Origin of the sequence: Lactobacillus xujianguonis, assembly GCF_004009905.1 — a bacterium.
Lineage (GTDB): Bacteria > Bacillota > Bacilli > Lactobacillales > Lactobacillaceae > Lactobacillus > Lactobacillus xujianguonis.
Genome location: NZ_ML136886.1, coordinates 1 through 49953 on the forward strand (window position 1 = coordinate 1; position 49953 = coordinate 49953).

General features: G+C 36.6%; 54 protein-coding genes and 3 pseudogenes. 26 read left to right on the forward strand and 31 right to left on the reverse strand.

Annotation, left to right across the window (positions count from 1 at the left end; translation table 11 throughout):
- Window positions 1-311 precede the first annotated feature (311 nt).
- Both EJK17_RS07170 and EJK17_RS07175 read right to left on the reverse strand, forming a co-directional pair.
- Window positions 312-2018: a glycoside hydrolase family 3 N-terminal domain-containing protein gene (locus EJK17_RS07170; RefSeq protein WP_103662069.1), complete on the reverse strand. Its 1707-nt coding sequence runs from the start codon at window positions 2016-2018 to the stop codon at window positions 312-314.
- A 92-nt stretch (window positions 2019-2110) separates the two neighbouring features.
- Window positions 2111-3352: a metallophosphoesterase family protein gene (locus EJK17_RS07175; RefSeq protein ID WP_103662068.1), complete on the reverse strand. Its 1242-nt coding sequence runs from the start codon at window positions 3350-3352 to the stop codon at window positions 2111-2113.
- 436 nt (window positions 3353-3788) lie between these two features.
- On the opposite strand from EJK17_RS07175, the gene EJK17_RS07180 reads away from it, so the two are divergent.
- Window positions 3789-5012, forward strand: a complete 1224-nt coding sequence (locus tag EJK17_RS07180; RefSeq protein ID WP_201738269.1) for an MFS transporter — start codon at window positions 3789-3791, stop codon at window positions 5010-5012.
- Between the two features lie 67 nt (window positions 5013-5079).
- Here the strand turns inward: EJK17_RS07180 and EJK17_RS07185 are convergent, their stop codons facing one another.
- The 5 genes from EJK17_RS07185 to apf form a co-directional block, all read right to left on the reverse strand.
- Window positions 5080-5583, reverse strand: coding sequence for a nucleoside 2-deoxyribosyltransferase (locus EJK17_RS07185; RefSeq protein ID WP_103662067.1), 504 nt, complete (start codon window positions 5581-5583; stop codon window positions 5080-5082).
- A gap of 40 nt (window positions 5584-5623) precedes the next feature.
- A complete protein-coding gene (add, locus tag EJK17_RS07190) occupies window positions 5624-6625 on the reverse strand; it encodes an adenosine deaminase (protein WP_103662066.1) in 1002 nt (333 codons plus the stop codon).
- A gap of 191 nt (window positions 6626-6816) precedes the next feature.
- Window positions 6817-8118, reverse strand: a complete 1302-nt coding sequence (locus tag EJK17_RS07195) for an extracellular solute-binding protein (protein WP_103662065.1) — start codon at window positions 8116-8118, stop codon at window positions 6817-6819.
- A gap of 224 nt (window positions 8119-8342) precedes the next feature.
- The gene (locus EJK17_RS07200) at window positions 8343-9164 is read right to left on the reverse strand and encodes a hypothetical protein (RefSeq protein ID WP_103662064.1); all 822 of its coding nucleotides are present in this window, start codon (window positions 9162-9164) and stop codon (window positions 8343-8345) included.
- A gap of 162 nt (window positions 9165-9326) precedes the next feature.
- The gene (gene apf / locus EJK17_RS07205) at window positions 9327-9986 is read right to left on the reverse strand and encodes an aggregation-promoting factor (protein WP_103662063.1); all 660 of its coding nucleotides are present in this window, start codon (window positions 9984-9986) and stop codon (window positions 9327-9329) included.
- A gap of 239 nt (window positions 9987-10225) precedes the next feature.
- Between apf and EJK17_RS07210 the strand changes: the two genes are divergently transcribed.
- From EJK17_RS07210 to EJK17_RS07225, 4 genes are all read left to right on the forward strand, one after another.
- Window positions 10226-10564, forward strand: coding sequence for a hypothetical protein (locus EJK17_RS07210; RefSeq protein ID WP_103662062.1), 339 nt, complete (start codon window positions 10226-10228; stop codon window positions 10562-10564).
- Between the two features lie 117 nt (window positions 10565-10681).
- Complete coding sequence (locus tag EJK17_RS07215) at window positions 10682-10966, forward strand: HU family DNA-binding protein (protein WP_103662061.1); 285 nt, start codon at window positions 10682-10684, stop codon at window positions 10964-10966.
- A gap of 80 nt (window positions 10967-11046) precedes the next feature.
- The gene (locus EJK17_RS07220) at window positions 11047-11472 is read left to right on the forward strand and encodes a PAS domain-containing protein (RefSeq protein ID WP_103662148.1); all 426 of its coding nucleotides are present in this window, start codon (window positions 11047-11049) and stop codon (window positions 11470-11472) included.
- Window positions 11473-11539: 67 nt separating this feature from the next.
- Entirely contained in the window at window positions 11540-12118 is a 579-nt protein-coding gene (locus EJK17_RS07225) for a L,D-transpeptidase (protein WP_103662149.1), read from the forward strand.
- Window positions 12119-12148: 30 nt separating this feature from the next.
- Here the strand turns inward: EJK17_RS07225 and EJK17_RS07230 are convergent, their stop codons facing one another.
- On the reverse strand, window positions 12149-13021 hold the full coding sequence (locus EJK17_RS07230; protein ID WP_201738270.1) for an alpha/beta hydrolase: 873 nt from the start codon (window positions 13019-13021) through the stop codon (window positions 12149-12151).
- Between the two features lie 137 nt (window positions 13022-13158).
- On the opposite strand from EJK17_RS07230, the gene EJK17_RS07235 reads away from it, so the two are divergent.
- A complete protein-coding gene (locus EJK17_RS07235; RefSeq protein WP_103662150.1) occupies window positions 13159-13977 on the forward strand; it encodes a site-specific integrase in 819 nt (272 codons plus the stop codon).
- A gap of 22 nt (window positions 13978-13999) precedes the next feature.
- Here EJK17_RS07235 and EJK17_RS07240 read toward each other — a convergent pair whose 3' ends face one another.
- Window positions 14000-15958 carry a molybdenum ABC transporter ATP-binding protein gene (locus tag EJK17_RS07240; RefSeq protein WP_127796303.1) on the reverse strand — a complete coding sequence of 653 codons (1959 nt, stop codon included), beginning with the start codon at window positions 15956-15958 and terminating at the stop codon, window positions 14000-14002.
- Window positions 15959-16160: 202 nt separating this feature from the next.
- Here EJK17_RS07240 and pepV point away from each other — a divergent pair, with 202 nt between their 5' ends.
- Window positions 16161-17558 carry a dipeptidase PepV gene (gene pepV, locus EJK17_RS07245; RefSeq protein WP_103662152.1) on the forward strand — a complete coding sequence of 466 codons (1398 nt, stop codon included), beginning with the start codon at window positions 16161-16163 and terminating at the stop codon, window positions 17556-17558.
- An 82-nt stretch (window positions 17559-17640) separates the two neighbouring features.
- Here the strand turns inward: pepV and EJK17_RS07250 are convergent, their stop codons facing one another.
- The 5 genes from EJK17_RS07250 to EJK17_RS07270 form a co-directional block, all read right to left on the reverse strand.
- The gene (locus EJK17_RS07250; RefSeq protein ID WP_103662153.1) at window positions 17641-17946 is read right to left on the reverse strand and encodes a hypothetical protein; all 306 of its coding nucleotides are present in this window, start codon (window positions 17944-17946) and stop codon (window positions 17641-17643) included.
- A 108-nt stretch (window positions 17947-18054) separates the two neighbouring features.
- Window positions 18055-18570: an N-acetyltransferase gene (locus EJK17_RS07255; RefSeq protein ID WP_103662154.1), complete on the reverse strand. Its 516-nt coding sequence runs from the start codon at window positions 18568-18570 to the stop codon at window positions 18055-18057.
- Between the two features lie 114 nt (window positions 18571-18684).
- Window positions 18685-19359 carry a dihydrofolate reductase family protein gene (locus tag EJK17_RS07260; RefSeq protein ID WP_103662155.1) on the reverse strand — a complete coding sequence of 225 codons (675 nt, stop codon included), beginning with the start codon at window positions 19357-19359 and terminating at the stop codon, window positions 18685-18687.
- Between the two features lie 161 nt (window positions 19360-19520).
- Window positions 19521-20183, reverse strand: coding sequence for an NAD(P)H-binding protein (locus EJK17_RS07265; RefSeq protein ID WP_103662156.1), 663 nt, complete (start codon window positions 20181-20183; stop codon window positions 19521-19523).
- 15 nt (window positions 20184-20198) lie between these two features.
- Window positions 20199-21059 carry an aldo/keto reductase gene (locus EJK17_RS07270; protein ID WP_103662157.1) on the reverse strand — a complete coding sequence of 287 codons (861 nt, stop codon included), beginning with the start codon at window positions 21057-21059 and terminating at the stop codon, window positions 20199-20201.
- A gap of 290 nt (window positions 21060-21349) precedes the next feature.
- Here EJK17_RS07270 and EJK17_RS07275 point away from each other — a divergent pair, with 290 nt between their 5' ends.
- Window positions 21350-22216: a LysR family transcriptional regulator gene (locus tag EJK17_RS07275; protein WP_103662158.1), complete on the forward strand. Its 867-nt coding sequence runs from the start codon at window positions 21350-21352 to the stop codon at window positions 22214-22216.
- Here EJK17_RS07275 and EJK17_RS07280 read toward each other — a convergent pair.
- Window positions 22213-23034: an aldo/keto reductase gene (locus EJK17_RS07280; protein WP_127796304.1), complete on the reverse strand. Its 822-nt coding sequence runs from the start codon at window positions 23032-23034 to the stop codon at window positions 22213-22215. The two genes, EJK17_RS07275 and EJK17_RS07280, sit on opposite strands and share 4 nt — an antisense overlap.
- A gap of 94 nt (window positions 23035-23128) precedes the next feature.
- The gene (locus tag EJK17_RS07285; protein WP_127796305.1) at window positions 23129-24025 is read right to left on the reverse strand and encodes a LysR family transcriptional regulator; all 897 of its coding nucleotides are present in this window, start codon (window positions 24023-24025) and stop codon (window positions 23129-23131) included.
- Between the two features lie 121 nt (window positions 24026-24146).
- Between EJK17_RS07285 and EJK17_RS07290 the strand changes: the two genes are divergently transcribed.
- The gene (locus EJK17_RS07290; RefSeq protein WP_103662161.1) at window positions 24147-24488 is read left to right on the forward strand and encodes a cyclophilin-like fold protein; all 342 of its coding nucleotides are present in this window, start codon (window positions 24147-24149) and stop codon (window positions 24486-24488) included.
- Window positions 24489-24546: 58 nt separating this feature from the next.
- Here EJK17_RS07290 and EJK17_RS07295 read toward each other — a convergent pair whose 3' ends face one another.
- Window positions 24547-25014: a pyridoxamine 5'-phosphate oxidase family protein gene (locus EJK17_RS07295; RefSeq protein WP_103662162.1), complete on the reverse strand. Its 468-nt coding sequence runs from the start codon at window positions 25012-25014 to the stop codon at window positions 24547-24549.
- Between the two features lie 12 nt (window positions 25015-25026).
- Window positions 25027-25749: pseudogene (locus EJK17_RS12145) on the reverse strand (PAS domain-containing protein).
- Between the two features lie 181 nt (window positions 25750-25930).
- On the opposite strand from EJK17_RS12145, the gene EJK17_RS07305 reads away from it, so the two are divergent.
- Window positions 25931-26359: an Rrf2 family transcriptional regulator gene (locus EJK17_RS07305; RefSeq protein ID WP_103662163.1), complete on the forward strand. Its 429-nt coding sequence runs from the start codon at window positions 25931-25933 to the stop codon at window positions 26357-26359.
- A 55-nt stretch (window positions 26360-26414) separates the two neighbouring features.
- On the opposite strand, the pseudogene EJK17_RS07315 reads toward EJK17_RS07305, so the two are convergent.
- The 5 genes and pseudogenes from EJK17_RS07315 to EJK17_RS12035 form a co-directional block, all read right to left on the reverse strand.
- Window positions 26415-27187: pseudogene (locus tag EJK17_RS07315) on the reverse strand (sulfite exporter TauE/SafE family protein).
- 218 nt (window positions 27188-27405) lie between these two features.
- Window positions 27406-28407, reverse strand: coding sequence for an alpha/beta hydrolase (locus EJK17_RS07320; RefSeq protein ID WP_103662166.1), 1002 nt, complete (start codon window positions 28405-28407; stop codon window positions 27406-27408).
- Window positions 28408-28654: 247 nt separating this feature from the next.
- Window positions 28655-29631 (reverse strand): annotated as a pseudogene (locus EJK17_RS07325) (alpha/beta hydrolase).
- Between the two features lie 162 nt (window positions 29632-29793).
- A complete protein-coding gene (locus EJK17_RS07330; protein ID WP_103662167.1) occupies window positions 29794-30183 on the reverse strand; it encodes a DUF3139 domain-containing protein in 390 nt (129 codons plus the stop codon).
- Between the two features lie 17 nt (window positions 30184-30200).
- On the reverse strand, window positions 30201-30323 hold the full coding sequence (locus tag EJK17_RS12035) for a hypothetical protein (protein ID WP_255409194.1): 123 nt from the start codon (window positions 30321-30323) through the stop codon (window positions 30201-30203).
- A gap of 95 nt (window positions 30324-30418) precedes the next feature.
- Between EJK17_RS12035 and EJK17_RS07335 the strand changes: the two genes are divergently transcribed.
- The gene (locus tag EJK17_RS07335) at window positions 30419-30964 is read left to right on the forward strand and encodes a cysteine hydrolase family protein (RefSeq protein ID WP_103662168.1); all 546 of its coding nucleotides are present in this window, start codon (window positions 30419-30421) and stop codon (window positions 30962-30964) included.
- 15 nt (window positions 30965-30979) lie between these two features.
- Window positions 30980-31165 carry a hypothetical protein gene (locus tag EJK17_RS07340; protein WP_103662169.1) on the forward strand — a complete coding sequence of 62 codons (186 nt, stop codon included), beginning with the start codon at window positions 30980-30982 and terminating at the stop codon, window positions 31163-31165.
- A 68-nt stretch (window positions 31166-31233) separates the two neighbouring features.
- Here the strand turns inward: EJK17_RS07340 and EJK17_RS07345 are convergent, their stop codons facing one another.
- Window positions 31234-31449 carry a hypothetical protein gene (locus EJK17_RS07345; RefSeq protein ID WP_103662170.1) on the reverse strand — a complete coding sequence of 72 codons (216 nt, stop codon included), beginning with the start codon at window positions 31447-31449 and terminating at the stop codon, window positions 31234-31236.
- A 175-nt stretch (window positions 31450-31624) separates the two neighbouring features.
- Here EJK17_RS07345 and EJK17_RS11445 point away from each other — a divergent pair, with 175 nt between their 5' ends.
- The gene (locus EJK17_RS11445) at window positions 31625-31780 is read left to right on the forward strand and encodes a hypothetical protein (RefSeq protein WP_168180762.1); all 156 of its coding nucleotides are present in this window, start codon (window positions 31625-31627) and stop codon (window positions 31778-31780) included.
- Window positions 31781-31828: 48 nt separating this feature from the next.
- Here the strand turns inward: EJK17_RS11445 and EJK17_RS07350 are convergent, their stop codons facing one another.
- Both EJK17_RS07350 and EJK17_RS07355 read right to left on the reverse strand, forming a co-directional pair.
- Entirely contained in the window at window positions 31829-32731 is a 903-nt protein-coding gene (locus EJK17_RS07350; RefSeq protein ID WP_127796306.1) for an alpha/beta hydrolase, read from the reverse strand.
- A 12-nt stretch (window positions 32732-32743) separates the two neighbouring features.
- Window positions 32744-33265, reverse strand: coding sequence for a cyclophilin-like fold protein (locus EJK17_RS07355; RefSeq protein WP_127796307.1), 522 nt, complete (start codon window positions 33263-33265; stop codon window positions 32744-32746).
- A 157-nt stretch (window positions 33266-33422) separates the two neighbouring features.
- Between EJK17_RS07355 and EJK17_RS12040 the strand changes: the two genes are divergently transcribed.
- The 7 genes from EJK17_RS12040 to EJK17_RS12050 all read left to right on the forward strand — a co-directional run bounded on the left by EJK17_RS12040 (window position 33423) and on the right by EJK17_RS12050 (window position 39005).
- Window positions 33423-34295 carry a LysR family transcriptional regulator gene (locus tag EJK17_RS12040; RefSeq protein WP_103662173.1) on the forward strand — a complete coding sequence of 291 codons (873 nt, stop codon included), beginning with the start codon at window positions 33423-33425 and terminating at the stop codon, window positions 34293-34295.
- Window positions 34296-34469: 174 nt separating this feature from the next.
- Complete coding sequence (locus tag EJK17_RS07365; protein ID WP_103662174.1) at window positions 34470-35531, forward strand: ABC transporter permease; 1062 nt, start codon at window positions 34470-34472, stop codon at window positions 35529-35531.
- Window positions 35532-35533: 2 nt separating this feature from the next.
- Complete coding sequence (locus EJK17_RS07370; protein ID WP_103662175.1) at window positions 35534-36208, forward strand: ABC transporter ATP-binding protein; 675 nt, start codon at window positions 35534-35536, stop codon at window positions 36206-36208.
- 110 nt (window positions 36209-36318) lie between these two features.
- The gene (locus EJK17_RS07375; RefSeq protein ID WP_103662176.1) at window positions 36319-36711 is read left to right on the forward strand and encodes a hypothetical protein; all 393 of its coding nucleotides are present in this window, start codon (window positions 36319-36321) and stop codon (window positions 36709-36711) included.
- Window positions 36712-36731: 20 nt separating this feature from the next.
- A complete protein-coding gene (locus EJK17_RS07380) occupies window positions 36732-37598 on the forward strand; it encodes a hypothetical protein (protein WP_103662177.1) in 867 nt (288 codons plus the stop codon).
- Between the two features lie 76 nt (window positions 37599-37674).
- The gene (locus EJK17_RS12045; RefSeq protein ID WP_255409195.1) at window positions 37675-38349 is read left to right on the forward strand and encodes an FAD-dependent oxidoreductase; all 675 of its coding nucleotides are present in this window, start codon (window positions 37675-37677) and stop codon (window positions 38347-38349) included.
- A gap of 5 nt (window positions 38350-38354) precedes the next feature.
- A complete protein-coding gene (locus EJK17_RS12050; RefSeq protein ID WP_255409196.1) occupies window positions 38355-39005 on the forward strand; it encodes an FAD-dependent oxidoreductase in 651 nt (216 codons plus the stop codon).
- A 142-nt stretch (window positions 39006-39147) separates the two neighbouring features.
- Here the strand turns inward: EJK17_RS12050 and EJK17_RS07390 are convergent, their stop codons facing one another.
- Window positions 39148-40491 (reverse strand): PFL family protein, encoded by a 1344-nt coding sequence (locus EJK17_RS07390; RefSeq protein WP_103662178.1) that lies wholly within the window; start codon window positions 40489-40491, stop codon window positions 39148-39150.
- Between the two features lie 12 nt (window positions 40492-40503).
- Entirely contained in the window at window positions 40504-40770 is a 267-nt protein-coding gene (locus tag EJK17_RS07395; protein ID WP_103662179.1) for an ACT domain-containing protein, read from the reverse strand.
- Between the two features lie 190 nt (window positions 40771-40960).
- Here EJK17_RS07395 and EJK17_RS07400 point away from each other — a divergent pair, with 190 nt between their 5' ends.
- The 3 genes from EJK17_RS07400 to EJK17_RS07410 all read left to right on the forward strand — a co-directional run bounded on the left by EJK17_RS07400 (window position 40961) and on the right by EJK17_RS07410 (window position 42602).
- Window positions 40961-41581 carry a hypothetical protein gene (locus tag EJK17_RS07400; protein ID WP_127796308.1) on the forward strand — a complete coding sequence of 207 codons (621 nt, stop codon included), beginning with the start codon at window positions 40961-40963 and terminating at the stop codon, window positions 41579-41581.
- Between the two features lie 54 nt (window positions 41582-41635).
- Window positions 41636-42181, forward strand: a complete 546-nt coding sequence (locus tag EJK17_RS07405; protein WP_161494921.1) for an SLAP domain-containing protein — start codon at window positions 41636-41638, stop codon at window positions 42179-42181.
- Between the two features lie 91 nt (window positions 42182-42272).
- Window positions 42273-42602 carry a hypothetical protein gene (locus tag EJK17_RS07410; RefSeq protein ID WP_127796309.1) on the forward strand — a complete coding sequence of 110 codons (330 nt, stop codon included), beginning with the start codon at window positions 42273-42275 and terminating at the stop codon, window positions 42600-42602.
- 288 nt (window positions 42603-42890) lie between these two features.
- Here the strand turns inward: EJK17_RS07410 and EJK17_RS07415 are convergent, their stop codons facing one another.
- Window positions 42891-44165: an MFS transporter gene (locus EJK17_RS07415; RefSeq protein ID WP_127796310.1), complete on the reverse strand. Its 1275-nt coding sequence runs from the start codon at window positions 44163-44165 to the stop codon at window positions 42891-42893.
- A 105-nt stretch (window positions 44166-44270) separates the two neighbouring features.
- On the opposite strand from EJK17_RS07415, the gene EJK17_RS07420 reads away from it, so the two are divergent.
- Window positions 44271-45017 (forward strand): helix-turn-helix domain-containing protein, encoded by a 747-nt coding sequence (locus EJK17_RS07420; protein WP_236629369.1) that lies wholly within the window; start codon window positions 44271-44273, stop codon window positions 45015-45017.
- A gap of 202 nt (window positions 45018-45219) precedes the next feature.
- A complete protein-coding gene (locus tag EJK17_RS07425) occupies window positions 45220-46083 on the forward strand; it encodes a helix-turn-helix domain-containing protein (RefSeq protein ID WP_103662184.1) in 864 nt (287 codons plus the stop codon).
- 153 nt (window positions 46084-46236) lie between these two features.
- On the opposite strand, the gene EJK17_RS07430 is transcribed toward EJK17_RS07425, so the two are convergent.
- Window positions 46237-47814 (reverse strand): ATP-binding cassette domain-containing protein, encoded by a 1578-nt coding sequence (locus EJK17_RS07430; protein ID WP_127796311.1) that lies wholly within the window; start codon window positions 47812-47814, stop codon window positions 46237-46239.
- Window positions 47815-47827: 13 nt separating this feature from the next.
- The gene (locus EJK17_RS07435; RefSeq protein ID WP_103662186.1) at window positions 47828-48448 is read right to left on the reverse strand and encodes a DUF4097 family beta strand repeat-containing protein; all 621 of its coding nucleotides are present in this window, start codon (window positions 48446-48448) and stop codon (window positions 47828-47830) included.
- 95 nt (window positions 48449-48543) lie between these two features.
- Between EJK17_RS07435 and EJK17_RS07440 the strand changes: the two genes are divergently transcribed.
- Window positions 48544-49401, forward strand: coding sequence for an Rgg family transcriptional regulator (locus tag EJK17_RS07440; RefSeq protein ID WP_127796312.1), 858 nt, complete (start codon window positions 48544-48546; stop codon window positions 49399-49401).
- Window positions 49402-49953 lie beyond the last annotated feature (552 nt).

The following is a 49953-nucleotide window of genomic DNA, read 5'->3' on the forward strand; positions in this document are numbered from 1 at the left end:
TTATTTTTATCTGTTAAAGGTACAATATCGTGTTTATCGTTCATAAAATTTGCCTCCTCAAAATTGATAAGACAAGTATAGGACGAAAGAAAAGGAGAAGATAGGTACTTCAGTTTTTGACGCTTACTATCGTTCATAAAATTTGCCTCCTCAAAATTGATAAGACAAGTATAGGACGAAAGAAAAGGAGAAGATAGGTACTTCAGTTTTTGACGCTTACATTATACGAAAGCATTGTCCTTAAGAGAAATAATTAAGGGCAAACAAAAAGAACAACTCAACTGCTAAAAAAGTTGAATTGTTCTTTTTCATTATTTACTTTGTAAAACAACTAATAAATCACGATAACCAGAAATCGCAACGTCAATATTCTGCGAACTCTTAGTCAATGGGACTTGAGCACTGAACTTACCGTCCTTACCAACAACAGCGGAGGTAATTTTCTTACCAGTATTGGCATCAAGATAGTTAACAGTTAAAGAACCTTCAGCGCCGCTATCTGGTACTTGCCCAGAAATAGTTGCCTGCGTGTGCTTCTTATTGTAAGAAACTGAATCAAGCAAGAAACTATCAACGCTATTACCAGTTTTAGCTTTTACTGCTAAGTTAACACCCACAAAGTCAGGACTAGTTAAGAAGTAACTTTGAACTTGCGGTTTTTGCGCTAAAGTCAAAGTAAATTTACCCTTGCGATCAGCCTTGACGCTCTTAACAACCTGATTATTGCTGTTATCACGCAAAGTGATTTTGGCATTCTTCTTTGCCTGACCAGCAATGGTTGCTTGACCATTATGATATTTAACACTCTTTAAGCTGAAGAATGACCGCTTATCTGGTTTAACCTTTAAGTCAGCTGCTGATAACAAATGCAACTTGTTTTTCATAGTCAAAATCCGCTTAACTGAAGCATTGATTTGACTTTCAGAAATTTGCTTCTTCTTCACTGCCTTGGCAATGGCTGCTATCCCACTCCTGTAATTAGCGGACATGATCATATCATTGCCTGCCTTAACTGCTAAAACATCAGCATTAACATGGTGCTTCTTAGCGAAGTTCTGAATGGCACCCATTTCCATGGCGTCAGTGACCACTACACCGTTAAAGTGACAATTTTTACGCAGCAAAGTGTTCATTTTCTTAGATAAAGAAGCTGGATACTTAGGATCAATCTTGTCATAAATGACGTGCGTGACCATGACCGCATCAGCACCTTTATTAATGCCGACTTTAAATGGCAAAGCATCTTGCTTCAAAATGGCAGCCTTGCTCTTCGTTACATGAGCAAAACCGGTATGGGTATCAGCAGCATCCCCATAACCTGGGAAGTGCTTCAAAGTCGCTGCCACATAGTGATCATGTTGCCAAGCTGGCACAACTTGCTTAATATAATCAGCCACGGCCTTGTAGCTCTTCTTACCCTTGACGCCACCGAAGCCACGTTGATAAATAAAACTCTCCGGATCGTCACTATAATCAGCATCTGGGGCAAAATTCCAGTTAATCCCTAATTGATGTAGCAAAGTGGCATTCTTTTTAGCATAATTAACTGCCGCCTTCATGCCGCTACCAGTACTGCTATCTTCTGCATTCTGATATTGCTCGCGTGGGAACTTAAATTGATCGCCATTTTGCTTCACTAAACCGCTATGAGTTAAACGTGATACTTGGCCACCTTCTTGGTCGATCCCGATTAATAACGGAATTTTACTGTCTGTTTGATAATTGGCAATTTTATGAGCAAATTGCTTTTGAGTTAAATCAGCTAAATCGGCATCATAAACGATGTAGCCACCCAAGTTGTACTTCACCGCATCTTTTTCGGCTTGACCCAAATTTTGCGGTGTTCTGGCGATAAACATTTGCCCAATCTTATCATTGAGACTAGCATGTTTAAGATATTGATTAATTTGACTGTTACTTACTTGTTTACTAGTTTTGGCCCGCACGGTTAAGCTAAAACAACTTGCTAAAGTTGCTCCTGCTACCAGCGCTAAGGCAATTTTTCTAAAACGATGCATCAAAGCGTCCTTTCTGAAATTACAGAATTAGTTTTCCTTCATGATAACAGATAACGTCTTAGAAATAAGCATTGAAACAAAATGGTAACAGATTAATCATTAAATTGAATTTTTACTTGTTGGCTATCTTGATCGACATCAAGTAATGACTGGAGATAATTTTTTAATTCTGGCATAGCAGTCGTCAAAACTTGATAACCTGGTGAGTGGAAAAACTCAGCTTTTTGTTCTGCGCTATAAAAACTATGACCCGTGAAAAAGTTCCAGTGCAGGCGATTGATTAATTGTTGCGCTAATTGAAGATCATGAGGCGTGGCAAAACGATTAACTGATTTAGCAAGCATTTTTTCGTTACTTTCATTAAAGACGGCTCTTAAATATGTCCGAAAGTCCGCAGCTGGGATTTTTTCTTTTTCTTCATCAGTTAAACAAGGCATAGCATCAAAGCTATAGTGTTGATACGTCAATTCGCTCGGCGTGAGACTAATGACTCCATAACCTTGGTCAGTCATGGCAAAACAAGAACTAGCAACTTCCACACTAGGACAATTCTTTTCCGGTCCAGTAATGTTTGGGGCATGAATATGTCCTGAAAAAACAGCTTGAACTTGGTACTTCTTAAATAAAGCCTGCACTTCCTCGGCATTATCCAAGACATAACCACCATGGACCACATCATTATGTTGATACAGATTATGGTGCATGAAAAAGAGGACATGTTTCTGCTGCCTTTGCGCATCCTTTAATTCATTTTCAATCCAAGCCAGTTCCGCAGATGGAATTCGGCCATTGGTAATCGGATGAGTTAACGAATAACGATCGCCATAGATATTGGAATCGGCCATGATCAGGCGGTAATCTTGATTTAAATTCACACTATAGGCTAAAGATGATGAATCTTGATGGTAAGCGACTTGATAACTATCCGCAAAAATCTCTTTCCAAGCCTCCTGACTGATTTCATCAACGCGAATTTCGGTTGCACCTGAGAATTTTCTCGCCCAGCCATCATAAATGTCATGGTTACCTGGTAAAACCAGAAAAGCAATTTGCTGATCAGTCAACGGTTTAAAAATTTCAGCCAATTTCTCGGCTGAAGCCTTGGCGCCATTAAAAGTTAAATCGCCAGTAATCACCACTGCAGTTGGCTTAGCTGCCACTACTTTTCTAACAAAGGCTTTTAAAGCTAACTCTTGGTAGACCAAATCCTTACCTGCACTGGTATCCTTCATCCGCTGAAACGCACTACCATCATCATGTAAACTATCCGCAATTAAATGCGTATCTGAAAGAAGCCAAACTGATGCTTGACGGTCTGATGTTAATTCCTGCATACACTCCATCCTTTCGTCTAACATTCTAATTATAGTTCACTTTTGTTAATTACATGATAGTAGTGCTTCTACAGTTCTGAGCAAAATTACCGTTCTGTCTGTAAAAAGCAGCCAACTTCATAGGTCGTATTGTTAGCCCTTTCATTTTAAGAGACTATAATAAAAGCTGAACTTACTGAGTTTTTTTCTTCAATAGAATTAAATGATAGCTAATGAAATCCTTCTAACGATAGATCAAAACCAACAGATAATCCATTTTTGAACATGCGATCAGTAAGTTCACTTTTTGCAACTCACGCCTTGAGTTACCATTCTTTTTAGCGTCCAGATAATTTCTGGGCGCCTTTTTGGTATAACTTTATATTTTCTTAAAACATTAGTAATTCATTATTCTTTATAATATAGAAGTTAAATTTTTAGAAAGTTGAGTACAGAAATGAAAACTAAAAATTCTTTCTATCCTTGGTGGATCTTTATTGTTTGTTGTTTAATTTCGATGATTGGCTTCGGGCTAATCGTAAATACGATCGGCCTTTTCTTTGGCCCGATCAGTAGTGAATTCCAGGTTGGTCGTGCAAATGTGGCTTTGATGACTACTTTACAGAATGCCGCTGCCGCAATTGCCTTGATTTTTGCCGGTAAAATCATGGAAAAAATCAACTTGCGTTGGTTATTAACTACTTGTTTTGCCTTAATCGCCTTGAGCATGTTAAGTTTGGCCTTTGCCAGCTCCTTGATTCATTTTTATCTAGCATGGATCATCATCGGCATCTGTCAGCCCATTGCCATTACCCTGTCCATTCCAGTCTTACTTAGTAAATGGTTCAATCAAAAATTGGGCACGGTTATGGGGATTGCCCTGGGACTATCGGCTTTTGGCGGTACGATTTTCAATCCAATTATCGCAGAAATCATTAAACAAACCGGTTGGCGCGGAGGCTTTATTGCCGAGGCCGCTTTAATGGGGTTAGTATTAACGCCATTAGCCATGTCAATTAAGCCAGCACCAACTGCTAAATATCCTGCTTTCGGCCAAGCTAAAACGGCTCATCAACAAAAAGTTTTAACAGGATTAACTTTAAAAGATGCTCGTAAAACTACGATCTTTTACGCCCTAGCCTTTGCCATGATTGCCCTGCAATTTGTTTCTGGCTCGGTGCAACACATTTCAGGACACATCACCAGCTTAGGCATTTCGCCAATTACTGCCGCCACCGTTGTTTCAGGCGTCATGATTGGCGCAGCCATTGGCAAAATCTCCATCGGTTATTTGCTAGACCGCTTTAATGCTAAAGTAGTACTATTCCTTTATTCAATCCTTGGCATTATTGGTTGGTCTGGCCAAGCCATGCTTAAAGACAGCAAGCTTTTAATCATCAGTGCTTTAATTTTAGGTTTGGGCCAAGGGGTTTGTTTAGTGGCCTTACCATACCTAATCCGCCAAATTTTTGGTGAAAAAGACTACAGCAATATCTTGTCAGTCATCAATATGCTAGGGGCCTTTGCCATGTCAGCCTCGGTTTACCTAGTTGGTCTCTTCTTTGATCAGACAGGCTCTTATAACTTAGGTTGGCTGATTAACGCTGCAGCCTATGCCTTGAGTTTCATCGCGCTTATGTTAACGCTGAAGAAAAACATTAATACTAAATTTAGAAATTGAATTAGCAGAATAATAAAAAGCATCCCTCTGTGAGAAAACCCTCACTGAGGATGCTTTTTTGCTTGCGTTAATAAATACCGTAACCTCTAACCGGATCAGCTGGACATTCATTGAAATCATAATCAGCTAAACGGTCAAATTCTGTATTGCCATCGATGATGGTTGTCACACCCTGTGCAATCATCAAGTTCATCTTCTTTTCTTTCTCAGGATGCTCAGTGAATGGGACGAGGACAACTGGTTTATGCATGGCCCGCATGAAGCCAATTTCAAAAGCTGAACCATCATCAAGTTGATCCATATCATACAGAAAGACCCCACAGCTGGCATTAACAATCCCTGTTAAATCGTTTTGATAAGTTGCATCGCGCCAAACCATCGAACGAATGCCACCAATTTCAGGATTTTCTTCATCAGGATCAGTAAAGCCGGCATCAAATGGGAAAAAGATATGAGCAATGCTAGGATTCTTGGTCAATAATTTCTTAGCTTTGGCTGCTCTTTCCCGTTGCGCATCGCTGTAAAAAGGTGAACCCAAATAGATTTTACCGGTTGGTACTACTGCTTTCATATTGATTCCTCCATAAAAAGTTTGTTTTATTCTACCATATCTAGATTAACGATAATAATCTTTCTTTTTCTCTGGCTGAACAAAAGGCAGCGTTAACAGCATTCAGATATAACTGTCTCTCATCTTGCCGAGTTAAGCCCGTTTTTTCTTCTAATAAATCATATTCATGAGGTAAGTTAATGTTAGAAACGGTCATATCATCTGAATTAAGCGTCACCTTCACGCCCTCATGCAGCAAACGTCTAACTGGATAATGATCTAGTTGATCAAAGACTTTGGTATTTAAATTAGACGTGGCACAACATTCTAGCGTAATTTTGTCTGCAATTAACTTATCTACCAATGCTTGATCTTCAATACAGCGAATCCCATGCCCAATGCGTTTGGCACCTAAAGCCAAAGCTTCTCTAATCGACTCCGGTCCCATGGCTTCGCCAGCATGAATCGTAAAGGGCACTTGCGCAGCTCGTGCTTCTTGAAAAAGAGCAGCATATTGACGAATCGCAAACTCAAGCATTTCCGCACCAGCTAAGTCTAGTCCGCTCACTCCTTGACCCAAAAACTTTTTAGCAATTGTCACTGTTTCCTGATTAGCCTCATCATTGCCTTTTAAGCGCATCAAGCATAGTAAAAAAGTGGCATGTAAATCTGGTGAAGATGAACTTTGCTCTTTCTGCCAAATTAAAAACTGGTCTAAGCCGGAAATCACGGCGCGTACAACTTCTTCCTGAGTTAATCCTTGCTCAGTATGAAGCTGGGGCGCAAAGCGAATTTCGACGTAGACCAGTCCTTCTCTTTTTAATTTTTTTAGCAGCTCAAACGTAATTAAGCGCAAGTCAGCAGCCGTTTGCATCAAATTCACGGCAAACGAAAACTTTTCCAAAAATTCATTCAAATCATGGCACTGCGGACTTACTGACAATTTTTTCCGCAAACTAGCAGCCTCAAGCATTGGCATCTCATGCTTGATCATTAATTCTTTGATTGTGTCAACTGGAACTGAACCATCCAAATGGAGGTGCAGATCAATCAGTTTTTTCATTCTATCCACCCTTTTCCAAAAGATATTAAATTGTTCTTATTCTAGCATATTTTTTGGAAAAGTTAAGTAGAAATTTTGTTTTTTTAATTAGTTTGAGAAAATTACTTAAATTAGGGATCAATATTGTTCGTCTTTTAAGCAAAAGAAAAAGGCTGATCTAATTGATTCAACCTTTGCTCTATTTAAACACTTTATTGCTTCCAAGCAGCATCAAATTTAGCCTTACCATTGGTAATTGCGCTATTTACATTTTGACCCTTTTGCGCTGCTGAAAGGATGTTTTGCATAATACTGTTCAATTGAGAATATGCAGCATTGGAGTTCTTTTCAACTGGAACACTGTACAAGTTCCTCATTGCGTCGTGTAACTTAGCTGGCATCTTGATTTGAGTATTGTTGATGTATGACTTGTCATCAAGAACCTTGTTGTTAACTGGGATGTAACCAGTAGCCATAGCCCACTTAAGTTGACTTGATTCAGAAGTTAAGAACTTCATGTACTTGAAGGCAGCTGCTTTTTGCATTGCGGAAGCATGCTTGAACATGTAAATGTCAGTACCTTGTTGCATGGTGTATTTACCAGGACGAGCAGCAACATCGTAAGTAAATCTGTTGCCGACACCTTGCTTAACGAAGCCTTCACCGGCAGAAGTACCAATGAACATCGCAACCTTTTCATTAGCAAATGGACCTGATAAGTAGTGTTCTGAACCAGCTACTCTGAAGTAACCCTTCTTGATACCATCTGCGTAGTAGTTGATGACTTTCTTAGAAGTAGCACCGCTGAAGTTGATCTTGTCTGAGAAGTTGACGCCTTCATCCTTCATGCCAAGAGTGTAGTAGTTGGATAATGAGTCAAATCCAGCACCAACAACCTTGTGGTTACTCTTCTTGTAAATAGTTTCTGAAACTTGCTTCAACTCTTCCATGGTAGTTGGAACTTTCTTGATGCCATACTTCTTAAACATGGTCTTGTTGTAAGTTAAAGCTTCAATTGACTTGTTAAATGGAATACCATATTGAACACCGTTAATTTTGGCACCGTCTAAAAGTTCAGTTCTAATATCTGATGCTTTTACGCTACCCCAACCAACATTCTTGTTGTTGATGTATGGCTTTAAGTTAACCAGCATCTTGTTTTGAGCAGCATTCCAAAGCCAGCCTGGATAAGCTTGGGTAATTGTTGGCAAATTGTTTGGTGATTGCAAAGTTGAGTTGATCTTAGCTTGCAAATCAGTATAAGCACCTTGATTTTCAAGCTTGATGGTGATGTTAGAATTCTTCTTTTCAAAATCCTTAGTCAAACTTTGCAAAGTCTTTTGTTGGACACCCGTCATCCCATGCCAAAATACAACTGTTGTCTTCTTACTAATCTTAGCTGGAATCTTGTCACTACTTGATGACGAATTTGACTTATTATTCGAGCAAGCAGCAGTACCGATTAAAGCAAGACCAGCAACAGCAAATGTCATTAACTTTTTACCAAGTCTCATGAAAAATCCTCCAAAAAATATTTTCAAAAATTGTTGTTTAGACACTAATTATTGTATCACGTATTTTATTTACTACAACATCTTGTATTTTATCTAAAATATGGTATTAGCTAGTCAATTTAGATTTGCAACTTCTAAACTTGCATTATTCAAAAGCTTGCCACATCAAAAAAACTGACTTCGACCCAAAATCGAAATCAGTTTTTGAAAAATATTTTTATTTTTTACTTTAAGCTGCTCAACATCTTCAAAGCAGTTTCAGTGTCATGAGCCTTAAGTTGGTAAATGTTCTTACCATTTTGCCATGCAATAGTGGTGTTCAAAGAACCTTCGCTGTCGCCAACAACGACATGTAAGTTACCCTTGCTTGAAGTTTGTGGGACATTGTATTGGTTAACCAAACTCAAAACTTCCTTAGCGCGCTTAACTGGATCTTGCTTCAAAACACTACTTGCTTGAATGACAAATGACCAGTTACCTTGGTTCCATTGTACATACTTTTGACCAGCAGCACCTTGAGTAGTAGCAGTTGTGTTACTATCCAATTTAACCGTTGGCAAGCCTTTTTGTTCTGGTGAGTAGTTAATCAAATCGTCTGAATCTTGACCATTCTTAACTTCCTTCAAAACTGCAAATGGCTTTTCATTTTGCACACTATCAGCATTAAATTCAGCGGCACTATTACCAACACTGTAGTAAACAGTATTCGTGTTGCCTTCAGTAGTGTAACGAACGTTTAAGTGATCAGAACCGGTGCCTAAACCGTCATTAGTTGGCAAAAGCATACCTGGCAAAGCGTCGCGCAATTTTGCAGTTAACTTAGCCATGCGGTCATGCTCAGGAGCTTGAGATGAAGGTTTCTTGTCTTTATCTGAAGATGAGCTAGAAGCTGCAGAACTTTGACTTGAAGAATTCTTCTTTTGGACTTGTGAGCTTCTAGCCTTACTTGATTGAGAACTGCTTTGACTACTATTGTTATTAGAACATGCAGTTAATGATAAAGCTAACAATACAGCGGTTGCTGTAATACCAAGTTTGTTTTTCATAGAAATAAAACTCCCTTAATAATCTAAATCTTGCTTTTTTCTTATTATACCAAATGTTAAGCCGACTTTTCACAAAGTACGGCCTCTTAATTGATAATTAAGAATTTTAGGTAAAAATTAAACGGTTCATTGTTCATGAGCCGTTTAACTTGTTTTTTTATTTTAGTACCAACCGTTTGCTTGCCAGAAACTCTTAGCAGCAGTCCATGAGCCGTAGCGACTAGCAACATACTTATCGGCTGCCTTTTCTTGGTTAGCAGCTGAGTAGTCACCACCTAAGTATGATGAAGAAAGTTGGTATTTACCGATGTATTGTCCATTTCTGGCAGCATATGAACCACCAGATTCTTGACCAGCAATCCATGCCTTAGCAGCTGCTTCTGAACCGGTAACGTTTGATGTATAGCTTACTTTGCGGACAGGAGCTTGACTAACTGCTTGGTAATTTTGATAGTTTTGACTTTGACCTTGAACTTGTTGAGTTTGGGTAGTTTGACTAGTTTGGTTTTGTACAGCGCTAGTTGTTTGAACTGGTACCTTAACCCATTGGTTCTTACCCAAGTCGTACCACTTGTTACCTTGGGCGTCATAAGCAGTCTTGATGACTTTCCAGTCAGTATTTGCAGCTAAGACTTGACCAGTAGCTGCTGGATTTTCGTAACTATTATAAACAGTAGTGGCAACATGAACTCGGTAAACAGCTGCATCATTTGCAACAACGGCAGCTTGAGCATCATGATTAGTAGTATTAAGTGCAGCTGCACCAATTACAGTAAAAGCAGCGGCAGCAATGGTTTTAGTTAAAATAGATTTTACTTTCAAAAAAATTCTCTCCTTAAGTTTGGCATCGTTTAATTGCCAGATTTAAATTCGTATTTTTTAATTTATGCTCCATATCATACCGGGTAATTATTGCAGCTCCATTGCGTCTAGATCACTAAAATATTAAGAAATGTTGCGTTTGTTGTAATAAACTGTAACGAATGTAACAGTCGATTTTTAAATTTTACTCGCATTCTGAGCGCTGTTTCAGTACAATAATTAGCAATGGAGGCGATATTTTGAGTACTTTTGCCATCACTAACTTAATCATCTTAGCCGTAATCTGGTTAATCATTTTTTACTTTGTCTTAACTTTTAACCGCAAAGTCGACAACTTATACATGCAATTACAACCTTTGTCTAAGAAAAGTGAAAATTTCATGCGCGGCTACACTTTCTTAGAATCTTATTCAATTAGTTGGATCGTTGGCCTGATTATTTTTAAATACCTGATCTGTCCAATACGAAACATCAATCCAAATAGTATTTCTCGCCAAATTTGGATCGGAATCTTCATTTTTATTGCGATTGAAATTATTGGCGGCATTATTTCTGTCCGTTTTATCAAAAAAAGTTAAAATTTTCCTATCAAATCAAGCATTGACGGTTCCAAACTATGAAAGTTAATGGTACAATTAGTTCACGTATGGAGCACTAGTAATAGCGCTCACACATGAAGAAAGAGGTTTTTTAAAATGGCATCAGTAAATAAAGCTGAATTAGTTAAAGAAATTGCTGAAAAGACTGACATGAAGAAGAAGGACGCAGAAGCTGTTCTTTCATCAGTTATGTCAACTATTCAAGAAGAATTAGTTAAGGGTAACAAGGTACAACTTATTGGTTTTGGTACTTTTGAAGTTCGTCACCGTGCAGCTCGTAAGGGCCGTAACCCACAAACTGGTAAAGAAATTACTATTCCTGCAACCCAAGTTCCTGCATTCAAGCCAGGTAAGGCTTTGAAGGAATCAGTTAACAAGTAATTGTTTAACTAAAATAAATGGACATCCCATTTGGGGTGTCTTTTTGTTTAGTCTTAAAAAAATAACGATAGGAAAAAATCATGAATGAAGAGATTAAATTAAAAGGTGGGCATCTTGGTTTAGCTGAATTAAACGCAATTTTTACTACCATTCCCCAAGAATTTGACGTATTAGATGAAAATGATGTAGTTGTCTGGTCATCGATGAATGAGCATCGCCTCTTCCCTCGCACTGAAAAAGATATTGGTAAGACTGTCTATGAAGTTCACCCAGGTCATTCTCAAGGCCGGGTTAAGGCCGTTTTGCAACAAATGCATGAGGGTAAACGAGAATCGATTTCCATTAATATTCATAAAAACAACATTCCAGTTAACATTTCTTTTTATAGCTTGCATGATGATAGCGGCAAGTATTTAGGTTGCGTTGAAGTTACTCAACCGACGAAGAATTACCAAGAAAAAGGTAGTAAGTGGCGCAACATTAAGAATATGATTTTTAAGAAGTAGGAAAATTCTTCAAATCACCAGGTATTTAGGCTTATAATAGTAAAAACAAATTTCTGGAGAGATCACAATGAAGCATAATTTTAAGTCATTAATCATTGCTTTAACCTTGGCCATCAGTGTGCCAGTAGTGGCCCAATCAACTGCTACTGTTCAAGCTGCAAAGGCTAAAAGTACCAAGCCATATAAAGATCCTAAGGACATGCGGACCAAAAATTACTGGAAAAAAGCCAGTGAAAAGAAGTCCTACCCTAACTTACGCAAAGTTAAAAATTTAAACTTGCGGGTTTCTATCTTAGGTGACCGGACTTATGTCCGCTCTGGCAAAAAGGTGCTTTATACCATGCATTCCTCAGCAGGTAGAATTGTTAATGGCAAAAGTTTAACGCCAACTGGTACTTACTACACCAATGGCTACCATCCAGCTCGTTTTTCTTCTGGACTTTATCCAGTCGGCTGGATTGGCCAATTGTACTTGTTCCACTCCGTGCCAACTCATACTTGGTCCAACAAGTTCATTATTAAAGAAGCACATAAATTAGGTAAGAAGCCAGCTAGTCATGGTTGCATTCGTCTTTCAGTAAAGGACGCAAAGTGGCTTCATGATCACGTGCCTTACCATACTAAAGTCATTATTAATTATCGGTAGAAAAAAGGATGAGACTAGGTCTCATCCTTTTCATTTCCACAAAAATTTCACCACAGCTGCTTCAACCTGGTCATTATTCGGCAAACTACCATGATCAGATTTGACACCTGTAATTTTTAGCTCTTGGTAATTCTTCCCTGCCACTAAATATTTCAGTGACTGGGAAGAAATATTCTTCACAACACCATCGCCGCCATTACCAACATCCCCGATCACATTTAGCACTTGGACGGGATGCTTCTCGTAAATCGGCCGCACTTTTAACATTTGCTTATAAGTGGCGTTCATCTTATTTGGCTTGCCATTCTTATCAATTTTCATTCCTTTTGGTTCACGAAAACCTGGCGGCAATTCCTTAAAGTAAGCACCATTAAAATGGCCAGCAATATTCACTTGCTTAACTAAGCGTGGCATCTTCTGTCGATTACCATTTTGTAATTGATAATAAATAATCGACACATTGCCTAACGAATAACCAATCATATTGACCTTGCGAATATCATATTTCTTTTGCAAGGTCTTAACGACATTGCTGGCATAAGTGCCATTACGCGAAAAGTTCGGTTGCACATTATCCTTATAAGTCACCATCACAATTGAGTTCTTGGCGTTTTTCTTAATTTTACCAATTAGCTTAACCTTGCCTTGATCATTCACATTGGCGCGGATCACACTGTTAGTCACCCCTGCTTTTTTAGCAGCCTCGACAATTGGTCGTTCATTTTTATAACTTCCCATTAGGCCGTGAAAATACAGGGTAACGGGATCTTGAAACTTGGGCTTTTTAGCTGTTTGATGAGTTTTAAGTCGGTCACTAGTATCCTTTTTAGTTGAGCTAACTGAACAAGCGGTTAAGCACAGTGGTACTAGCATTAATAGCCATAATTTAAGATATTTCTTCATGATAAGAAAAGCATAGCCGAAAAGTGCCACAAACGCAATGAAATTGCAGTTTTGCCCTATACAAATGTCTCAAAATCGTTATATAATTGTTTTAGTAACAATTTATATAAATCAGTAGATTAAACGAGGTGAAAAAGATGAAATATCCTTATGAAAATGAATTCTTTGCTTATTGCAAAAATGAGAAAAAGTATACTGACCGGACCATGTTAATTGTGACTAAATCAGTCGCTAGTTTTTGGAATTATTATCAAAATGGCGCTGATGATGCGACGCTCGATAATATTCAAGCAACTGATATTCAAAATTATCTTAACAGTCTTGAGACTAATTTAGGCATGAAAAAGAATACGATTAACAAGTACATCAGCCACCTGAAGGTCTATTTCACCTTTCTTTACAGCCATCACCTGATTAAAAACTACCCTGTCATTGAAATTAACGGTCGCCGCTTCAACCGCAAGCATATCTATGTGATCAACTGGATGGACAAATTACCGCAAATTGCCCAGATTGACGGCATTCATCCCGAAACAGTTAAAATGATGCTGGCGATCGCCCTAGGTTACTTACCGGATGAGGTCTTGAAGCTCCGTTATAGCGACGTTTATTCCAAGATTAACAGCTATGAACTCAGACAATATTTGAAAAACCATACTAATTTTACTAACGGGGATGATCCCTATATTCTGGGTAAAAAATTCGGTGGCTATTATGCTTCTGACTTCCACCTGTCGCGGCGGGCTGAACCGGACCGTAAGTTAATTGGAATGGATATTACTTTGCAGAACTTGCGCTTAAGTTTTGTTTATTCAATCTTGTCTCGTGAAGACATGACGGATAAACAATTACAGCAAAAGTTGAAAGTCAATGCGAAAACATTGTTTTATTACCGGCAAAATATGATGCGGTATAACATCTTAAAAGAATTCGAATTGCCAAATAAAGAGGAGTAGGCTGAAGCTACTCCTTTTTTAATTATCTAACTTTAAAACTAGTAATTGCCTTAGTTGAAATAATCACCTTTTCACCACTCTCTGCCGCAATTACATGCAAGAAGTGATTACGATATTTGTCCCGAGCACTCGCCTCAATTACTTGATCAGCCTCTTCCAAACTACTGAATTCATCAATCAAGAAACTGCCATCAAAAGTCTCAATTTCAAGTGTAACTGTCGTCTTCTTCTCAACTTGAGTTTGCTTGACAGTTGTCTTAGTAACACTTCTCTTTTGCGGAGCTGGCAATGATTTAACCTCTTTCGGCCGCTCCAAGAAGGCAATTTTAACATCTTTATCTCTTGGAATTTCCCGCTTAACCAAGACTTCGCTCTTCTTTGGCAAAGCCTGCTTAACCGCTTTTGCTGCCTTGAACATTTGGTAAACTTTCGGTCCATACAAGTTAACCTTGTAGTGAAAACCATTCAATGGTAAATAATTAGCTGCTTTAATCTGATTACGTACTTCATCTAGGCTTAACTTAAAGGTTTGAACAAAATCATCTTCACTATAAACATTCAAATCCTTCTTAACTGTCAAAATTGAGTGCGGATCTTGCGCTGCCAATAATTCCATTAAGGTCTTCCAAGCAGTTAAGTCATATTTACGCCCATCCTCTTCTTTGGCCGGCGTAATTACACCTTGCTCGTAAGCTGAGGTAATAATCCCATCAGTCACGCCAAAACGTATAGCTAATTCGTGTTCAGTCAAAAGACGCTCCGGTTTAATTTCTTCAATTTCTTTTTTGATCTCCTTAACGTGAATTCCGCGCGCCAAGGCCCAGTTTTGATAGTTCATAACCAAACTAGGATCGCTACCTTCAGACGGAGTCTTCCACATTAGGTAGCCTAAGAAAGTATTCGGAAATTCTGGTAACGGATGGTATTCATGCGCTGTTACCAAATTGAACTTTTCAATGGTGCCAAAGAGATAATTCGAGTCTGGATTAGACTTGCTTTCAAAAGTGACCTCATCATTAGGTAGCAACTCGCCCATCTTTTTCATTTCTTGCGTGTAGGGCAAAACTACCTTGGCAGCAACCAACCGGTGGTGTTCATTCACCACATTTTTTAATTGCAGCTGCGGAATCCGGTAACTAACCGTCTTCGACTTAGCGGCATGAATCTGATCAACTTCGGCATGATACTTGTTTAAAGTGGATGGCACTAATGGCAAGACACTATCTGAAGAATGTCGTTGAACTTCTTCAAGGCGTTCACGATAACGCTGGTAGCGACTAGGTTGATAACGCGTTTCGACATGTCCTGGCTCCTGCTCAAAGGCCGTCAAAGACTTCGTTTCTTGGTACTCAGCCCAGGCCCGTTCACTTGCACTTGAGTTATCAATCTCTAAGACCCAATCATCTTGACGATCATAATTGCCAACTAAAGTTTCTGGTCGGTCTTCTCCTTTATAAATTCCAGCTCGACGAATAATGGTTGTCCCTAAGCCATACTTATTTTGCCCGTAACGCAGAATTTTACTTTTACCTTCGATCAGGTCACCAATACCTAACTTCTGCTTCTTAGCTTTAATATATTTAACATTTTCTAAATTTAACCAGACATGGTAGTCAAGTAACTCCTTAAAATCACCAGTCGTTAGTTTATCGATTAAAATATCACCGTTTAAATTATCTGCCGCATTGGGTAAGGTTAAATCACTGAGCACCCCAATCCAGTGTAGCCAGTCATCAGCTTCGTAATAGGGCTTTAATCTAATATGTTGCGAAAATGGGTGTTTTAATTTATTCAAAACTTCTTTGACATTTTTGCGCCTGACTTTATTAAATTGCGCTGTCTCATTTTCTCTGGTTAATTCACTAGTCTTCACATAATTAATTTGGAGTTGGTCATCTTGCTTATCATTAATCTCCGGCTCCTGCGCTCGCTTAACTTCCCGTCTTTGATGCAATAATTGTTTTAATTTTTTCCGTTTCATCTTTCATCACTATCTTTTTTTACTTAATCCAATCATCTAAAAATATATTCAATTCTGCCTCTATCATAGACCTTTAGCACGGAAAAAGCTTAAGAAATGCAATAATAGTTATTTTATTTAATTGAACATATCACTTTCTTTTAGTTAGTGATCTATGCTAAAATTTTAATCAAAGATTAATTTTGCAGAATCGAGGAATAACATGGAATTAGATTACAAAAAATTAGCCGCTGAAAAGAAAGACGACATTTTACGCGATCTTGGTGAATTGATTGCGATCGACTCATCTGAAGACTTAAATAATACTTCTGCTGAATATCCCGTCGGTCCTGGTCCTGTTAAGGCAATGAAGAAATTTCTGTCATTTGCTGAGCGGGATGGTTTTCATATTAAGAACGTTGACAACTACGCTGGCCGCGTTGACTTTGGTGAAGGTGACGAACGTTTAGGGATTATCGGTCACATGGACGTGGTGCCAGCTGGGGATGGCTGGAAGACTGATCCGTTCAAGATGTTGATCCAAGACGGTAAAATCATCGGTCGTGGTTCAGCTGACGACAAGGGTCCTGCTCTTGCTGCATATTACGGTATGCTTTTACTTAAAGAAGCAGGCTTCAAACCAAAGAAGAAGATTGACTTTGTTGTTGGGACTAACGAAGAAACTAACTGGGTTGGGATTAACTACTACTTGAAGCATGAACCAACTCCAGACCAAGTTTTCTCACCAGACGCAGAATTTCCAATTATTAACGGTGAGCAAGGAATTTACACCTTAACCTTAACTTTCAAAGATGATCCTACTACTGGCGCAGTTAAGTTACTCAGCTTTAAGGCCGGAATTGCGGAAAACGTTACTCCACAAAAGGCTTACGCTACTATTTCTGCTGCTAATCTCAATGAAATTAAAGACCAATTCGATCAATTCATTCAGGATAATAAGTTAGAAGGACAATTTGAAATTGATGGTGAAACAGCCAAACTTGAAGTAACCGGTCAAGGCGCTCACGCTAGTGCACCACAAGTTGGTCGCAATGCTGCCACTTTCTTAGGCTTGTTCCTTGATCAATTAGACTTTGCTGGCCGCGATAAGAATTATGTTCACTTCTTAGCCGATGTTGAACACGAAGACTTCCAAGGTAAGAAGTTAGGTGTCTTCCACCATGATGACTTGATGGGTGATTTATCTAGTGCACCTAGTGTCTTCACTTACGAAGCTGACGGTGAAGCAGTTATTAAGGACAATATTCGTTATCCTCAAGGAACTGATCCTGACAAGATGGTTAGCCAAGTTAATGAGAAGTTCGGTGACATGTTAACTGGTTCATACGATTCCTTCGAAGAACCTCACTATGTTCCTGGCGATGATCCATTGGTACAAACTTTGCTTAAGGTTTATGAACATCAAACTGGTAACAAGGGTCACGAAGTTGTGATCGGTGGTGGTACTTATGGACGTCTCTTTGAACATGGTGTTGCTTACGGTGCTCAACCTGAAGATGCACCAATGGTGATGCACCAAGCTAACGAATACATGAAGGTGGACGACTTAATCAACTCCATCGCCATTTACGCTGAAGCAATCTATGAATTAACTAAATAATACATAACTTTATATTTATAAAAATATTTATCTTTATCCATATAAAAAGGGAAACTCGTTTTTGCAACGGTTTCCTTTTTTGTTACATATTTTGAACGACATAATCTGCTAAGCTGTCGTTTAGTCGCTCAACAAATTCTAACTGATCACAGTTCAGGGTATCTTGCATGTGCAAGCAAATTGTCCCCTTAGTTTTGGCATTACTTGGCATAAGCAAGTGATGGCCATTTTTACATACTTCATTATCGATTTTTTCAGCAATCGGTACGACTTTAATTAAAACCTGAATTCCTCGTACAACTACTGGTGTAGAAATTACTAAATATCTTTGTCTAGAAAAATGGGTTTTCACGATGGTCCCTGGACGGAACTTTGAGCTATCTATCATACTGTATCGTATCCTTTCTCAGCAGGTGACATTATGTCATGTTTTAATAAGTATAGCATGATAGATAAATGAAACAAAAGAAAAAAGGCTTAATAGTAAGCCCTTTCATTAGATGCTCAATTCAAAAGCAATCCGAGAAGGATCAATTGGATCATCAACTTCAATTGTTCCGCGCTCGACAAAACCATTGCTAGTGGCCAAGTGTTGCATTACTTCATTCTTTCTAAAGGTATCAATTCTAAAATTGTGAATCCTTTCAGCAATTTGCAAGGAAATTAGATTGGAGAAGAAGAAATTAGCTAAATGCATCCCGCGGTAGTGACTGCTCAAAGCCATCCGGTGAATGGTAGTATAAGGATCTTGCTCGTTCTGCCACTCGCCTTTAATTACTTGATAAGTTGGTTCAATCCCAGCAATAGCTGCTGCATAACCTGCTATCTGGTGGTCCACACATAAGACGTAACCAACATTAGCAGCAATATCGTCAGCAATTGTTCTAATGTTTGGATACCCACTTTGCCATTGCGGACTGCCCGCATCTTTCAAAAACTTCTTCGCATCGGCAATAATGGGCATGATTTGATCAAGGTCATTTTTGGTAGCTCTTCTGACGTAAATTAGCATTTTTACAATTCCATCCCTATTCTGATTAGACTTGTAATAAGGATAGCATATTTTTATTTAATAGATTGACCGATTTGATATGCCTCTTCTGCATGTTTAGCTAACTTACTACCTCTATTTCACTAAATATCTCAGCCAAACGGCACCATCTTCAAATGACTTAACACTCTTCAATTTAAGAGCTACTGGTTGGTCACTATCCAAACCATCAAAGACCGCTGGCTGGCCACTCCGACCATCAACACCAGGTCCAATTACCAAACTAATTTCATCAATTAACTTAGCTTTCACAAAGCCACCGTTGATATGACCGCCACCGACTACAGCAACCCGTTCAACTCCAAACTTATCAGCTAAAATTTCCATTGCACGTGATAAATCGATGTGCTTTTCGCCTGTAGCAATCCAGGAAATATGTTTTTCATCTAAGTAGGACAAATATTCTTTACTTGCTTGCTGACTAGTAAGTACAAGATGCGGAAAATCATTATCACTGTCATCATTCCACATTAAGGTACCTTTGGTATCGGTGATAATATTGTAAGAATTAGCTTGCTTGTTAATTGCGAAATCTTCATGACCAAGCGGTTCATTATTTTTGGCAACAAATTTTTCGTCATTCGATAACTCTGTCTCTGCAGTAACACGTCCGCTAGTTCGGCTAGGTGCGTCTAACGCATCCAAGCTAGCGTAATATGCATCATTACCTGCAAGTTGCGCGGTCATGGCACAATCAATCCGACCATCGATTGAACTCATCATGTGACAAATAATATATGGCTTATTCATTTTTTCTCCTTATTAACTTCTTATCTCTATTTCTATTATCTACGCACAAATCATTAATATCCAATATTCATTGATTAACCCCAAGCATAACTTTTTATTATGAAAAATCACGCCAACATCGTGACGTGATTTTAGGGTTTTCAACGATTTAAAAGAATTTTTTAGTATACCGGTCTTGGTGACCCATCCGTTGCAGGATCCGCAAAACCAATACTTTCATGATTCCACTTATTTGGATCTTCAATGATTTTGGTAATCACATCAGCTACACTCTTACGGGATGCAGAAACACCAACGTATTTTTCACCTTTATGAGTAATCGTGTAATTAGTGTCATTACGATCATTGAGCCAAGCAATGCGAAGAACGGTGTAATCCAAGTCGGAATTTTCGACATATTTAGCTGATAAAACGACTGGGCTACTCTCATCAACATGTCCACCAAAGCACATATTGCGATTGAATTCGCCAAAAGCACCAGGAACTTCATCATAAATACCCAAAATATTAGAAGAAATAAGACGCTTAACCCCTTCTTCATCCATCACCTTAATTACTTTTTGGGTTAATTCAGCCCCAGCTCCATGTTCAACAAAAGAAACATAAAAAATATCTTGCCCATGAATTGCTTCTTTCAAGGCATGTTCGTCATTAGCATCCCCATCAATAATGGTCACTTGCGGATTCCCCTCTAAATTACTTAACCGACTAGAGTTACGCAAAAGTAAAGTTAAGTGAACTTCTGGATCATTATGCAAAATATTATGTTCTACTAAACGAGCAATCTGACCGTTTGCTCCAATAATTGCAACATTTTTCGTCATGAATTTTTTCCTTTCTTAATTACGTAAAGCTTTCAAGCTTGAACCAAAGATACTTTCAATTGCAGCCGGATCACGATGATCAAAGAATTGACTTTCATGCTTATCCAAACTTGCCATCGTTTGCATATCTTCACTACTCAATTCAAAATCAAAAACATCAAAGTTTTCGGCGATTCTTTCTTCGTGGACTGATTTTGGAATTACTACAATTCCGCGTTGTAATAACCAACGTAAAATTACTTGACCATTAGTCTTGCCATACTTTTGACCAATTTTAGCAATCGTTTCGTTAGTAAAAATACCATGCTTACCTTCCGCAAACGGTGCCCAAGCTTCAGTAACGATGCCTTCTTGATGATTGAAGGCAATATCGTGATCTTGCTGGAACCATGGTGAAACTTCGATTTGGTTAACAGCTGGTTTGACCTTGCTCATTAACTCTAAGTTCTTTAATTGATCTGGATAAAAGTTTGAAACACCAATTGATTTAATTTTGCCAGCTTGTTGTGCTTCTTCCATTGCTCGCCAAGCCCCAGCAATATCACCATATGGTTGATGCAATAAGTAAAGATCCATGTAGTCTAAACCAAGCTTATTTAAGGAATCATCAATTCCCTGTTTAGCTTTTTCATAAGAAAAATGATCTACCCATAATTTTGAAGTGACAAAGAATTCTGAGCGATCAATGCCGCTATTTTTAATGACCTTACCCACTGCAGCTTCATTCATATAAGCAGCAGCAGTATCAAAGAGGCGATAGCCAGTGTTAATAGCAGCAGTAACTGCTTCTTCAGCTTGATTTTGATCCATGATTTGAAAGACACCAAAGCCAAGTTGCGGCATTTTATTACCATCGTTTAAAGTTACGTATTGCATTTATTTTTCCTCCGTTTGTTTGTATTAGTTTATCTTCTCTTATGGTTAATTCTTTCTGGTACTCTTTTTGGTTGACTAGTACCAACCGCTAAGAATAATCCGGCTAAAAGAACAATAATTGCGATTACTTGTGACATAGTTTTTCCTTTCTTTTTGTATCTGATTCATATTTGTTAACAATATCTTACTCAAGAAAAGAAGCACTGAAAATTCAAAGATTAACATGCTAGTATACGATAAGTGTATGGTAAGATAGAGGCAACAAGCTTATATAAATTAGGTGATGAATAATGATTGATAACTATTTATTAGAAGAACTGGTTTCTTTCGCTAAGAACGGTACTTTAGCAAAAACGGCTGATGAATTAGGCCTTTCTCAGCCAGCCATTACCCGCGGAACTAAGAAAATTGAAGCAGAACTTGGAGTGAAACTTTTTGACCGTGAACCTAACAAGATTACACTCACTCCTACAGGGAAATTTGCAGCGAAGAAAGCAGCTGAATTATTAGAGCAAAGTCGCAATTTCAGTATTGCTGTTAAGAATTTTGATCAAAGCAATCAAGAAATTATCTTATCGGCAGTAGCTCCTGGTCCACTTTTAGTCTTACCTCAGAATGAGTTTAACAATTTAAAGATTAATCAAGACTTTGTTCAAGAAAAAGATATCAAGCAACTGCTTTTACAAAATCAAGCAACTTGTATTGTTTCAACGCAAAACATTGATGATAAGGAGATTGCCTCAACTTATTTAGGAATGGAAAAATTAGTTGTTAATCTGAATGAATTCTCAAATTTGGCAAGTCAAAAGAGCGTTAAATTCCAAGATTTAAAGGGTCTCAGTTTTATCGTTCTAACTGAGATTGGGATTTGGAAAAATATCATTCAGAAGAATATTCCCGATGCTAAGTTTTTGTATCAAAATGAAGAGGAAAACTTTAACGAAATCAAGAACTATTCTGTTTTTCCATTCTTTACAACTAATTTATCCTTTGCTAATCCAAGATGGAGACAAAATAAAGTTGAAGATCGAATTCCAGTTAAGATTTCTGATGCCGATGCGACTCAAAGCTTCTATCTTAATTATTTGAAAGATAATAAAAAGCGTCTTGAGCCATTAATCGTCAAATGGCAAGACGCTTGGGAGAAAGTAGATTAATCCTTTTCTTCCATCATCATTGAGGTTGGCCAACCACTTTCACTAGATTTTTGATCTTCTGCTTTAATCATTTTCAGTTCATCTTCGGTAAGATTGAAGTCAAAGATATCAATATCGTCCTTAACATGCTGAGGATTCAAAGATTTCGGAATTGCAAGGATATGTTCCTGAACGTAAAAGCGCAACATTACCTGTGCAGCTGATTTTCCATACTTAGCACCAATTTGTTTTAATGTTTCATTTCCAATCACGCTGCCGCTACCTTCTTCAAGAGGTGCCCAAGCTTCATGCAAGATATTATTTTGAGCTAAGAACTCATGCATTCCCCATTGTTGCCATCTTAAATGAGTTTCAATTTGATCAATTGCCGGCATGATCTGACTATTTTTAATAATTTCTTGTACTTGAAGATGATTAAAATTGCTTAGACCAATTGCTCTTAACTTACCTTCTTGATAGGCATCCTCAAGAGCATGATAAGTTTCTAGATCATTGCCATTAGGCCAATGAATAATCATTAAATCGAAGTAATCTAAACCTGCTGCATCCAAAGAAGCATCAATTCCAGCTTTAGTGCTGCGGTAGCCACTAGTTTGCGTTTTAGAAGTAACAAAAATTTCACTACGGTTAATGCCACTCTTTTTAATTGCTGCACCAACTTCGTGTTCATTACCATAATTTTGCGCGGTATCAATGAGACGGTAACCTGCTTCTAGAGCAGTTGATACACTTTTTTCAGTCATTCTTGGTGAAGTTAAATATGTACCATACCCGATGACTGGAATTTTTACGCCATTGTTTAATTCAAAGTATTCCATTGATTTTTCCTCTTTTCGTTTAACTATTGATAATTTTAATTGGGAAAAAATACAAACGGAATATTCAGCTAGTTACAGTGGCATTAACCAAAAGTTAATGCTCCTGCAAATATAGTTCACCAGCTAAACTAATGAATTCTTTAACTTCTTTACTAGAATGGGATGAAGAAAGGATGCCATAGTTAAGGGTATAGTCCCAATTCATTGGTAGACTAATAATTGAAGGATGAATATTTTCCCAAATACTAGGACATTCCATCAAATAATTGTTTTCAACGCAGTAATTAAAAATTTCCATGTCATAGAAATGGCTAGTATCAACTATTTTAATCTGGGGATGATTAAGTTTGATATCGTTCCTAAGTTCATCTATTTTAGGTGACATTCCTTTTTTTAGTAAAAGCATTGTTTGTCCAGCAAGATCCGTCCAATCTAGTTTCTTTTTCAGAGCTAGCCGATTATTTTGTGGTACAGCAATATTACATGAACAATCACCTAAATTAAAGAAATCAAAATTGTTATTCATCAAGTAATCTTCATTAGTTGGCCCTACTATTAGATCAATATCTTTGCCTAAACGAATGGTAATATTGTGTAAAGAAGCTGGATCATCTTCAAAAGGAATAATCCTAATCTTAAATTTTGAATTTCTAGTTTGACTCCATAAATCTGTAATCGGTCGACATGAACGTAATAAAGAAGTGGCGATCGTAATTGTGACTTTGTCATCTTGAGCTATCGTTCTAGCTTTTTGAATAGAATTGACAATTAAAGTATTTATTTCTTGAGCAGATTCGTACAGTGATTGCCCAGCTGGTGTAAGTTTGATTCCCTGACTATTCCGTTCAAAAATTTTAAAATCTAAGTTTACTTCTAAGGTATTCATCCGTTTCATCACGGAAACAGGTGAAATATAGAGATTATTTGCAGCTTTGGAAAAGCTTCCTGCTTTTACCACTGCTAAAAATGTGGTTAAAAGATCATCATTCATTTTATTTCTCTTTCTGGTTATTATTCGCTCAGGTTATCAATTGTTATTAACTATAAATATTTTACATCACTGTTTTTGCTCCATACAATTATAAATATCAATGAAAGAGGAGTATAAAATAATGAAAATTCGAGTAACTAACAACGACTTAACAATTGATTATGAACTAAATGACAGTTCAGCTGCTAAAGACTTATTTAGTCAGCTGCCAATTACTACTGAAATCAAGAATTATAGTGATGACGAAAAGATTTTTTATCCTAAGGAATTAGATACTTCCTCTACTCCGAGTGCTAATGCCCAAGCTGGTGATTTAGGTTATTTTGCCCCTTGGGGTGACGTGGTACTCTATTACAAAGATTTTGGCAGTTATCCAGGTCTCTATGTATTGGGTAAAGTAATCAATGGCAAAGATAATATTGAAAAATTGAGTGGTCAAGTCACAATCAGTAAATTAGACTAACGCTAAAAATGCGATGTACTTAAAATCAGGTACATCGCATTTTAATTTAGATCAAAGTTTAAAATTTGAATCCTTTTTGAAAAATCGGTTGCTGGCGTAAATCATAGATAGAACCAACCAGTGGCGTAATGGCAAATGGACGCAAGATACTTCTACGCTCAGAATGATTAGCAGAAATTTGCTGCATTTCTGGTCGAGCTGCAAAAATCTGGTCCAAATATTTTTCATCGACTTCTTCAGCAATCCCATCCAAAGTAAAACCAACACTGTCTAAAGTTTCGTTACCCTTCAGCGCAGTAATTGAAATCCGTGGATGGTTCTTCAAGCGGTTGTAAAAAGCCTTTTGATAAGTAGTTGAAAAGATCAACCGATCATCATCTCTAACTTCAATATCAGCCACGTTAGTATGTGGATCACCATTTTGGTCCACTGTACCAAAGACTACTGATTGAAAACTATCAACAATCAATTGCAAAAGCTCATCATTAGTTAGCGAATTATCTAATTGTGGTACTTCTTTACGCATTTATTCTTCTTTCTAGGCTTGGGATGCACCAGTATTAGCATCCGTCTCGCCGGATAATCTTTTTTCTCGAGCAATATCACCAGGGCTGGCTACAAAATCAGGCCGCTCTTTTTCTTCAGCGGGAACCGTCTTCAAACCATTTGTCTTAAGGTAATAATCAACCATTGGCTTTAAATCAACTACCCATTCGGCAATCCCACGGAAGTTGCCATCTTCATCTTCAATCCGCTTATATCTTTCATATTGAGAAATTGGTGCACCATGCTGCTTAGCAACAGGAACCCATAATTCATCTCGGTCGGCTTCCTTATTTCTTAAACCGTATCAAACTTGTTTAGCATATTTGATTACATTACCAATATGAGGATGGACGGCATCCATTGTATCGCCAACTTGTTCAGGTCGTCTCTTAGCAAGCATGCGGTAATTAGGATCTTGATTACGGTTATACCAAAGCAATTGATGATTATCATCGCAATAAGTTAATTCACCAACGATATTTCTTAAGAGCCAATTAATTTGATTAACGGTTAAAAGACCGCAATCCAGTTCAACATAATCATCGCCTTTAGCTGCGTTGGTTTTAGCAGCTGCTTTCTTTAACCACTCGGGATCATGGGGATCAAGCCCCTCAACTGTATACTTACCTTTTCCCTTAGCTTCAAAATCTTCCCGATCAACCTTCTTTTGATCTAAAGCTCCTAACCATCTTAAACCATCGAGTTTATCTGTCATTTGTCTTGCCTCTCGTATTTTTTCAATTCTTAAATATATGATTATTTTACTACTTGTTGTTTTAAAATCAACACATTTATTTCATAAACAATAATTTTTATGCTTTAGATTTAAGTTTTACCAGTATTATTATTTTTGATTTCTTGCATATTTAAAATTAACAGGCTAGAATAGAATCATTATGAAATATTCCTACAAACTAAGTGACGCCATCCACTTATTAAGTTACTTAAAAGTTTATCAAGATGGCGATCTATCAAGTAAAGCAATCGCTGCTAGTATTGAATCTAACCCGAGTGTGGTTAGACAATTAATGTCAGATTTGAGAAAAGCTGGGCTAATTGATACACGTAAAGGCGCAGCAGCACCGAGCTTAGCTAAAGATCCTAAAGATATTTCTCTACTTGAGATATATCAAGCTATCAATATGGATCACAATTTATTACACGTCGATCCTAAAACTGAACCTAAATGTATCGTCGGTGGCAATATTCAAAATACGCTAAACAATTTTTATAATGAAATTGAACTAGCAGCCTTTACTAAAATGAGTCAGATTAGTCTACAAGATGTCATTAGTGATATTCTCAAAAGAAATCAGAGCAAGTAAAAAGCCCCTTGTCTATGTGTACAAACATAGAGATGGGACTTTTTTGCTTTATCAATTATAAGAATCTCATTCCCATCATCAAAATACCCAATAGGATAAAGATGACAGCAACAATCTTACTTAATTTTGCTTCACTAACTTTATTAGCAAATCTGGCCCCAATTACTCCTGCAATCAAAGCACCAATTGTAATTAGAATACCTAACTGCCAATCAACATTGCCAACTCTAGCATAGCCCATTAAAGATGAAAGAGCAGTAATTGCCATAATAACAGTGGAAGTACAACAGCTTGATGCATTGGGTAATGTAGAATAAAGATAATTGCAAGTAAAATCATTACACCACCACCGGCACCAACAAGTCCAGAAATCATACCGATTACTAACCCAATTGCTAGTAATAAAGCAGTTTGTAGAATTCTATTATTAATATGCAAACCCTTATTAGTATCAAATTGCTTGTTTTTGCGGCTGAAAGTCATAATTCCTGAAATTATCAATACAATTGCGAAAATGATGTTTAATTTTTCATCAGAAATGATCCTAACCCATTTACTACCAAATTGTGCACCAATGATCGAACCAACGGTAATCCATAAGCTAGCCTTCAAACGCACATTACCATGGTAAAAGTAAGAAATTGCAACGACGATACTTGTAATTACATCTACAAATAGACTTGTTCCAATTGCAATATGTGAATTAACACTAAAAAGTAGTGTTAATGCTGGAACTACAACAGTGACTCCACTTGCTCCGATTAAGGACGTGACGATACCTGTAATTAGTCCTATCAATATTGTTCCAATAATCATCCAAACTGTCATTAGGATCAGGCCTTTCTATCATACACATTAGATAATGTTGTACACTATGTAGTGTATTTAGATGATATCATACGGCAAAGTGACTTAAAAAGTACATCTTATTCAAATTTGTACAATTAACTACATCTACTTAAAAAGTGTATAAAAAATACCGTTGTATTCGACATGAATAATGCAACGGTGTTTTTGTTAGGCAATAGATTTTTATAGATATAAATTTAAAGATTTTCCTTAAAGAATTTGTCAAACTTATCAAATGGAATCTTGTCCATTTGGTCGTACAAGTCAACGTGAGTTGCGTTTGGCACAATCACTAATTCTTTAGGATCCTTCATACGGTTGTAGGCTTCTTCAGCCATGTAGCGTGAATGAGCTTTTTCACCTGTCACGATCAACTTAGGTTGCTTGATCGTTTTGATTCTTCGTTGTAATGGGAAGTTGTAGTAACCCCATGGAGTGAGGGCATCCCAAGCACCATTAGAGTTAACTGAACGTGGGTGGAAGGCACGACCAACGTAGTAATCAAAGAATTGCTTAGTTACAGGATCAGCATCAGCTGGCAACTTATCTGGGAACATCTTACTCCAGTAAATTGGCTTGTTGTTTTCATCAAAGGCCAATTCGTGAGGACCACCAACATGACCTTCATCAACTTCTTGCCAACGCATCTTAGCTAAGTAATCTTTTTCAAGTTCACGTTGTTCTTCTGTCTTAGAATTGTTAAGACCCTTCCACATTGAATCAGACATGTCGTACATGACGCTAGTGGCAACAGCTTTAATACGAACATCGATTGAAGCTGCAGTTAACACATGTGAGCCTAAACCACAAATACCGATCGCACCGATTCGTTCACGATCAACGAATTTTTGCTTACCTAAGAAGTCAACGGCTGCTGAGTAATCTTCAACGAAGATGTCAGGTGAAGCCATATTGCGAACACGACCGGAACTTTCACCGGTAGTTGATTGGTCAAACGCAACCGTCACGAAACCGCGTTCTGCTAAAGTTTGAGCGTAAAGACCACTAGATTGTTCTTTAACAGCACCAAATGGTCCTGAAATTGCAATGGCAGCATACTTCTTACCTTCTTCAAAATCTTTAGGCAAGTATAAGTGAGCAGCTAAGATAAAACCATAACGGTTTTCAAAACGGACATTTTGAACTTCAATTTCTGGATTAATTTTGAAAACTCTTGTGTCGTTAGCTAATTTAGTCATGAAATCTTCTTCCTTTCAGATATTTCAATTGTTGATTTTAGTATACTTGCCTTTAAGTTATATGTGAAATATTTGATATATATAAAGAAGTATAGGTAATATCTATAGACGCTAAAAAATAAAGCACCGCCGCATTCGACGAGAAATGAATGCAACAGTGCTTTTTTGTTGGATAATGGATCTACATATGTTTTTGGATAAAAATTTAACTATAGGATTTGTATGTATTTTTAGGAAAAATAATTTTTTATTGTAAGTATTGCTTAAAGAAGCTATCGATCTTTTCGAATGGAATGTAATCGTGATCGCCACCATCGTACAAATCAGTATGGGTAGCATTAGGCAAAATTACTAATTCCTTATTATCACCTTTTAACTTCTTGAAAGTATCTTCACCCATGTAACGAGAGTGGGCCTTTTCACCGTGAACAACTAAAACAGCGTTCTTCAAATCTTCTGGGTGAACTAAAATCTTGGTGTTCATCCAGCCAGTAGTACTTTGTAATACCCAGCCTTCATTTGAGTTAACTGAGCGCTTGTGGTAGCCACGCTTAGTCTTGTAGTAAGCACTGTATTGCTTAATAAAGTCAGGTTGATCATCAGGAGCTGGATAATCAAAGTTACCACCAGCCTTAGCAAACTTGCCAGTACCATATTCCTTAGTTCTTTGTTCAGCAATCTGCTTCTTATTTTGATAGCGATCTTCTGCAGTGCCTTTATCGAAGTAATCCCAGGCACCGACACGAGCCATATCATACATGGTAATAGCAGCAGTTGCTTTGATTCGAGGATCCTTAGCTGCAGCATTTAAGGAAATGCCACCCCAGCCGCAGATACCGATAAACCCAACTCGTTCAGGATCAACATTATCAAGATTGGTAAGTAGTCGACAGCAGCTTGGAAATCTTCAGTATTGATATCAAGTGAGAAGACATCACGTACATCGCCACCGCTTTCACCGGTGAATGATGGATCAAAAGCAATCGTCAAGTAACCCTTTTCGGTCATGGTTTGAGCATAAAGACCACTTGATTGTTCCTTAACAGCACCAAATGGTCCCGAAACTGCTAAAGCTGGTAATTTACCATCATAATTCTTAGGCGTATATTGGTCAGCTGCCAATGTAATACCGAAGTAATTTGTAAAAGTTACCTTTTTGTGATCAACCTTATCACTCTTTGGAAATACCTTATCCCATTCTTGAGTTAAATGTAATTCTTGCATTAATCAATCTCCTTCTTTCTTAATTGTTAAATTAAGTATACTGGGGATTACTATCCATGTTATATATTTATTATATATCGATTTTGATAACTTATAGTTATAGTTAAATGCAATAAAAAACAAATCCACCTGAATTTGTTTCTAAACTATCCTGCAATAGAATTATTGCCGATAATTGTACAGTTCATGATACTTAAACTTCTTCAGTGCAGAATCGCTTAGTCCACCCCAACCTTCTCCTTCTTTTTTGGAAGCATAATAAAAAATTTCTGGTCGTTTTGCTTTTACATCATTAGTTGAGATTCCATATTCTAATTGATAAGGTTTACCATCGATTTTAATATCAATCAGCGCCTCCCAAAAATTGTCTTTCATATTCCAGCTAACAGATAGTTTACGCACATCTTGATCAGGAACACCTTGCATTCTGGCATATTCTTGAATCGCACCATTCGCATATGCTTTTTGATTATTAACGCGAATCCGCCAAAATAGAAAAATGGCAAATAACAAAACTAAAACTATAACAAGAATTTGTTTGAATTTAGACACTATTTCTTCCTTTAACCTCACTCATAATCATCAGGATCAATATCCGGCTTAGGTAAATTTGGATCTTCTTTAATGACAACACCTTGAATACGATTCCCGTAAGTCCACTCCTTAGTTAGATGAACTTTATTTGGATACATAGGAGTTCTCCGCTCTTTTCACTTTTTCTACGCCTCTTCGTGACTTTTTTGCTTAACACTTAAAATAACATATAATATTTCACGAGGTGAAAAATATGACTAAAGCATTATTGATAATTGACTACACCAACGATTTCGTAGCCGATGATGGCTCATTAACTTGCGGCAAGCCAGCCCAAGATATTGAAGACTACTTGTTTTCACTTGCTAACAAGTTTTATGAGGACGGCGACTACGTAATTTTCCCAACCGACGGTCACACTGGTGACAAGTTCAGTCCTGAGTACAAACTATTTCCACCACACAACATCATTGGCACTCCAGGTCAAGAATTGTACGGCAAACTCAAAACTTGGTACCAAGAACACAAGGATAGCGACCGCGTTTGCCAATTTAACAAGAATCGTTATTCTTCTTTCCAAAATACCAACTTGGATAATTACCTGCGCGAGCGCAAGATTGACGACCTCTGGTTAACTGGCGTCTGCACCGATATTTGTGTTCTGCATACCGCGATTGCAGCCTATAACTTGAATTATCAAATCACCATCCCTACCAAGGGTGTCGCTACCTTTACCAAATACGGCAACGAATGGGCTTTTGATCATTTCAAGAACACCTTGGGTGCAACGTTGATTTAAAGTTGAGGAATCATCATGACAAGAAAAAGCACCGGATCACAAGATCAAATAATTTCTGACAAGAACGTTATTAACTTTTCAAATCTCACTCAATACCAATTTGATGATGAAATTATCAAAGGTTTTTCTGACTTCGATAATGGCAACACCTTTACTTCTGAACAAGTTAAAGCTGAATTGATCAAATGTCGAAGAAATTAACTCAATCCTTATATTTTTAAAAAACTCATTCTTTATTCACCAGCATGAACAAGGAATAAGTTTTTCTTTTATCGCGTCAGCAAAATCACAACTGCTGCAAAGATTGCACCTACGGCTCCTGCTGATAAAATATCTAAGATCCAGCCGGTTTTCCACTCAACTGACTTGGTCAGCTTGTTGGAATCATTCAATTCAGATTCCAACTTATTGAATCTTGCTTCCATTTGCTCAAACATCTTTTGATTACTTGCTACCAATTCTTCAGTAGTTAATTCTTTTTCCATTTTCTTCTCCTTCTGAGTACATTTGTTCGCATTTATTTAAAAAGTATATCAAACATTTGTTTTAATTGGCAAGAAAAATTTTAGTATAAATTCAAAAATGTTTAGTAGCTAGTATTCTTGCTTTTTTCAAGCGCTATCCTTAATCTAGATATAACAAATGAAAGAAGGTCTCCCTATGAGTAGCAAACCAACTAATAAAGAAGCTAACCTTTTACCCAAAGAAAAAAACCCGTTTAAAAATATTGAAACCTTAGAAAAATACGGCGAATTTGATGGCGATACTACTGGTTTTGTTGACGGTGGAGTCAATGACAATGAACTTCAAAAATAATTTACGAAAAAAGCTTGGATCGATTGCAAAAGATCCAAGCTTTTTCAATTACTTCCACAAAAAATTAACTAAAGCGCGGTTAACTTGGGCGTTATTGTGCAAACGGCTATGTTGCCCGCCTTTGCCACGAATCATTAATTCGCGATATGACTTAGCCCGACCATTAATCAAATACTTCAATGATTGTGCCGAAGCATTAGACACATCCCCATCAGAGTTAGTACCATCTTCAAGATTGCCGTAAATGTTCAAGACCTTAGTTTCCCTAGGGAAAACTTTCCGCAAAGACAGCAAGTTACGAAATTCTGGCCGCATGATACTTGGCTTCCCCGTCTTCTTGTTAATCTTCACTTGATTTGGCTTATCATTTTCACCAACAATGCCATCATAATGACCCGCCATCGCAACTAAATGGTTGATTTTAGGAAAAATTTTTTTGGTCGCATTCATTTTAATATAGGAAGCAACTTCCAAGTTACCCATGGAATGGGCCACAATATTAATGTGCTGATAGTGATATTTATTTCTAACTAAATCAATGGCATTCTTCACGTAACGTGCACCAGCAGTGTCATAGGCATGGGCATATTGACCCGCATGTTGATAGCGCGTTAACTTATGATCTGCAAAATTAACTTCAACTAGTGGATTTTTAGCATTCTTTTTAATCTTACCTATTAACTTTGCTTTGCCATTGCGCGCAACATTTACTCTAACGATGGTATTCGTCGCACCGGCTTTTTTAATCGCTTGCGCCATCGTATCTTCTGCGTGCCAGCTACTGCCCCAACCATGGAAGAAAAATGTCGGCACAGTTGATGCACTAACTTTTACTGGCTGAATCTCTTGAATAGCGTTTTGCTGATGATTTTGCTTAATTTTGACACCTGCAACTACAGCAATAATTGCTAACAAAATTAAGCTAATAATAGCTATCCCTTTCTTCTTCATGAAAAATCTCCTCTATTTTATTTTAGTAATGGTTACCTTAGTATGATCCTTCATATTCTCAACCACATTCACATAGTTCTTGGAAGTAAATTTACCAATAATATGAATCCCTGGGAAATAATCTACATGACCATAATAGAAAATAAGCCGCTTGTCTGGTGACCAATAACCAATGGTCCCCTTAGCGCCAGCTTCGCCGGTTGGCATCCCTTTAGTCGAAAGACTGTAGCCTAAATCAGCCATCTTTTCAGGATTACTGCCTGGAAAGCCAACAAATGTTAAAGTTTCGGGCAACTTCTTGGCAAAAGCTTTACCCGCACTAGTGTCATTCAAACTTACATTTAAAGTTTGATCATCAATCTTGATCTTAATTTTAACTGCCATTTTCTTGCTTTTTCTCCTCTTTGCTTTCTTATGCTTTTTAACGATTCTAGTTTTCGCAGCTTGATCGGTATTCGCGTTGTTTGAGCAAGCTGTACCAAGCCCTAGAACAAAGACCAAGCCTAAAATAATTAACGTTAATTTCTTTTTCATTTTTCTAGTCCTTTCAATTGTTGGCTTAATTATATGGGCTGATGCAAACTATGTGAAATACTTATTAGCTAGGCAGAATGATAGTTAAAAATTATAGTTACGCCCATAGAGAATAAATAGATTAAAATATAGCTAAAAACTATCTAAGGAGTCAAAAATGGATTTAAGAGTTTTACGTTATTTTCTCGCCGTCTGCCAAGAGAAAAATATCTCTAAAGCTGCCGAAAGTTTACACATTGCCCAGCCTTCCCTTTCCAAACAAATTAAGGATCTTGAGGATGAACTAGGCGTAACCCTGTTCATTCGAGGACACCGACAAATTACGCTTACCCAAGAAGGATATTTTTTACGCGATCGCGCACAAGAAATGGTTAATATGGCTGCACAAACTAAACAAATCATTCAAAGTTCGAGCCTAATCAGCGGAACTTTAAACATTGGTGCTGGTCAGTCTTATGCCCTTAAGAGCGTGATGCAAATTATCAATCAACTACTACAAGATAGACCAAATTTACATTTCAATTTTTATGATGGTTATGCTGATGAAATTGAAGCCAAAGTGAGTGATGGTAGTTTAGATTTTGGCATTATTATGGGTGAACGACCACTTGATGACTTTGACAGTCTCGTCTTACCTGAAAAGAATCAATTCTATGCCCTATTCAGTAAGGATCTACCACTTGCCAAAAAAGATCAAGTAACTCCTAAAGACCTAATTGACTATCCAATCATTACTTCGGCGCAAAGTCTGGTAGCGACCAAGTTCCGCAACTGGTGGGGAAATTTATACGAAAAGATAAATAATGTCGCCAATGCCAGCCTTTCATATAATGCCTCCCTGTTAACTAGCCAGGGAAATTATGTCCAAATTTCCTACAATCATTTGATTGATACTCAGTTAGAAAAGCTAGTTGCTCGGCCCTTATCACCAGCTATTTATGATCCTAATATTGTGATTTGGAAAAAGAACACGCAGCGTTCAAATCTAGCCAACAAGTTTATTGAAGAATTGGAAAAGCTGTCTGTTTAGTCTTCTTCGAATAACAATCCTAGTCATATTTGTTTAAGAATATTTAAAGAAACGTGATCTTGACTTGATGCAAGAGTATAATTGCTCTCTAGATTAATGATTCTATGGTCACAAAAGAAGGATTAGAATATTTCTATCATTTTAAAATCCTAACAATTAAGAAGGGAGAAGCAGATGTTTTTAGCTTTAAAGGAAATCAAGCATGAGAAATTACGTTATGGCCTAATTATTCTCATGATGTTTTTGATCAGTTACTTAATCTTCATGCTAGCAGGATTGGCATTAGGACTTGCTGAAGAAAACACCCAAGCCATTACTTCTTGGGACGCCAAGAGTGTCGTCATGAATAAGACTTCTAACATTAGCTTGATGCAGTCAATCTTAACTAAGGATGATTTGAAGAACGCTAAAGTTGGTAAGAATGAAGCCTACCTTGGTGAAATCCCAGTAGTTGCCAAGGCAAAGGGTCACAAATCAATCTCAGCGCAATTCTTAGGGATTAAGAAGTCACAATTCATTTACAAGGATCAAGAACTCCTCGCTGGTCACTTGGCCAAGAAGAAGAACGAAGTTACTGCCGATGAAGCCTTTCAAATTAAGGGCTACAAACTCGGTGACAAAATTAAGTTAGGTAACTCTAAGAAGAAATATACAATTGTTGGTTTTGTTAAGAATGCTAAAATCAACATCGCGCCAATTATTTATGGCCGCCTAGCAACTTGGAAAGAATTACACCCTGGGATACCTAACTTGGTAGCTTCCGGCATTATTTCTAAAAATGCTAACTACAAATACAACTACAAGAACGCAAAAACTTATGGCATTAAGACCGTTATCAATAAATTGCCAGGTTACACTGCTCAGAACTTGACCTTCGAAATGATGATTGGTTTCTTATTCATCATCTCCTTGATTATTATTGCCGTCTTCCTCTACATCCTGACTATGCAAAAGATGCACAACTTCGCAGTTATGCGTGCACAAGGAATTCCTTCGAAGACTTTGGTCGCTGCGACAATCGGTCAATCAATTATTTTAGTTGTAACTGGTGTTGTCCTATCTTTAATTGCCATGTTCTTAACTAACTTAGCAATGCCTAAGTCAGTTCCAATGGACCTTTCACCAGCAATCATCATCGCTGGTTGTGCTGGAATGTTGTTAATGGGAATTATCGGTAGTTTAATTCCGATCAGATCAATCTTAAAGGTTGATCCTGCAAACGCAATTGGAGAGTAATTATGACAGTTATTGAATTAAAAGATGTTAAGAAAACTTACGGTAAAGGTTCTGCACAAGTTGAGGCTTTAAAAGATATTAACTTTAAAGCAGACAAAGGCGAAGTTGTCTTAATCATGGGGCCTTCTGGTGCCGGTAAGAGTACCTTCTTGACCATTGCTGGTTCATTACGTCAGCCAACTTCAGGTAGCGTGATGATTAACGGCCAAGACATTAGTAACTACTCTGCTAAGCAAAGAAACAACTTACGGTTAAACGAAGTCGGTTTCGTATTGCAGGCTTACAATTTGGTACCTTATCTAACAGTTCATGAACAATTTGTCTTAGTTGATAAAGTTAAAAAGCAAAATAACTTATCTAAAGCAGATTTACAAAAGTTATTTGAAGATCTTGGAATCGGCAATTTACTTAAGAAGTATCCAAATGAATTATCTGGTGGTCAGCAGCAACGGGGCGCAATTGCCCGTGCGCTTTACGCCAATCCAGCAATTTTGCTTGCCGACGAACCAACTGCTTCACTTGATAGTCAAAACATCGAAGAAGTTGGTAAATTATTTAAGAAACTTGCTAAGGAACGGGATAAAGCCATTTTGTTGGTTACTCATGATCCAAGATTAAAGCAATTTGCCGACCACATCTATGAAATGATGGATGGCCAAATGACACAAGAAAAGTAAATTTATTGATTAAACTAAAATACGCAATCCGAAATGGATTGCGTATTTTTTGATTGCTAATATACTAAAAAGGTCGTACAAAAATCCAAGTTTAATTATTAGGTAGAAAAATGATCTTTTTAATTACGAATTTAGAAGCACTTTTTTTAGGCTACGTTGTGCTGCCCAACATCATTTTGATGACTTATTTTATTCAAAATAACCGCACGCCAGAAACTGCCTTACCAATGGTATTGTTTTACGTTGCTTTAAAGACAACGCCATACGCACAGCGTTCTTTTGGTAAAATTACTAATTCCTATAAACTACTGAAAAATGGTTTATTTATCGCTCTGTTAGGCGGGCTACTAACGCTTTTTCATCCCTTAATTATTGAAGGTGCAATTTTAATTGGAATTGGCCTGGCCAATCTTCCAGCAGCCTACTTGCAACTAAAAGATCAGTATCGGCTAAATTCCACTTGGCCTTATGGCAAAGCCATGCTCTATAGTTTTTTTATTTAATAATTTCGCTGATTTTAGGGATGGTTTTAGCCAGGATCAATTTTGATTTATTTATTGGAGAACTTATCTTAATTGTCATCTTAGCTCTTAGCACAATTTTGCACCTACCCAACCCTTGGACTGACAGCCCCATTTTTACTGGCAGCTTTCGACTAAAGCCAATTATTCCCACTATCTTAATTCTACTTATGACGCTTGGTGCTCGTGGACTTAAGCAAACTGGTGCACCCGCATTGATCGGATTATCGCTCGTAATCTGGTTAATCATGCTCTTCGGCTTTAATTGGCTACAAAAGCGTCTTTCACCATCACGCTTATGGACTTTCTGGACTGGTTCGGTAATCAACTTCTTCTTGATTTATAGCTTATTTTTCTTCGATACCTTAGGTAAATTTAAACTGCTATATGTAGCTTACATTCTTTATATTCTGGCAACAATTAGCAGTTTGCTTCTAGCTAAAAAAGTTCATTCCTGGAAAGTCATCATTGGTGGTAGTGTTTTAGGACTGCTGATTTCGCTAATCCCATCCCATATCGCCTTCTTAATCGGTTTGGCTATTACTTGCTTCTTCTGCAATTTAATCAACCGTTACGTTTGGCCACAATATCAAAAGGATTCAAGCATCCCCGAATTACGCAAACGTTTCGTTAAGCAGAACTACAATATTTTAGGTTCCATTGCTTCGCAAATTACCATGATCGCTTTCTTCATTATTAACAATTTTCTTTTTAACTATCATACCGGCCAAATCTTTGCAGCTTATTACTTGCAGAGAGCAAATACCACTTTAACTTGGGTGCTTTACACCACTCGACTAGGTTGCATCGTATTGATTGTCACCGTTTTAGCCATTCTTTTTGTTAAGGAAAGTGAGAAAAAGAAATAATTTCCCAAGCAAATAATTTTACATCCTTCTCAATCAAGACTATCTTACTTATAGTAAGTTAATGGAGAGAAGCAAAATGAAAAAGTACGATATTATTCTGTTTGGTGCGGGTCCTGCCGCAATTAATTTTAGTAGAGCAGCTCAAGGCTCACATAAGAAGATTTTGGCAATTGAAGGTGACAAGTTCGGTGGTACCTGCCCAAACTATGGTTGTGAACCTAAGATTTTTCTTGAAGGTACAGTCAGAATTGTTTTAGCTAGTCAACTATTGCAAAACCGTGGTATTGGACAAGCAAGTACCATTGATTGGTCTACATTGATGAAGACTAAAAAAGCTGCTTGGAAGAATATGCCAGAAAATGAAGAGATGGGCTTTAAGAATTTAGGTATCGAAACCTTACATGGCTATGCAAAGTTCGTTAACAACCATACCCTTGAAGTTAATGGTGAACAATACCAAGCCGATAAAATTGTGATCGCAACTGGTCAAAAGCCAAGGAAGTTAAACTTCCCTGGTTCTGAATACACGCATAATAGCAATGACGTGCTTGACCTTGATAATTTACCTGAGAAGACAGTCTTTATTGGCGCGGGAATTGTTTCAATGGAAATTGCTACTCTGCTTGCAGCTGCTGGTAGTCAAGTAAGTATTGTTGAATTCTTAAGTCGTCCTATGATGGCCTTTAGTGAAAAACACGTCATGAATACGGTTGAAGAGATGAAGATAACTTCTACTTTAATCAAGGTGTAAGTGAGATTAAGAAGAACGGCGATCAGTATCAAGTCGTAACTTCAGCTGGCACGGAATTAACCTCTGATTATGTTGTTGACGCAAGCGGCCGAATTGCTAACGTTGATAAATTAGCTTTGGAAAATACTGATGTTAAGCTTTCTAAGCGTGGCAGTATCATTGTTGATGATCACCTTGAAACTGATGCTAAAGGTATCTATGCTGCTGGGGATGTAATCGAAAAGAAGCAACCAGCTTTGGTTCCAACTGCTCACTTTGAGGCAACTTACTTAGGTGATCAATTAGTTAACGATAAGCACTATGCTATTCACTACCCAATCATTGATGCTTCTGCTTTCACCTTCCCACAAGTTGCTCAAGTCGGTGTAAACGTTGATGAAGCACGTAAGAGTGATGACTACACGGTTGTTGATATGGACAACATGGCTAAGACAGATATTGAACTTGCCGGTAAAAACGATCAAAGTGCTAAATTGAGTCTAGTTTATAACAAAAAACATCAATTAGTTGGTGCAGCTGAAAGCAGTCAAAATGCAGTTTACGAGTTAAACGGCATTATTCCATTGATCGGTTTGAAAATTACCAAGGAACAATTGAATAATAGTTACCAATTAATCTTCCCTGGCGTTAACTTTAAGACGGAATTTATGAATTAACATTTTAGCAATCCATGCTACAAACATGGATTGCTTTTTTACTTTCAAACATAACTATCTAGTTTTACAACACTTTATTCCCCAGGATATAAAAAATTCAAGCCTTCATCAGAAAGCTTGAATCTTCTTCGAATATTTTCAATTAATTCTTAAAACTGTGAACTGGAGCTGGAATCAAACCACCACGGTTAATTAAGTCAGCACTTGAAGCTTCATTCACTGGCATAATTGGCGCATGTCCAAGCAAGCCACCGAAGTCAACTTCTTCACCAACATCTTTACCAGGTACAGGAATGACTCTGACAGCAGTGGTCTTGTTGTTGATCATTCCGATTGCGGCTTCATCAGCAATCATACCACTAATGGTAGTTGCTGGCGTAGCACCTGGAATAGCAATCATATCAAGACCAACTGAACAAACAGCAGTCATGGCTTCAAGTTTGGAAATGGTTAAAGTCCCGTTCTCTGCTGCGTCAATCATATTCGCATCTTCAGAAACTGGAATAAAGGCACCAGACAAACCACCAACATGGCTGCAGGCCATAATTCCGCCTTTTTTAACGGCGTCATTCAACATTGCAAGTGCTGCAGTCGTACCATGGGCACCAACTTGACCAACACCAATTTCTTCAAGTACTTCCGCAACTGAGTCACCTGCGGCAACCGTTGGTGCTAAAGATAAATCGACAATGCCAAACGGAACGCCTAAGCGATCAGCTGCAACGGTACCAACTAATTGCCCCATGCGGGTAATCTTGAAGGCCGTCTTTTTAATAGTTTCGGCAACTACATCCATCGATTCGCCCTTAACTTTTTCAAGCGCAGCCTTAACTACTCCAGGACCAGAGACACCAGTGTTGATAACGACATCTGGTTCACTCACGCCGTGAAAACCACCAGCCATGAATGGATTATCTTCAACGGCGTTACAGAAGGTTACTAACTTAGCATTTGTCATGTAATCAAGCTTGGAAGCTTCAACGACCACTTCACCTATGCGCTTAACCGCATCCATGTTAATTCCACTTTTGGTTGAACCAACATTAACTGATGCACAAACATATTTAGTTTCGGATAAAGCCTCTGGCAAAGAATCAATTAAGTTGCGGCTGCTTTGTTGATCACCCTTATTAACCAAGGCGCTGTAACCACCGATAAAATCGATACCTTGTTCTTGAGCCGCACGATCGAGCGTTTTAGCATATTTGACATAATCTTGATCTTTGCTGGCAGCTGCAATAAATGCAATTGGCGTTACAGTGATTCGCTTGTTAGCAATGGGAATCCCGTATTCAGTTTCGATTTCTTTACCAACTTTAACAAGATCTTTAGCCTTAGTAGTGATCTTGTCATAGATTTTTTGACAAGCACGATCACTATCACTGTCGATACAATCAAATAAGGAAATCCCCATCGTGATGGTTCTGATATCAAGATTCTCGGTGGAGAGCATTTGACTGGTTTCGAAAATTTGTTTTGAATCCATAATTCACTCCTTTTAAAGATCGTGCATTGCGCTATAAAGTTCTTCGTTACGCAAATTAATTTCAACATCCATCTTTTGACCTAAAGCAGTCAACTTATCATTAAGTTTACTTAAATCCTTATTATCTGGCACTTTAACCATCATAGTCATGACAAAATTATCTGCCATTAAAGTTTGTGATACGTCTAAAATATTAATTTCTTCATCGGCTAAAGTTTGGCTAATTTGGGCAACAATTCCAACTTTATCTTTACCTACTGCTGTTAAAATAGCTCTCATTGAAGCGACCTTCTTTCTTATTTTCTTTGATTTTATAAGAAAAATGGTAGTGAGACAAGAGAAAGTATTTTTAATAGGAAGAAATTTTGTTTTTTGCTAATTTAAAAGTAAAAAAATATGAGATTATATTGTTTTTTTCATAAACAGAGCTAAAATTTAATACAAGACTTATTTATGGGAGTGGAATACTATGACGCCAGAAACTAAAAGATTCTTACGTAACCGCAAATTGCAAGCAATTGTGCCCTGGTTTGGCATTGCTGGATTATTAGTATTAATGTTTTCAGCATTCATGTCTGGTTTTCCACTTTTCCTAACAGAAATTGGCTTTGTGGCTAACCTCTACTACTGGACGGACGAGTATAACTGGATTGTTCAACGGATTCTATTTAACGATGATCACATTATCGACAAGAAGAAGGAACATTTACAGAAGATTTTGCTCAACGTGGCTATTATTGGAGCAATCATTACTACCATTCTGCTGGGATACTTGCGTAGTCAAAACTTCATCTTTTTTTCATGTGCACTTGGAATAATTAGCGGCAGCTATTTCACTAGTCGTTTGCTAGAGAATTTTCTGTGGATCATTAAGATCACTTTTACTGATTTTAAGAAATACTACCTGCTTATTGCTGATTTTACCATAGTTGGCACGCTCATTTTGACAATTCTAATGCTCATTAACAAAATCGCCTTTATCGTTGCGCTCGTTGTTGTTGGTTTATTGTACGTTTTAGAAAAAGACATCATTTCTGAAATGAAGAAGCGCAACAGCAAGAATGAAGCTGGATATGATTGCATTGAGTAAGCATAAGCAATTATACTAACAATGTTAAATATATATCTAAACGGAGAAATATTTATGATCAAATTTAAATTCAGATTAGTAGCCCTCCTTGCTATCGTTGGTGTTATCGGTATCTTTCATTCGGCTCCGGCAAAAGCTGCAACATTAGCACAGATACCAGAACAGGTAAAAGAAAAAGCTCTTCCTAAAGGCTTTGAGACTCCAACTAACCGATTAGAAGTAACTTTAAATCATAATTCATACTTGTATGATGAAAATTGCAAAAGAATCAAGGGATCTAAGAAGCTTTTAAAAGATAGTACCATTACTATTAAAGGACAAGTAAAAAAGCTAAATGCTCAAAACAAAAAGTATTATTTTATACGCATTTATTGGGGAGACGATTGGGAATACTATCAAATCTATTGGGCACCTTATGAAATAATTCATGGTAAAGCGTTTTATCCTACTGTTCAAGGTGGATATATCAGAGTAGCTAATATTAAAGCGATTGAAGGTAATGAGTTATGGGCTACTTCAGGTCTTGCAACCGCAAAACGGAATACATATTTTTATGATCGACATGCACATCGAACTAATAAAAAGATCAAAAAAGGTTAAAGTTACAAAATACGTCAATTTAACGCCTAATAATCCTGATCCACCTTATTTCCTTAAGGTTAGTGAGAATCGGTATCTTTTAAGTTCGGCTATGATCAAACCCCGTGTTGATGTCATACTGTGGGGTAGAAGAGACACATATGTAAAATTAATTCGTGATACATATATTTACAACAAAGATGGTAGTATTCGTACACCCAACGAACCTATAAAATTAGGACAAACACCTAATACATGGGAAGTTGATGGTCTGCGGTATCTTTGGATTCCTAAAGACAAAAAGGCAGAATTGTTCTATCACATTGTAAAGAGTGATCCTTGGGTAGAAACAAGAGATGGCTATATTAAAGCAAGTGATGTTAAATATTACTTCGGAGAGAAATTAAAGCCTGAGAATACTGAAAGTTCAGTAGAAAAATAATTTTTCTAAGACGAGCAGTCGCTTTAATGATAGGGACGTTCGTCTTTTTTTGTAATCTTCACATAAAAATCCATGTTAAAATACATGTGGGATTATTGTCATGTCTATTGATCATGAATGGCATGCACTGCAAGACGATAACTTGCAAATATATGAAGGCTCTACATTTTGTAGGGCCTTTTTTGTAGTTTCGTTAAGTCCAAATAAGCGCAATGCAGCCTACCCTATTATTTGAAAAAAGGCTCCAATTGGAGCCTTCTTAGATGGAGTTAAACATTATGACAATAATTACTCAGTAACTACTGGAGCAGTTTTAACTGCCACCTTTTCAATTTTACTTTTCGCACCCATCTTAATTGCAACAAATAGAATTACAATTTCAATAGCTGCTAAAACAAATAATGCATATTTAACATTTCCAAAGCCAGAGATTGTCGTTAAAAATGTCGTCAAAATTGGAGCTGCAGCCATGATAATCGTATTTAACAATCCAACTGAAGAAGCTAAAATTTTCTGATCAATTGTATTAACCAACCATTGTTGCATCTTAATTGAAGCAATACTTACAACAACTGCTAATAAGAAGTAAACAACCAAAACAAGGTAAATATTAGCAAAAATAGTGGCAACAGTAGTAGCTAAACTTAAAACGATAGAAATGATTAGTGTAGTGAAAACTGACATTTTTTTGAAGATTTGTGGACCAAACATACTACCTAAGATAGCTCCACAACTTACAACAACACCTGTCACTGCAATAGTAAAACTGTAACTAGTAATAATCATAGTTGACCGGTTCCCCGCCATTACAATTGGAAGTAATGAACCCATTGCAGTTAAAATACCATTGACTAAGGCAATTACCAGAATTACAGTCATTAGACCCTTGGCTTTCTTTATTTGTAGGTATGAACTTTTCATTGTGGCAAAGAATTTTTGATCATTAACTTCTTTAGGTTCAAATGGCTTTTGATCCTTTCTGTGCTTTAGTCCAACACTTAAGAATAAAATACCAGCTGCAAGGAAAGTAAAAGCGTTAAGGAATGCAAAATTTGCAAATGATAAGAAAAGTAATAATCCTGACCCGATAAATTGAGCTACGGTATTAATCACTTCACTAATACCATTAGTAAAACCTTCAGCTTCTCCAAATTCTTCCTTCCCAACTAATTCAACAATTAATGGAGCCATTAACCCACTTGAGTAAGAACCAAAAGTATCAGATAAGAAGTTGATAATTACAACTGCAATAACTAAATTCCATTGAGAAACATTACTGATAAAGAGCAAACCCACAATTCCGTAAAGAACGAATCTTACTACAGCCATTAAGAAGATATTCTTAAATTTCTTTTGAGTTTTGTCAGCTAGGTAACCGCCAAAGATATCAAATAACTTTGGAATTGATTCTGAAATAGCGATTAATGACAAAGCAAGTGAGTAATTGTTCAATTTACTTGCGTAAGTCATGAAAGCTAAGTAAAAAAGAATATCACCAGAAGTTGAAAGAAAGCCAGCGATTGAGAATTTTCTGTAATCTTTATTTTTCAAAAATACATTCATAATATTTAACTCCTTTTTCTTTTTAGATGTTAAATACATGATATAGGCTTTATAATTAAATCTATGAAATAGTCGTATTCGAATATTTTTTGAGGGATGATACAAATGACCATTGGAGAATTACTAAAAGAATACCGGATTAGCCAAGTTAAGAACCAAAAAGAATTCATTAATGGAGGAAACATAATTAGCCAATCCTATTATTCTAAAGTTGAAAAGAATACTCATAGAATCAATGCAGATAGTTTAATTGAATTGCTTCATTACAACAATATCCCTGTAACGGAATTTTTTAATCGGCTGAATAAAAATGATGATCTTCGCCAACATCAAATAGATAAATTGAATAATACACTAGGAGACGCTTTTTATCATAATGATAGGGATAAAATTCTAAAATTAGTCCCTATAATTAATGAGAGTGATCTTTCTACCAAGGAAAAACAAGAAGAACTACTTTTGATTCAAGCATGGTTAGAATTAATGAAAGGACCAGATGAGCAGCCTGATCTTAAGTTAAGAGAAAAGATAAAAGAAAAGATATTTAACATACCTAATTTAAATTATGCAAAAGTTACACTTTTTTGTAACTTTATGAAGTTTTATGATATCGAAAGTGACAAAACAATTGGTAAAAAAATTATCGAACAACATATAAATACCACAAATAACAAATGGAAAATAGCGATGTTAGCTACAATAGTAAACATCTTAGCCTTTTCACTTAAAAACGGACAAGAAAATGATGTCACTTATTTCATTAAAAGCGGCGAAAAAATAGAGACTAAACCCGAGTTAGTATTTTATAAGTCTGCATTTTACTTTTTCAAAAACTTAATTAATTATCGTTGAACCAATAATACTGATAACTATAAGAATAGTGTCAAAGCTAAAGATTTCTTAATCAACATTGGCATGGTGGAATATGGAAAAATACTCAATACTTTGCTAATCAAGTATAAATAATGGTTATATCTATCTTGGATGCTTTGCAAACAATGTTAGTTCGGCAATTACTTTTAATTACAATCAAATTCTTATGGAGATGAGAATTATGACAATCGGAGAATTACTAAAAGAATATCGGATAAGCCAAGGAAAGAATCAAAAAGAATTTATTGATAGAGGACGGATTGTGAGTCAATCTTATTACTCTAAGGTAGAGAAAAATGTTCACCGAATTACTGCAGATTCTTTGATTGAATTGCTTCATTACAATAATATCCCTTTGTGGGAGTTTTTTAGTAGATTTAATCAAGGCGATGAAATGCGACATCAGCAAATTCAAGATTTACATGATGCAATGATTACCGCATATTACGAACATGATGAACATAGACTAAAAAACGTTAAGATGTTAATTGATGAATGTGATTTATCTGACCAAAATAAAGAAGAACAAAAGTTAATTGTAGATGGTTGGCTAGAATCAATGAAGAAAAATCCTGAAACTTATAATATTGAATTAAGAAATAATCTTAAAGATAAGGTATTTAACAGTCATAATTACGACAAAAGTACTATCACCTTGTATTGTAACTTTATGTCTTTTTATGACTTGAATAGCAATCGTTCTATCGCTCAAAGAATTATTAGACAGTATAGCAATAGCTCCAATATTGATATTCAAATTTCACTACTTGCAGTAATTGGCAACATTCTAGCTCTTTCAATTGAAAAGCATGAAATTAATAAAACAGATTTTTTCATTAATAGTGCTCATGATATCCCTACCAGACCTGAACTTTTCTTTTATAAAAATGGAATTTTTATTTTTGAAAATTTAATTAGATATCTAGAAACTAAACAAAAAGAGTATTTAAATAATTGCAATAAAGGTATTGAAACTCTTACTAATCTTGATATGAAAACTTATGGTAGCAAAGTAAAAGCTTTTGTAGAGAAAAATATAAAGTAAAAAATAACTGCTTTAGCTCTGCAAGCTGGCAGTTATTTAGTAAACCATTTATAAAAATGCTTGATAGCATCGTTTATGCGATTCTACGCAGGAGATTGACTTATTTGCCAATCTCTTTTTTCATTATTACAGCAAGTTTAGACAGCTTTAAAATTACTTAACAGATAAAAACTGTTCTAAATCGACGACCTGGTCATAACGGTGAAGTTCCTCTGGTTCATAGTGGTGAATTACTTCTACAAAGGTTAAATCAGAGTTCAGCAAGTAATTATGAATCCGATCTGATGCCTTTTTATCGAGGGATGCGTTAATTTCATCAAGTAAAAGTACTGGACGATTCATTAAAATACCACGAGCTAATTCAATTCTAGCTAGTTGACCACCAGATAATTGATCAGCATTATCACCTAAAGAATAGTTCCACCCTTTTTCTTGAATAATACTATCCAAACCTAACTTAGTGCAAATTTCCATAACCTTTTCTTGGGAAATATCAGTACCAAGTGTTAAGTTAAACCACAAAGTATCTGCAAAAATCATTGGCCTTTGACTACAATATGCAAATAAATTAGTAAAAGAACCTGCATCAACTTTTTTACCATTTAAAATAATTGCTTTTGCATGACCAAATTCTCCTGTCATCAAGAACTGCAAAAGTGTAGATTTACCAACTCCAGATGGTCCGATAACTGCAACCTTCTGTCCGTACTTTATTTCTAAATTAAGATGTTGAGGTAATTGTTGCTTTTTTCTATTTAAACTTAAATCATCTATATCTAATTTATTGAAGTTGTCTACTGTTGATACTTCTTTTTCTTTGCCCTTAGCGATGAACTTATCTGCCTTGGCGGCAATCTTTTTAGTAGTTGATAACTTATTTCGATCTTCTAATATCGTCAGAATTGGATTAACAAATGAATTAGATAATTGCACAATAGCAAATAATGCACCCAACGTAGTTTGACCATTAATTACCATATAAATACCTACTAAAAATGGCAATGTAAAGGTTAACAAATTTGCAATTAAATTAATCCATGAAACAGTGTCTAAGTTCAAAAGATTCATCTTGCGTAACGCTGTTTCTAAGTGATTAACAAAAACTCCGTTTTTCTCAACGGCATTATCTTGCTTACTGTATAATTTTAACGTCGAGCTACCTGCCAAAAAATTCTTAATATGACTAACATACTTATCATTAGCATCAGCCCACTTTTCAGAAGCTGATTGAATCTTCTTTTGGAACACATTCGACACAATCATAGGCATAAATGATCCCAATAAAAACAGCAAGGTTACTAACCAATTGACGGATACCGCATACCCTAATGCAAAGACAATCATATTAGCTTGCATCATGATCTCAATTTCTGCATCAAAACGATTGGTTTCCAAAAGTTTAAAATCCGTGGTTAGGTACCCTAAACTAGCAGTGTTTTCATCACTTGTTTGTTTAAGCATCCCCTTTAAAATACATACTCGCAAGGTGGTATTTGCTTCTTTAATCGCACCTGCTTTCAAGTAATTAAAAACTAGTGACGCAAAAAATGTGACTAAAAACCCACCAATCACAAATAATAATAACTGCGGTAAATCGCCAAAACTTTTCCGAGTACCAATATTAGTCATGGTTTGGACCATATAGGCTGCGACAAGTTGTTGCATACTAGCAATTAAGCCCAAGATAATCATGCCAACAAATTTAACATGTGAAGAGTATTTGTAAATCATTCTTATATCCTCCTTAATTTACTGTGATATTGCCATTTGAAATATCTATGTCTAATTTTCTCAACGCTTTGCTATTTTTACTGTAATAATCACCTTTATTTGAGCCATTTACTGTGACTGTACCGTTAGTCGTATCCAAATCATATCCAGCTGCGATACTGTGATCAATCACGACATTACCGTTAGATAGATCGATCTCACCTTGTCTAGTCGTAATATTTTGAACTGTTACACTACCATTAGAATTATCAACGTCAATATTCTTAAGTATCTGATCCGGCATTTCAATCGTAATTTGTGGCATTACAGAATGCTTTTTGAACAAATCAAAAAGATTACCATTAATGACTTTGATACCATATTTATCCTCAATGATTAGTTTTTTCTCCTTAATTTCAACTTCTGGAAGCAGTTTTTGTCTTCCTACAAAAACAACACGACAAGCATTTCCTCGCTTGACTTTAATATTGAAATTACTAGTATCAACCTTTATTTGATTAAACTTTTGATCAGTTAAAACTTTTTGTACTACTTGTTCTGAATGAGATTTGTTCATATCCTGCAACTTTAAACCTCCTAAGATGATTAAAATAAGTACAATTACCAAAATCAGTACTCTTATTCCTCGCTTCATTTTTATCCCCCGTCACTTGAATTGTCCTTAGTATCGCAGGATAATAAATTAAAATATTAGAAATTTGCAGATCTGCAAATTGAGGTGTAAAAACTATGTTTAAATATGGGTCAACCTATAAAGAATTGCGTAAACAACAAGAAATTACACAAACTGAAGCTTGTCGGGGAATCTGTTCTATTTCTAAATTGTCTCGCTGGGAAAATAATCAGGTAGAAGTAGAGTTTAGTACAGCAATCGAATTACTCAAACGGATCAATGTCACGTTAGATGAGTTCACAGAGCGTGCAAACATTAATACAGAATTCGAATTACCAGACGAAATTATTACAGCTATTAATGCCAACGATGTTCCCCTGTTGCGAAAATACGTACAAAGTCGTTTAGATAAGTACCATACAAATAAAAATATTCTTGAATTAAAGAATATCTTGATAGTTTGCAATCAACTATTATTAATCGAAGGCAAAAATTATCTGACCACCGCTGATATTAAAAGAATTGGTTCTTACCTGCTGCATAATACGGTCTGGTCAAAGTACAACATCACTTTATTTGCAAATTCTCCATTTTTATTAAATTCTGAAATTGGCTTCAAAATTGCTATGCGGATCGTCCATAATTTTGATCAAGTCAATGACTTGAATGATAATTTAGCAATCTTCATGGGTGGACTATCAGATACTGTTATTGCATTTATCTTCAAAAAGAAACTAGATTATGCACAACAACTTTTAGATGAACTGCGTAAGGTTGAACTACCACCTTATTTCATGTTTTTTGATCTCACCCTTACCTTCTTGCAAAAACTTATTGAATATTGCCAGACTGGAAATGAACAACCAATTTTAGAAATGTTCAATAAGTTAATACAATTAGGCTGTTCTCGGCATGCCCAAATATTACTGGAAGCATTTAAAGACGCTAAACGAATTTGGGAGGAAAATGAATGAAATTTACAAATGATAATTTTTGGGAACTACTCTCTCGTTTGGATTACTACACTCAGTAAGGAGATTGTATCGTCCCTTTTCTGTTTTTGACAAAATAATATTAGTTAAGCAACACACGCTTTTATTCCATTCAATTACCTGATATACTTCTAAGAAACACTATATATTGAGGGATAGTATGAAGAATGAAAAAAAGATCAAAGACGACCTATTAGGTAGTATTATCGGCGGTATAATCCTATTAATTGCTCTTAAATTTATTAATTTAATCCCCTGGTCATGGTTACAATCCGGAATCAAGATTGGATTAGTTTATATCACAATTGATATTATTTGCTTATTGTGGAAGTTTTATAGATTCAAGAAAACATCTAAATCTGGATTAGTTAACAATAAAACTGAATAATCAAAAAAGGCTCCAAATTGGCAATGTCATTAAGTTAAGACATTGACTTTGAACGGGGAATGCTTTAGGACACTCATCTAAGTTTGATGAGTGTTTTTTTTGCTTAATTTTTGAAACCGCTTTACGCTATATTTGGTTAGAGATTT

What these genes read in the sequence shown, in the direction of transcription:
- EJK17_RS07170 (WP_103662069.1), bottom strand. Translation starts at nt 2,018, where the DNA reads ATGCATCGTTTTAGAAAAATTGCCTTAGCGCTGGTAGCAGGAGCAACT.
- EJK17_RS07175 (WP_103662068.1), bottom strand. Translation starts at nt 3,352, where the DNA reads ATGCAGGAATTAACATCAGACCGTCAAGCATCAGTTTGGCTTCTTTCA.
- EJK17_RS07180 (WP_201738269.1), top strand. Translation starts at nt 3,789, where the DNA reads ATGAAAACTAAAAATTCTTTCTATCCTTGGTGGATCTTTATTGTTTGT.
- EJK17_RS07185 (WP_103662067.1), bottom strand. Translation starts at nt 5,583, where the DNA reads ATGAAAGCAGTAGTACCAACCGGTAAAATCTATTTGGGTTCACCTTTT.
- add (WP_103662066.1), bottom strand. Translation starts at nt 6,625, where the DNA reads ATGAAAAAACTGATTGATCTGCACCTCCATTTGGATGGTTCAGTTCCA.
- EJK17_RS07195 (WP_103662065.1), bottom strand. Translation starts at nt 8,118, where the DNA reads ATGAGACTTGGTAAAAAGTTAATGACATTTGCTGTTGCTGGTCTTGCT.
- EJK17_RS07200 (WP_103662064.1), bottom strand. Translation starts at nt 9,164, where the DNA reads ATGAAAAACAAACTTGGTATTACAGCAACCGCTGTATTGTTAGCTTTA.
- EJK17_RS07215 (WP_103662061.1), top strand. Translation starts at nt 10,682, where the DNA reads ATGGCATCAGTAAATAAAGCTGAATTAGTTAAAGAAATTGCTGAAAAG.
- EJK17_RS07220 (WP_103662148.1), top strand. Translation starts at nt 11,047, where the DNA reads ATGAATGAAGAGATTAAATTAAAAGGTGGGCATCTTGGTTTAGCTGAA.
- EJK17_RS07225 (WP_103662149.1), top strand. Translation starts at nt 11,540, where the DNA reads ATGAAGCATAATTTTAAGTCATTAATCATTGCTTTAACCTTGGCCATC.
- EJK17_RS07230 (WP_201738270.1), bottom strand. Translation starts at nt 13,021, where the DNA reads ATGAAGAAATATCTTAAATTATGGCTATTAATGCTAGTACCACTGTGC.
- EJK17_RS07235 (WP_103662150.1), top strand. Translation starts at nt 13,159, where the DNA reads ATGAAATATCCTTATGAAAATGAATTCTTTGCTTATTGCAAAAATGAG.
- EJK17_RS07240 (WP_127796303.1), bottom strand. Translation starts at nt 15,958, where the DNA reads ATGAAACGGAAAAAATTAAAACAATTATTGCATCAAAGACGGGAAGTT.
- pepV (WP_103662152.1), top strand. Translation starts at nt 16,161, where the DNA reads ATGGAATTAGATTACAAAAAATTAGCCGCTGAAAAGAAAGACGACATT.
- EJK17_RS07250 (WP_103662153.1), bottom strand. Translation starts at nt 17,946, where the DNA reads ATGATAGATAGCTCAAAGTTCCGTCCAGGGACCATCGTGAAAACCCAT.
- EJK17_RS07255 (WP_103662154.1), bottom strand. Translation starts at nt 18,570, where the DNA reads ATGCTAATTTACGTCAGAAGAGCTACCAAAAATGACCTTGATCAAATC.
- EJK17_RS07260 (WP_103662155.1), bottom strand. Translation starts at nt 19,359, where the DNA reads ATGAATAAGCCATATATTATTTGTCACATGATGAGTTCAATCGATGGT.
- EJK17_RS07265 (WP_103662156.1), bottom strand. Translation starts at nt 20,183, where the DNA reads ATGACGAAAAATGTTGCAATTATTGGAGCAAACGGTCAGATTGCTCGT.
- EJK17_RS07270 (WP_103662157.1), bottom strand. Translation starts at nt 21,059, where the DNA reads ATGCAATACGTAACTTTAAACGATGGTAATAAAATGCCGCAACTTGGC.
- EJK17_RS07275 (WP_103662158.1), top strand. Translation starts at nt 21,350, where the DNA reads ATGATTGATAACTATTTATTAGAAGAACTGGTTTCTTTCGCTAAGAAC.
- EJK17_RS07280 (WP_127796304.1), bottom strand. Translation starts at nt 23,034, where the DNA reads ATGGAATACTTTGAATTAAACAATGGCGTAAAAATTCCAGTCATCGGG.
- EJK17_RS07285 (WP_127796305.1), bottom strand. Translation starts at nt 24,025, where the DNA reads ATGAATGATGATCTTTTAACCACATTTTTAGCAGTGGTAAAAGCAGGA.
- EJK17_RS07290 (WP_103662161.1), top strand. Translation starts at nt 24,147, where the DNA reads ATGAAAATTCGAGTAACTAACAACGACTTAACAATTGATTATGAACTA.
- EJK17_RS07295 (WP_103662162.1), bottom strand. Translation starts at nt 25,014, where the DNA reads ATGCGTAAAGAAGTACCACAATTAGATAATTCGCTAACTAATGATGAG.
- EJK17_RS07305 (WP_103662163.1), top strand. Translation starts at nt 25,931, where the DNA reads ATGAAATATTCCTACAAACTAAGTGACGCCATCCACTTATTAAGTTAC.
- EJK17_RS07320 (WP_103662166.1), bottom strand. Translation starts at nt 28,407, where the DNA reads ATGACTAAATTAGCTAACGACACAAGAGTTTTCAAAATTAATCCAGAA.
- EJK17_RS12035 (WP_255409194.1), bottom strand. Translation starts at nt 30,323, where the DNA reads ATGTATCCAAATAAAGTTCATCTAACTAAGGAGTGGACTTACGGGAAT.
- EJK17_RS07335 (WP_103662168.1), top strand. Translation starts at nt 30,419, where the DNA reads ATGACTAAAGCATTATTGATAATTGACTACACCAACGATTTCGTAGCC.
- EJK17_RS07340 (WP_103662169.1), top strand. Translation starts at nt 30,980, where the DNA reads ATGACAAGAAAAAGCACCGGATCACAAGATCAAATAATTTCTGACAAG.
- EJK17_RS07345 (WP_103662170.1), bottom strand. Translation starts at nt 31,449, where the DNA reads ATGGAAAAAGAATTAACTACTGAAGAATTGGTAGCAAGTAATCAAAAG.
- EJK17_RS11445 (WP_168180762.1), top strand. Translation starts at nt 31,625, where the DNA reads ATGAGTAGCAAACCAACTAATAAAGAAGCTAACCTTTTACCCAAAGAA.
- EJK17_RS07350 (WP_127796306.1), bottom strand. Translation starts at nt 32,731, where the DNA reads ATGAAGAAGAAAGGGATAGCTATTATTAGCTTAATTTTGTTAGCAATT.
- EJK17_RS07355 (WP_127796307.1), bottom strand. Translation starts at nt 33,265, where the DNA reads ATGAAAAAGAAATTAACGTTAATTATTTTAGGCTTGGTCTTTGTTCTA.
- EJK17_RS12040 (WP_103662173.1), top strand. Translation starts at nt 33,423, where the DNA reads ATGGATTTAAGAGTTTTACGTTATTTTCTCGCCGTCTGCCAAGAGAAA.
- EJK17_RS07365 (WP_103662174.1), top strand. Translation starts at nt 34,470, where the DNA reads ATGTTTTTAGCTTTAAAGGAAATCAAGCATGAGAAATTACGTTATGGC.
- EJK17_RS07370 (WP_103662175.1), top strand. Translation starts at nt 35,534, where the DNA reads ATGACAGTTATTGAATTAAAAGATGTTAAGAAAACTTACGGTAAAGGT.
- EJK17_RS07375 (WP_103662176.1), top strand. Translation starts at nt 36,319, where the DNA reads ATGATCTTTTTAATTACGAATTTAGAAGCACTTTTTTTAGGCTACGTT.
- EJK17_RS07380 (WP_103662177.1), top strand. Translation starts at nt 36,732, where the DNA reads ATGGTTTTAGCCAGGATCAATTTTGATTTATTTATTGGAGAACTTATC.
- EJK17_RS12045 (WP_255409195.1), top strand. Translation starts at nt 37,675, where the DNA reads ATGAAAAAGTACGATATTATTCTGTTTGGTGCGGGTCCTGCCGCAATT.
- EJK17_RS07390 (WP_103662178.1), bottom strand. Translation starts at nt 40,491, where the DNA reads ATGGATTCAAAACAAATTTTCGAAACCAGTCAAATGCTCTCCACCGAG.
- EJK17_RS07395 (WP_103662179.1), bottom strand. Translation starts at nt 40,770, where the DNA reads ATGAGAGCTATTTTAACAGCAGTAGGTAAAGATAAAGTTGGAATTGTT.
- EJK17_RS07400 (WP_127796308.1), top strand. Translation starts at nt 40,961, where the DNA reads ATGACGCCAGAAACTAAAAGATTCTTACGTAACCGCAAATTGCAAGCA.
- EJK17_RS07405 (WP_161494921.1), top strand. Translation starts at nt 41,636, where the DNA reads ATGATCAAATTTAAATTCAGATTAGTAGCCCTCCTTGCTATCGTTGGT.
- EJK17_RS07410 (WP_127796309.1), top strand. Translation starts at nt 42,273, where the DNA reads ATGATCAAACCCCGTGTTGATGTCATACTGTGGGGTAGAAGAGACACA.
- EJK17_RS07415 (WP_127796310.1), bottom strand. Translation starts at nt 44,165, where the DNA reads ATGAATGTATTTTTGAAAAATAAAGATTACAGAAAATTCTCAATCGCT.
- EJK17_RS07420 (WP_236629369.1), top strand. Translation starts at nt 44,271, where the DNA reads ATGACCATTGGAGAATTACTAAAAGAATACCGGATTAGCCAAGTTAAG.
- EJK17_RS07425 (WP_103662184.1), top strand. Translation starts at nt 45,220, where the DNA reads ATGACAATCGGAGAATTACTAAAAGAATATCGGATAAGCCAAGGAAAG.
- EJK17_RS07430 (WP_127796311.1), bottom strand. Translation starts at nt 47,814, where the DNA reads ATGATTTACAAATACTCTTCACATGTTAAATTTGTTGGCATGATTATC.
- EJK17_RS07435 (WP_103662186.1), bottom strand. Translation starts at nt 48,448, where the DNA reads ATGAAGCGAGGAATAAGAGTACTGATTTTGGTAATTGTACTTATTTTA.
- EJK17_RS07440 (WP_127796312.1), top strand. Translation starts at nt 48,544, where the DNA reads ATGTTTAAATATGGGTCAACCTATAAAGAATTGCGTAAACAACAAGAA.